The organism is Desulfobacter curvatus DSM 3379 (assembly GCF_000373985.1).
In the GTDB taxonomy this organism is placed as follows: domain Bacteria; phylum Desulfobacterota; class Desulfobacteria; order Desulfobacterales; family Desulfobacteraceae; genus Desulfobacter; species Desulfobacter curvatus.
In genome coordinates, this window is the sequence record NZ_KB893054.1 from 1 (window position 1) to 57,588 (window position 57,588).

Annotated in this window: 53 protein-coding genes and 1 pseudogene; 25 read left to right on the top strand and 29 right to left on the bottom strand. The window is 49.2% G+C overall.

What is annotated here, in order from left to right; genetic code table 11:
- From B147_RS0111490 to B147_RS0111615, 23 genes are all read right to left on the bottom strand, one after another.
- Positions 1 to 432 (bottom strand): sigma-54-dependent transcriptional regulator (locus tag B147_RS0111490; RefSeq protein WP_425387022.1); only part of this gene is annotated, 432 nt, incomplete at its 3' end.
- The gene (locus B147_RS0111495) at positions 417 to 1,586 is read right to left on the bottom strand and encodes a hybrid sensor histidine kinase/response regulator (protein ID WP_020587345.1); all 1,170 of its coding nucleotides are present in this window, start codon (positions 1,584 to 1,586) and stop codon (positions 417 to 419) included. The genes B147_RS0111495 and B147_RS0111490, both read right to left, overlap by 16 nt.
- Positions 1,587 to 1,605: 19 nt before the next feature.
- Positions 1,606 to 3,180 (bottom strand): SLC13 family permease, encoded by a 1,575-nt coding sequence (locus B147_RS0111500; protein ID WP_020587346.1) that lies wholly within the window; start codon positions 3,178 to 3,180, stop codon positions 1,606 to 1,608.
- 4 nt (positions 3,181 to 3,184) lie between these two features.
- Positions 3,185 to 3,586, bottom strand: a complete 402-nt coding sequence (locus tag B147_RS0111505; protein WP_033397300.1) for a response regulator — start codon at positions 3,584 to 3,586, stop codon at positions 3,185 to 3,187.
- A 10-nt stretch (positions 3,587 to 3,596) separates the two neighbouring features.
- Complete coding sequence (locus B147_RS0111510) at positions 3,597 to 4,019, bottom strand: response regulator (RefSeq protein ID WP_020587348.1); 423 nt, start codon at positions 4,017 to 4,019, stop codon at positions 3,597 to 3,599.
- A gap of 108 nt (positions 4,020 to 4,127) precedes the next feature.
- Positions 4,128 to 5,867 carry a sensor histidine kinase gene (locus tag B147_RS0111515; protein ID WP_020587349.1) on the bottom strand — a complete coding sequence of 580 codons (1,740 nt, stop codon included), beginning with the start codon at positions 5,865 to 5,867 and terminating at the stop codon, positions 4,128 to 4,130.
- 414 nt (positions 5,868 to 6,281) lie between these two features.
- Positions 6,282 to 6,827, bottom strand: coding sequence for a peptide-methionine (S)-S-oxide reductase MsrA (gene msrA / locus B147_RS0111525; RefSeq protein WP_020587351.1), 546 nt, complete (start codon positions 6,825 to 6,827; stop codon positions 6,282 to 6,284).
- Between the two features lie 246 nt (positions 6,828 to 7,073).
- Positions 7,074 to 8,285: an ATP-binding protein gene (locus B147_RS0111530; protein WP_020587352.1), complete on the bottom strand. Its 1,212-nt coding sequence runs from the start codon at positions 8,283 to 8,285 to the stop codon at positions 7,074 to 7,076.
- Between the two features lie 119 nt (positions 8,286 to 8,404).
- Entirely contained in the window at positions 8,405 to 10,885 is a 2,481-nt protein-coding gene (locus B147_RS0111535; RefSeq protein WP_020587353.1) for a bifunctional acetate--CoA ligase family protein/GNAT family N-acetyltransferase, read from the bottom strand.
- 44 nt (positions 10,886 to 10,929) lie between these two features.
- Positions 10,930 to 11,862, bottom strand: coding sequence for a universal stress protein (locus B147_RS0111540; protein ID WP_020587354.1), 933 nt, complete (start codon positions 11,860 to 11,862; stop codon positions 10,930 to 10,932).
- Between the two features lie 58 nt (positions 11,863 to 11,920).
- Positions 11,921 to 12,889 carry a universal stress protein gene (locus tag B147_RS0111545; RefSeq protein WP_020587355.1) on the bottom strand — a complete coding sequence of 323 codons (969 nt, stop codon included), beginning with the start codon at positions 12,887 to 12,889 and terminating at the stop codon, positions 11,921 to 11,923.
- Positions 12,889 to 13,809 (bottom strand): response regulator, encoded by a 921-nt coding sequence (locus tag B147_RS0111550; RefSeq protein WP_020587356.1) that lies wholly within the window; start codon positions 13,807 to 13,809, stop codon positions 12,889 to 12,891. The genes B147_RS0111545 and B147_RS0111550 overlap by 1 nt, the downstream gene beginning before the upstream one ends.
- 28 nt (positions 13,810 to 13,837) lie before the next feature.
- Complete coding sequence (locus tag B147_RS0111555) at positions 13,838 to 14,371, bottom strand: hypothetical protein (RefSeq protein WP_020587357.1); 534 nt, start codon at positions 14,369 to 14,371, stop codon at positions 13,838 to 13,840.
- 70 nt (positions 14,372 to 14,441) lie between these two features.
- Positions 14,442 to 14,579: a hypothetical protein gene (locus tag B147_RS32150; protein WP_020587358.1), complete on the bottom strand. Its 138-nt coding sequence runs from the start codon at positions 14,577 to 14,579 to the stop codon at positions 14,442 to 14,444.
- A gap of 24 nt (positions 14,580 to 14,603) precedes the next feature.
- Positions 14,604 to 16,454 carry an SLC13 family permease gene (locus tag B147_RS0111565; protein WP_020587359.1) on the bottom strand — a complete coding sequence of 617 codons (1,851 nt, stop codon included), beginning with the start codon at positions 16,452 to 16,454 and terminating at the stop codon, positions 14,604 to 14,606.
- Between the two features lie 24 nt (positions 16,455 to 16,478).
- Positions 16,479 to 16,931, bottom strand: coding sequence for a response regulator (locus B147_RS0111570; RefSeq protein WP_020587360.1), 453 nt, complete (start codon positions 16,929 to 16,931; stop codon positions 16,479 to 16,481).
- A gap of 14 nt (positions 16,932 to 16,945) precedes the next feature.
- Positions 16,946 to 18,679, bottom strand: a complete 1,734-nt coding sequence (locus B147_RS0111575) for a sensor histidine kinase (protein ID WP_020587361.1) — start codon at positions 18,677 to 18,679, stop codon at positions 16,946 to 16,948.
- A gap of 813 nt (positions 18,680 to 19,492) precedes the next feature.
- The gene (locus B147_RS0111590; protein WP_020587364.1) at positions 19,493 to 20,410 is read right to left on the bottom strand and encodes a CvfB family protein; all 918 of its coding nucleotides are present in this window, start codon (positions 20,408 to 20,410) and stop codon (positions 19,493 to 19,495) included.
- 43 nt (positions 20,411 to 20,453) lie between these two features.
- On the bottom strand, positions 20,454 to 22,391 hold the full coding sequence (locus B147_RS0111595) for a hypothetical protein (RefSeq protein WP_157237862.1): 1,938 nt from the start codon (positions 22,389 to 22,391) through the stop codon (positions 20,454 to 20,456).
- Positions 22,392 to 22,456: 65 nt separating this feature from the next.
- Entirely contained in the window at positions 22,457 to 25,930 is a 3,474-nt protein-coding gene (locus B147_RS0111600) for a DUF2339 domain-containing protein (RefSeq protein ID WP_020587366.1), read from the bottom strand.
- Positions 25,931 to 26,539: 609 nt separating this feature from the next.
- Positions 26,540 to 26,785, bottom strand: a complete 246-nt coding sequence (locus tag B147_RS0111605) for a hypothetical protein (RefSeq protein WP_020587367.1) — start codon at positions 26,783 to 26,785, stop codon at positions 26,540 to 26,542.
- Between the two features lie 78 nt (positions 26,786 to 26,863).
- Complete coding sequence (locus B147_RS0111610) at positions 26,864 to 27,775, bottom strand: YitT family protein (RefSeq protein WP_211216938.1); 912 nt, start codon at positions 27,773 to 27,775, stop codon at positions 26,864 to 26,866.
- A 316-nt stretch (positions 27,776 to 28,091) separates the two neighbouring features.
- Positions 28,092 to 29,225 carry a heparan-alpha-glucosaminide N-acetyltransferase domain-containing protein gene (locus tag B147_RS0111615; RefSeq protein ID WP_020587369.1) on the bottom strand — a complete coding sequence of 378 codons (1,134 nt, stop codon included), beginning with the start codon at positions 29,223 to 29,225 and terminating at the stop codon, positions 28,092 to 28,094.
- Between the two features lie 388 nt (positions 29,226 to 29,613).
- Here B147_RS0111615 and B147_RS0111625 point away from each other — a divergent pair, with 388 nt between their 5' ends.
- Positions 29,614 to 29,985: a TraR/DksA family transcriptional regulator gene (locus B147_RS0111625; protein ID WP_020587371.1), complete on the top strand. Its 372-nt coding sequence runs from the start codon at positions 29,614 to 29,616 to the stop codon at positions 29,983 to 29,985.
- 237 nt (positions 29,986 to 30,222) lie between these two features.
- Positions 30,223 to 31,641 (top strand): sigma-54 dependent transcriptional regulator, encoded by a 1,419-nt coding sequence (locus tag B147_RS0111630; RefSeq protein WP_020587372.1) that lies wholly within the window; start codon positions 30,223 to 30,225, stop codon positions 31,639 to 31,641.
- Between the two features lie 57 nt (positions 31,642 to 31,698).
- Here B147_RS0111630 and B147_RS0111635 read toward each other — a convergent pair whose 3' ends face one another.
- Both B147_RS0111635 and B147_RS28220 read right to left on the bottom strand, forming a co-directional pair.
- Positions 31,699 to 32,130 carry an acyl-CoA thioesterase gene (locus tag B147_RS0111635; RefSeq protein WP_020587373.1) on the bottom strand — a complete coding sequence of 144 codons (432 nt, stop codon included), beginning with the start codon at positions 32,128 to 32,130 and terminating at the stop codon, positions 31,699 to 31,701.
- Positions 32,117 to 32,323 (bottom strand): annotated as a pseudogene (locus tag B147_RS28220) (Uma2 family endonuclease); the annotation flags it as partial. The pseudogene B147_RS28220 and the gene B147_RS0111635, both read right to left, overlap by 14 nt.
- A 344-nt stretch (positions 32,324 to 32,667) precedes the next feature.
- Here B147_RS28220 and B147_RS0111645 point away from each other — a divergent pair.
- Complete coding sequence (locus B147_RS0111645) at positions 32,668 to 32,877, top strand: dodecin family protein (protein ID WP_020587375.1); 210 nt, start codon at positions 32,668 to 32,670, stop codon at positions 32,875 to 32,877.
- Positions 32,878 to 33,192: 315 nt separating this feature from the next.
- On the opposite strand, the gene B147_RS0111650 is transcribed toward B147_RS0111645, so the two are convergent.
- The gene (locus B147_RS0111650; RefSeq protein ID WP_020587376.1) at positions 33,193 to 33,447 is read right to left on the bottom strand and encodes a hypothetical protein; all 255 of its coding nucleotides are present in this window, start codon (positions 33,445 to 33,447) and stop codon (positions 33,193 to 33,195) included.
- A gap of 209 nt (positions 33,448 to 33,656) precedes the next feature.
- Between B147_RS0111650 and B147_RS0111660 the strand changes: the two genes are divergently transcribed.
- The gene (locus B147_RS0111660; RefSeq protein WP_020587378.1) at positions 33,657 to 34,445 is read left to right on the top strand and encodes an MBL fold metallo-hydrolase; all 789 of its coding nucleotides are present in this window, start codon (positions 33,657 to 33,659) and stop codon (positions 34,443 to 34,445) included.
- 54 nt (positions 34,446 to 34,499) lie between these two features.
- On the opposite strand, the gene B147_RS0111665 is transcribed toward B147_RS0111660, so the two are convergent.
- Complete coding sequence (locus tag B147_RS0111665) at positions 34,500 to 35,408, bottom strand: AEC family transporter (protein ID WP_020587379.1); 909 nt, start codon at positions 35,406 to 35,408, stop codon at positions 34,500 to 34,502.
- Positions 35,409 to 35,656: 248 nt separating this feature from the next.
- Here B147_RS0111665 and phnG point away from each other — a divergent pair, with 248 nt between their 5' ends.
- The 21 genes from phnG (at position 35,657) to B147_RS0111770 (ending at position 56,865) form a co-directional block, all read left to right on the top strand.
- A complete protein-coding gene (gene phnG / locus B147_RS0111670) occupies positions 35,657 to 36,109 on the top strand; it encodes a phosphonate C-P lyase system protein PhnG (protein WP_020587380.1) in 453 nt (150 codons plus the stop codon).
- A 1-nt stretch (position 36,110) separates the two neighbouring features.
- A complete protein-coding gene (phnH, locus tag B147_RS0111675; protein ID WP_020587381.1) occupies positions 36,111 to 36,689 on the top strand; it encodes a phosphonate C-P lyase system protein PhnH in 579 nt (192 codons plus the stop codon).
- Positions 36,689 to 37,816, top strand: a complete 1,128-nt coding sequence (locus tag B147_RS0111680; protein WP_020587382.1) for a carbon-phosphorus lyase complex subunit — start codon at positions 36,689 to 36,691, stop codon at positions 37,814 to 37,816. Before phnH ends, B147_RS0111680 begins: the two co-directional genes overlap by 1 nt.
- Entirely contained in the window at positions 37,809 to 38,633 is an 825-nt protein-coding gene (locus B147_RS0111685) for an alpha-D-ribose 1-methylphosphonate 5-phosphate C-P-lyase PhnJ (protein ID WP_020587383.1), read from the top strand. The genes B147_RS0111680 and B147_RS0111685 overlap by 8 nt, the downstream gene beginning before the upstream one ends.
- Positions 38,630 to 39,415: a phosphonate C-P lyase system protein PhnK gene (gene phnK / locus B147_RS0111690; RefSeq protein WP_020587384.1), complete on the top strand. Its 786-nt coding sequence runs from the start codon at positions 38,630 to 38,632 to the stop codon at positions 39,413 to 39,415. Before B147_RS0111685 ends, phnK begins: the two co-directional genes overlap by 4 nt.
- A 10-nt stretch (positions 39,416 to 39,425) precedes the next feature.
- Entirely contained in the window at positions 39,426 to 40,160 is a 735-nt protein-coding gene (gene phnL / locus B147_RS0111695) for a phosphonate C-P lyase system protein PhnL (protein ID WP_020587385.1), read from the top strand.
- Positions 40,157 to 41,365 (top strand): alpha-D-ribose 1-methylphosphonate 5-triphosphate diphosphatase, encoded by a 1,209-nt coding sequence (locus B147_RS0111700; RefSeq protein WP_020587386.1) that lies wholly within the window; start codon positions 40,157 to 40,159, stop codon positions 41,363 to 41,365. The genes phnL and B147_RS0111700 overlap by 4 nt, the downstream gene beginning before the upstream one ends.
- A 9-nt stretch (positions 41,366 to 41,374) precedes the next feature.
- Positions 41,375 to 42,211, top strand: coding sequence for a phosphonate ABC transporter ATP-binding protein (phnC, locus tag B147_RS0111705; protein WP_020587387.1), 837 nt, complete (start codon positions 41,375 to 41,377; stop codon positions 42,209 to 42,211).
- A gap of 57 nt (positions 42,212 to 42,268) precedes the next feature.
- Entirely contained in the window at positions 42,269 to 43,156 is an 888-nt protein-coding gene (gene phnD, locus B147_RS0111710) for a phosphonate ABC transporter substrate-binding protein (protein ID WP_020587388.1), read from the top strand.
- A 3-nt stretch (positions 43,157 to 43,159) separates the two neighbouring features.
- Complete coding sequence (gene phnE / locus B147_RS0111715; protein WP_020587389.1) at positions 43,160 to 44,731, top strand: phosphonate ABC transporter, permease protein PhnE; 1,572 nt, start codon at positions 43,160 to 43,162, stop codon at positions 44,729 to 44,731.
- Between the two features lie 123 nt (positions 44,732 to 44,854).
- Positions 44,855 to 44,983 (top strand): hypothetical protein, encoded by a 129-nt coding sequence (locus tag B147_RS33175; protein WP_020587390.1) that lies wholly within the window; start codon positions 44,855 to 44,857, stop codon positions 44,981 to 44,983.
- Positions 44,984 to 45,179: 196 nt separating this feature from the next.
- Positions 45,180 to 46,649: a ribosome biogenesis GTPase Der gene (gene der, locus B147_RS0111725; protein WP_020587391.1), complete on the top strand. Its 1,470-nt coding sequence runs from the start codon at positions 45,180 to 45,182 to the stop codon at positions 46,647 to 46,649.
- Entirely contained in the window at positions 46,649 to 47,977 is a 1,329-nt protein-coding gene (locus B147_RS0111730) for a replication-associated recombination protein A (protein ID WP_020587392.1), read from the top strand. The genes der and B147_RS0111730 overlap by 1 nt, the downstream gene beginning before the upstream one ends.
- Positions 47,978 to 48,082: 105 nt before the next feature.
- Positions 48,083 to 49,369, top strand: coding sequence for a thiolase family protein (locus tag B147_RS0111735; protein ID WP_020587393.1), 1,287 nt, complete (start codon positions 48,083 to 48,085; stop codon positions 49,367 to 49,369).
- A 118-nt stretch (positions 49,370 to 49,487) separates the two neighbouring features.
- The gene (locus B147_RS32155; protein ID WP_020587394.1) at positions 49,488 to 49,643 is read left to right on the top strand and encodes a hypothetical protein; all 156 of its coding nucleotides are present in this window, start codon (positions 49,488 to 49,490) and stop codon (positions 49,641 to 49,643) included.
- 138 nt (positions 49,644 to 49,781) lie between these two features.
- Entirely contained in the window at positions 49,782 to 50,888 is a 1,107-nt protein-coding gene (locus B147_RS0111745) for an AI-2E family transporter (protein WP_020587395.1), read from the top strand.
- A gap of 100 nt (positions 50,889 to 50,988) precedes the next feature.
- Positions 50,989 to 53,523, top strand: a complete 2,535-nt coding sequence (gene gyrA / locus B147_RS0111750) for a DNA gyrase subunit A (RefSeq protein ID WP_020587396.1) — start codon at positions 50,989 to 50,991, stop codon at positions 53,521 to 53,523.
- Complete coding sequence (radC, locus tag B147_RS0111755) at positions 53,501 to 54,220, top strand: RadC family protein (protein ID WP_020587397.1); 720 nt, start codon at positions 53,501 to 53,503, stop codon at positions 54,218 to 54,220. Before gyrA ends, radC begins: the two co-directional genes overlap by 23 nt.
- Complete coding sequence (locus B147_RS0111760) at positions 54,217 to 54,489, top strand: hypothetical protein (RefSeq protein WP_020587398.1); 273 nt, start codon at positions 54,217 to 54,219, stop codon at positions 54,487 to 54,489. The genes radC and B147_RS0111760 overlap by 4 nt, the downstream gene beginning before the upstream one ends.
- Before the next feature lie 118 nt (positions 54,490 to 54,607).
- A complete protein-coding gene (locus tag B147_RS0111765) occupies positions 54,608 to 55,783 on the top strand; it encodes a phosphoglycerate kinase (RefSeq protein ID WP_020587399.1) in 1,176 nt (391 codons plus the stop codon).
- A gap of 26 nt (positions 55,784 to 55,809) precedes the next feature.
- On the top strand, positions 55,810 to 56,865 hold the full coding sequence (locus B147_RS0111770) for a hypothetical protein (RefSeq protein WP_020587400.1): 1,056 nt from the start codon (positions 55,810 to 55,812) through the stop codon (positions 56,863 to 56,865).
- 7 nt (positions 56,866 to 56,872) lie between these two features.
- Here B147_RS0111770 and B147_RS0111775 read toward each other — a convergent pair whose 3' ends face one another.
- Positions 56,873 to 57,331 (bottom strand): N-acetyltransferase, encoded by a 459-nt coding sequence (locus B147_RS0111775; RefSeq protein WP_020587401.1) that lies wholly within the window; start codon positions 57,329 to 57,331, stop codon positions 56,873 to 56,875.
- A 69-nt stretch (positions 57,332 to 57,400) separates the two neighbouring features.
- Positions 57,401 to 57,588 (bottom strand): hypothetical protein (locus B147_RS32450; RefSeq protein ID WP_026259620.1); only part of this gene is annotated, 188 nt, incomplete at its 5' end.

The following is a 57,588-nucleotide window of genomic DNA, read 5'->3' on the forward strand; positions in this document are numbered from 1 at the left end:
ATCCTTGCGCTTCCAGGCATTGGTAAGTTTTTCGCTGATATCATCAAAATCCGCCGGTTTCATCAGGTAATCAAAGGCACCTTCCTTCATGCCTTCCACAGCAGTTTCCGTGGATCCATGCCCGGTGAGAAGGATNACTTCCACCAGGGGATAGGCNGTCTTNATTTTTTTCAAGGTCTCTATGCCGTCCATGCCGGGCATACGGATATCCAGGATCACCACGTCTATCTTTGTCTTTTCAAGCAGATCAAGAGCCTCTTGTCCTGAATAGGCGGCAGATACCTTTTCCCCCTGCCGGGTCAGGCGCAGGGAAAACATCTCTACAAAATCTTTTTCATCATCAACGATCAAGATTTTTACCGGTATTTTTACCATGTTTTTTCTCCTTAAAAAATTATGAAAGAATTTGTAATCGTTTATTCGGAATGCCATTCAGGCAGGCAGATCGTAAAGAGTGCGCCTTGTTCGGGTTCCGATTCCACTGCGATGCTGCCTGAAAGTGCGGTCATGATTTTATGGACCACAAACAACCCTAGTCCGGTGCCGGACTCATTTTCCGATACATTGGGTTTGGTGGTGAAAAAAGGATCAAATATTTTTTCCTTATTTTCAGGGGTGATGCCGCTGCCGTTATCCCGAACTTCAAGGCAGACCGCCTTATCCTTCCTATAAAGGGAAAGCCGGATCTGCCCACCGGGCTCCACAGCATCCACCGCATTTTCCAAAAGATTGATCAATACCTGGCGGACCTGGAAAGGATCGGTGTACATCAGCATGGGTTGTTCAGGCTCAGTATCCCATTGTACAGATACCTTTTTAGCCTCTGTTTTCTGTTTGATCAATGCCACGGTATCCACGGTAAGCTGACGGATATCCACCGGGGTGAGATCACGACCGTGTTTCCGGACATAGCCCAGCAACTGATGCGTGATCCGTCTGGCCCTGTCCACGCTTTTCTCTATTTTGTCAAGCCCTTTGAAAAGCATCTCTTTTTCCGGAATCTGGCCCGAGCCCTCCAGTACCACGCGCATGAATCCGGCTGACTCCTTGATAATGGCCAACGGATTGTTGATTTCATGGGCAATGCCTGTGGACATGGTGCCAAGGGAGGCCAGTCTCTGGGTGTGCATCATACGTTTTTCCAGGCGCCGCCTGAAAATTTTATCCCGCTCCCGGGCCGCCTCCAGACGTTTGAGTTCCCAGGCCTGGCGGATTTTGCCGGCCAGGTGGTCGATCTCCACAGGTTTGGACAGGTAGTCAAAGGCACCGGCCTTGACCCCTTCCACCCCTTCGGTGATAGCGGCATTCCCGGTCAGAAAAATCACCTTTAGTCCTGGATAGTATTTGTTAATGGCCTTAAAGGTCTCAATGCCGGACATTCCGGGCATCTTCATATCCAGCACCACCACATCGGCTTCATTAGCGCCAAGGTATTCCAGACAGGATGCCCCGTCCGGCACCTGGCTGACAACCATATCTCGTCGCTCCAGACGCCGGGCAATGGCGTTTCGGAAGCTGTCCTCATCGTCTACCAGCAGCACGCGGACAACCTTGCCGGTATCATTTTCAAGGGTATTGATTTCCATCAGGTTCAGCAGATGCCTCCTATATTAGACCTAAAATTTTCCACCATGTACATACCACGCCCACCAGTATCAGAAGCAGGGTTGGTGTGGCCACAAGACCCAGTTTCGTCAGATCCGAGGACTTAAAGTACTTGTAGGAATAGGCAATGGCATTGGGCGGACAACCGATGACCAGCAGCATGGCAAAGGATGTGGCCATACCAAGCCCTAGGGCCAGGATGGCCGGGTTGACGCCTTCAAGCTGGGCCATGGGGATAACAATGGGTAGGATTAACGCCGCTGCCGCCACATTGGCCATGGCATTGGTGACAAGGGCACCGAACACGGCCACACCCACAAATAGCACCAGCCAGCCCTTGCCCTGAATCAATGGGAAGAACAGGTTGGCAAAATAATCCGCAGCCCCGGAATATCCCATGGCAAGGCCTAAAGATATACCGCCGCCGAAAATAAACAGGGCAGTACCCCATTCCAGGTTGTCATTGATGTCCCGCCATTTTAAAACGCCGAACAGTACCAGGCAGGCCACGCCCACCATACCGGTGATGGAATAGTGAAATCCGTGGATGCCCTTGGTGAGCCATGATACAAAGGAGAGCGCAATAATAATCAATGCTTTTTTCTCGTCCGCTGTCATGGGGCCTAAATCCTCATCAAAATCCGGCAGCTTGAATTTGGGGTCGGGCCGGTAAACAAAGTAGGTGACCAGAACCGCAACAGGCACACAGATAATAGCTGCCGGCATACAATACTTGATCCATTCAAAAAACGTGATTTCAATACCGGTGAACTCCTTTAAAAATGCCGCAGACACCATACACCGGCCACCGCCCACAAGCGTCCCCATGCCGCCGCAGGAACAGGCAAAGGGCAGGGACAGCATCATAAATTTGGCCGTATTGGTATTGGGCTCAATACCCACAGCCCGCATGAGGGGCAGCATGGTGACAATACCGATGGCGCAGGCTGCCGCATCATGCATGAAAGAGGAAGCAAGTCCTAAACCTACGGCAATGATAAAAGTAAATTTAGTTACGGAATTGCCTGCCTTTTTGATAATAAAATATCCCAAGCGTTTTGTCAGCCCCACCTTGTCCAGGGAAATAGCAAAGATCAGGCAACACATGATGAAAATAACAACCGGATGCATGTAGGGCGCCCATGCCCCTTTCACATCGGTAATGCCCATGAAAACGAGGGAGGCGCCAATGAGCACCGCCGTGATTTCAAGGGGAATGGGCTCCACCACAAACAAGATAACCAGTACCGCAAGCACGGATAAAAACCGTTTGGCTTTGGGACTCAATCCATCCACATAATCCACATTAACTTCTGAAAGGCCCATTTTTTGGGCCTGGTCTGCAAGATACTGTACCCGGGCCTGTTCGGTGCCGGGGGCCTTGGCTGTCAGAATAACAGGTTTTCCCGGTTCTGTTTCCTGGGCTGAAAAATATTGACTGACTGCCCCACTCAATTGGTCTGCGCCGGTGCCGGAAAGTTTGAATTTTGTTCCTTCCGGCCTGGGCAGAACAAACACGATTACACCTATCAACACTGCTACCGCCAGTTTGAATCCGCTCGATTTGAATATCATTGATTTATTTCTCCGTTCTATTGGTTTTGGCCTGCCGTGCCAGGCTGATTTTTTCCATTAATTCGTTAAGTTCGCAGGGTTTTGTCAGGTAATCAAAAGCGCCCAGTGTCATACCATCCTCTGCGGCTGTTCTTGAGCCGTGTCCGGTTAAAATGATTACCGGCAGATCCGGGGCCATTTTCCTGACAATTTTCAACACCTCAATGCCGTCCATGTCTTCCATCTTCAGATCCAGGACCATTACATCGAATCTGGCTTCACGAAGCGCCCGCAGTGCTTCCGCGCCGGAATAGGCTTTGACGGCGTTGATGCCCCGGCGGCCCAGCCGGTTGGTCAGCACATCCACGAATCCTTTCTCATCATCCACCAGAAGCAGCCGGGTATGGGGTAAAGGGGTGTCTTTCATTTTCATTTTCCTAAACCATGCGGCCTGTGATTTCCTTCGCCCGGGCCTCCATGATCTTCTCCTCATGTTTAAATTTTTTAGTTGCCGCCTCTTCAATCTTAGAGATGAGCTCTTCGAGATCACAGGGCTTCATCAGATAGTCAAATGCGCCGCGTTTCATCCCTTCAATGGCATTTTCCACTGTGGCATGGCCCGTGAGCATGATCACTTCCACCAGCGGGTTTTCGTTTTTAATGGCTTGAAGTGTTTCAAGCCCGTCCATGCCGGGCATCTTCACGTCAAGGACCACCACATCCGTGTTGGTGTTTTCAGACAGAAAGTTTATGGCTGACTGTCCGTCATAAACGGCTTCCGCTTTGAGTTCGCGTTTTTCAAGCCGTTTGATCAGGGTGTCCAGAAAGGCTTTCTCATCATCGACAAATAAAAGTTTCATCTGCAAAGTCTCCCTAAATGGTTTAAAGGTTTATAGGAATGTTCCAATTGGCTCTTAATTCCTCTTATGCGTTGTTATGGGCTGGGGTTAATATATTGCTAACCCTTGTCAGCCCATTGCTGTTGTTGATTCGTTTGTTGATGGTTTGGCTGTCTTTCGGACATTTAAAGGCAACCGGATTAAGAAACAGGTGCCTTGTCCCATATTGCTTTTCACTTCTATTGTGCCGCCCATTTTTTGAATAATGCCGTAACAGATGGAAAGGCCTAATCCTGTGCCTTTGCCCACGGCCTTGGTGGTGAAAAATGGATCGAAAATCCGGTCCAGATATTGGGCGGGAATGCCCGGTCCGTTGTCATCCACTTTAATTTCAATCATATTATTGTCCTGAGCATTGAGGCTCGTTACAATCTTCACGTTGCCGCCGTCTTTGCCCATGGCATCAATGGCGTTGTTGGTCAGGTTCAAAATGACCTGCTGAAGTTCGGAAGGGGAAAATCGGATAAAGGGCAAGTCCGGGTCAAGCCGGGTAGAGATCGTGACGTTGTTATACCGGGCCATTTGAGCAGTAAGCTCAACGATTTCCCGGATGGTGTCATTGATGTCGATATCGGCCACTGTGGCATCACTTTTCCGGGCAAAACTCAGCAATTTGTGGGTAATGTCTTTGCAGCGCCGGCCCTGGGTTGTAATTTGTGCAATGGCCCTATCAAATTCACTCCTGCCGTCCGAAGTCATCCCGTTCTCCTCTTCAAGAAGATCGCTCATCCAGCCTGCCTCTTCCACCATGATGGCTACAGGGTTGTTGATTTCATGGGCAATGCCTGCTGCAAGTTCGCCAATGGTGGCAAGTTTTCCGCTTTCTACCACCTGCTGGTTCATGGCTTCATTTTTTTTGTCTGCCCTTGCAATGCGTTTGACAAGATTTTTAGAGAGTGTAAAAGAAACTGACACTATGGCTGCGCAGCCCAGCAGGAATATGATAAGGGTGAGCACTTCAGCCTTCCACATATCCCTTAATGCATCCCCGGCATCCTGGCGGAATACCATACGCCAGTCCACTGTCTTAAACAGGGCCAGGGCATACAGGCAGGTGTTGCCTTTGTCATTTTTATGCTTGAGAATCAGTGTGTGCTTGTCTTTGAAAATGGCTGGATCCGCAATAAATGACGGGACGATTTCCATGGTTCCCGAGCGGGGATGGGTTTGAAGCCGCCCTTCGGCATTGACAATAAATGCCGTACCGGTCCTGCCGATCTGGACGTTTTCCACCAGACTGTTAAATGCTGTAAAATTAATGGTGGATCTTAAAATATAGGTGCGGCCCTGGGCTGACAGCTTGACGGCCAGGATAAAATGGGGGTGGCCGCGAAGTCCTGCAAATACATCCGAAATATAATAGGGGCTGTCCATGGCCTTTAAAAACCAGGTTGCCTCGCTGTAATCGGCATTAACAAGGCGGAAGGGGCCTTCATAGGCAAACTGGATACCCTCTGAGTCCACAAGGCCCAGATCCGTAAACACATCTCCGTATTCATCTTTAAGTTCAGCAAGTTGTGCGGTCAGAAACTGCTGGGCCATATCCGGCTGGGTGAGAGACAACTGCCGGGCCAGGTAGCGGATATTTCCCAATTTTTCTTTGAGAAACGTATCGATGTTCTGGGTGTGCTTGAGTACCAGTTCGCCGATATGAGCGCTGATTTTTTCTGAATAAGCCAGGTGAAACCGCCAGCATAAAATGCCTACTGTCAGCATCATGGGGATAATAGAAACCAGCAGGATACGAATTCTGATATTCCGGGTCAGTACCTGATAAAATTCTTTTCTGTCAGCAATGGGTTCATTCATAATATCTATGGCTCCTGTGAGGCCGTTTTATCCGGCTTAAGTATTTGTACACAGAGATATCAAGATATATGCCAGTTGAAGAAAAGTGGTGAAAATAGAGGTTAATGACTTGAAATGATACGAGAATTTAAAAAACGTGACAGGTGGATAAAAAGACTGTCACCTGTCACGTTTTTTTACAGTATGTAAAGATAGTTTTCGATGCCACCCGAGACGGTGGTGAGAGACCTTATTTTTCTTTAGCGGCATCTATCTGCCGAAAACATTTTTCCCAAACCTCGTACCCATACTTTTTGAGTTTCTGCCTGGGAATAAATTTCAGCGCGACCGAATTAATTATCTGGAATAAGTGGGGTGGGCACCCCCCTGTTCTGTTTGTGTCAATGTGCGCTTTTGCTCTCCGGCCTGGTTCCGTCAAAAAATTTTCAGGCTCTTTTCATCCCACACCCGGTTGACGAAAGACTGCCGGCCTGACCCGAGGCTGTAAGATTTGTACTGAATAGGATTTTTTTTGTGGTAATCCTGGTGGTATTCTTCGGCGGGGAAAAATTCGACTGCCTCCTGGACCTGGGTGACAACGGGCTTGTCAAACATTTTTGAATCATCAATCTGTTGGATTGCCTCCAGGGCCAGTTGTTTTTGTTCTTCGGTATGGTAGAAAACGGCAGACCTGTACTGATTGCCGCGGTCCAAAAAAGAGCCGCCTTCGTCCGTGGGATTAATCTGGCTGAAATATATTTTTAAAAGGTCTTGGTATGTAATAATATTGGGGTCAAAATGCACCTGGACTACTTCGGCATGGCCAGTGTTTCCCGTGCATACATCCTCGTAACCGGGGTTGTCTACATCTCCCCCCATGTATCCCGAAACCACCTGTTCAATTCCCGGTTTGTCATCAAATGCTGAAGCCATGCACCAGAAACATCCGCCGGCAAAGGTTGCTGTGTTGAGCTGATTCATCTGTGTACTCCTTTCCCTGAGCTTGGCTGTCGCCTGTTAATAGAAATATGGACAGCAGGGCGAGCACTGCAATAGAAAACGTTCGCTTTTTCATCCTGCGCCCTTTTTTAAGTTAAACCTTATTTCAATGATTAGCACTTTTCAACGCAGAGCAAGGGTGGTGAGAAATTATATCTCCAGACAAATGAGACAATATATGCGATTTTGAACTGTAGGACGGAAACGCAAGTCAAAAAGTTTTCATTTCTAATACAGAAAACCAAACAAGTATAAAGGAATTTCATACTTGGAGCCAAAAAGGATGTCGTCTTTGACAAGAAAGGCATTGTCCAGATGTCTTTTTATTTGTTTTTTGCCTTTGTTCTTCCCGCCAACCTCAAAAAAAATTCCATTAACTTCAAAATCACCGATGTCACTGTAATGGATCTTGTGTCCACCATTTTGTATCATTTTTATAAAAAAAATTTCTCTGATACTTCCAAGTTGCGATGAAAATCCTGTCTCATCATTGACAGCCGCGTAAATATCAGGATTATCAAGATAGATCTTCTCCGTGCGCTTGAGCAGTCCGCCACCGGCTTTGTTTTTTTTCAATAAGTTAGCCAGACCGGATTCGTGCAGGATATTCAGATAATTTTGAACGGTTTTATGATCTATACTTAAAGTTTTGGCAATGCTGTTTCGATTCAATTCCCCGGGTGGGACTGTGGCAAGATAAGAGATGATCCGTTTAAAATAATGCAGATTTTCTGTCTTTAATTTGTAGAAATTTGCAATGTCTTCAAAAACGGTTTTTTCCACCACCCTTAATATCTTCTGGTGATAGGTGGCTCGTCCCTCCAGGTGGAAAGGGTAATACCCCTGGCCGAGGTAGGTTTTAAAATGGCCTTTAATTTTGTTGATCCCGGCCGTTTGAGCGCTGAGAGCCGAATGGTTATTCAGCAAGGTGGTAAATTGAACCGGCGCCATATCAGCAATTTCGTTAAACAGCAGATACTCCCTGAAAGACAGCCCTTCCAGCCGGTACAACACACCTCTTCTGGACAGGTCGTAACTTTCCCTGACAAGATCAATGCTGGAACTCCCCGAAAAAATAATCCGTACATCCGGGAAGGTATCATAAATATTTTTTAATTCTTGGCTCCAGTTGGCGTATTTATGTATTTCATCGAGAAAAAAAAAATGGATGCCGTAATCTTCAATCAGTTCATTAACAAATTCAATCAGCAGCCTGCCGGCAAAATATATATGATCCATTGAAACATAAATGCAATTATTCGGGTCTTCCATTTTTTCTTTGATGTATTGAAGCAAAAGCGTGGTTTTTCCTGTTCCCCTGGGGCCAATTATACCGGTCAAACGGCTGTCCAGGCAGAATGAATCGAAAAGGTAACGGTGATGGGGATATTGAATTGCGTTCAGCAGTCGTTTATGTGTCTGAATAAAATAGGATATCATTTGGAGTACATTCCAATTATTTGTTATTTTTTGTGGATTGTACTCCAATTTATGATGTGGGTCAATTTTTAGGCCACGATATATGGAGAAGGCTCCTTTCTGGTTGAAAAAATACACGTTTAAAGCGCGTAAAGATCCAGCTTGTCGATGTCAATAATGAGTTCAATTTCACTTGAGGCTGGTGTGCCGACCTTTTTAAATCCCAGTTTGTCGGCAAGGCGAAGCATCTGCTTGTTTTCACGCAGCACCACGCCAAATACCCGTTTCAGGCCGTATCGTTTGGAAAACGCAAGGCAGGACTTCAAAAGCGCCGCTCCGACCCCCTTGCCTTGCCATGAATCCGCCAGCATGATGGCAAATTCGCCCTCCGTGCCGTTGGCGGTGAATATGATTCTGGCGGAGCCGATAATCTTTTCTCCGTTGTGGGCTGGAAACCAGGCAACCAGGGCAACTTCCCGGTCATAATCAATCTGGGTCAGTTGGATCAGCATGCGTTTGGACAATTGTTTGAGCGGTGTGAAAAACCGTAAATATATGGTCTGGGTCGACAGTTTTTCAAAAAAGTCCAGCATGGGGTCTGCATCTTCGGGCTTCACCGGCCGGATCAGCACTTGTTCACTATCCTGGGTGGTATACAGCTGTTCCTGCCAGGCCGGGTAGGGGCTTATAATAAGGTGGTCAGGTGCTGCTGCCGGGGGCGGGGCCAGTCGGATGCGTGCGTTAAGCCCCATCAGTTGCCCATCGGTGACCGCTACAGGATTGATTTCCAGTTCACAGATTTGGGGGAAATCGGTGACCAGGCGGCTTACGCGTATTAAAAGCGTTTCCACAAGCTCCTGGTCAACGGCCTTGAACCCAAGGAGGCCTTTTAACGCCTTAGCTATTTTTGTTGAGTTGATGGTCCGGGCAGCCAGGGCGGAATTTAAAGGCGGCAAGGTGAGCGCAGTGTCCTGGTAAATTTCAGACATCGTACCGCCTATGCCGAATTTAATGACCGGCCCGAACTGGGCATCAAGTTTGGCTCCTACATAAAGTTCATAGTCCGGTGCCGGCACGTTATCCCCGGCAGGTTCTGCCTGGCTTACGGGTATACTGTAAGCATTCAGAATCGTTTGGGCGTAAGTTCCATTTAATAGGAATTGGTCGTTTTTCAGATGGGATTCAATAATTGATCCGGCCTGGTCATGGTTGATCTTCAGCTTGATGTCGCGCCTTACCGGTATTTCGTTGAGCATGTCAATATTTCGGGTGTGCTTGTACAATCCAGCAAATGCCCTAACCGCTTTTTCCGGGGTGTCATAGGTCAGCCCCTCTTTTTCATTGAGAATCTGCCGGGCGTTGTCCATGCTTATACCGCCCAGCCAGACCGTAAACACAGGGCTGGGCAGAGAAGATATCTGGCCTGCCAGGACTTGGGCAAGGTCAGCCGAGGCAATGTGGTCCACGGGTGAATGGATCATAAGGACACCGTCCACCTCCGGTGCCTGGGCCGCAATGGTAACGGCCCGGGCAATCTGGGCACAAGATGCGTCTGACTGAACATCCACAGGATTGGTTTTGCTCCATGTTTTTTCAAGGGAGGACTCAAGGGCTTCAATGGTTTGAATGCTGAGTACGGCAGGCTCAAAACCAAAAGATGAAAGGGCATCCACCGCCATAACTCCGGGACCGCCGGCATTGGTGACAATGGCCAATCGTCTGCCTGTGGGACGCTGCTGTCTTGCCAGAATCCGGGTAAAGTCAAACAATTGTTCAAAGGTGTCCACCCGCAGGATACCTGCCCGTTCAAAGGCAATATCATAAACCGCATCTTTTCCGGCAAGGGCACCGGTATGAAAAGAGGCCGCCCAGGCACCGGCCGCCGACCGTCCCGATTTCAGGCAGATAATCGGCTTGATTCGGGAGACGGCTCGGGCTGCACTCATAAAGTTTCGGATTCGCGTTATGCTTTCCATGTACATGATGATGCTGTCCACCTCCCGTTGTTCGCCTAAATAATCAATCATGTCGGCAAAATCAACGTCCAGCATACATCCTAAATTGACGATATGGCTGAAGCCCAGATTTTCCTTTTCAGCCAGATCTATGACCGAAGCGCACACGGATCCGGATTGCGACAGAAAGGCAACACGTCCCTTGGCCGGTGTGCCCGGCATATGGGAAGCATTCAGGTTCTCCGGGGGGTGGGCAATACCCATGCAGTTGGGGCCAATGATACGCATACCGCTTTGCCCGGCAGCGGCCTTGATCTGTTGTTCGATTCGGACCCCCTGCTCCCCTATCTCCCGGCCCCCGCCACTGATCACCATGGCCCCTGCGGCACCTTTGTGTGCGCATGCTTCAATGATTTGGGGGACCTGATCGATGGGTGCCGTCACCACGGCCAGGTCCACAATGCCTTCAATATCACGGATATCTTTTGCAGCAGGCATATTCATAATTTTGGCATGATCCGGATTGACAGGATAGACAGCGCCCCTGAATCCGCCCTCAATGAGGTTGCGTATCAGGGTATGGCCCACCCGGTGCTGTTCGTCACCGGCACCAATCACGGCAATGGACCCGGGATTGAATATTCTGGATAAATTTTGTGTGCCCATTTGTCTCTCCTTTTTTAACCTATTGTTAAATTATTAGACAAAGGTCATGGAATCAGCCAAATCGTGAATTTTCTGGACGCATAAATAATTTTTCTGGGGATTCGTCCCATATCAAAAGTTTCAACATCCGACATCCCCCTGCGTCCCATGACAATGGTGTCACATTCTGCGGCCCTGGCTGTGTCCAGCAAGGCGCCTGCCCGACTTTGGACGCCCTGGACAAGACGGGTTTCAATCCGGTCTCCCGGGATGCCTGCCTGGGTCAGGATCTCTTTTGCCTCGGCCAGGGCATCATTGAGTTTGTGTTGGGCCCAAATCGCCAAGTCTGCAAAAGGATCCTGCCCTTTGGGCGCTGAATCACTGACCGTGGTACGCATGACCGCACAAAGAAGAATTCGGCAGTTGGTGTTGGCCATCATATCGGCAGTGTACTGGACCGCGTGTGTGGCTCCCGGGGAGCCGTCAACCGCGACGCATAGATAATGGCGGATTTCACGGGTTCCGGCAATAATCAAAGGAATAAAGTCTGCTTTTTCCACCAGCTTGGCAGCTACGCCACCCATGGCTACGCCGATGATGGAGTTTTCACCTCCCTTTCTGCGGATGACAAGGCTCTGGTATTCATTGTTTTTGATTTCATCCAGAATGCCCCTGGCAACCCCTTTTGATTGGCTGGCAAGTTTGATTTCGATCTTGTCCGGTATATAACCGGCAGCAATCATTTTCTGGCGAGCCTCTTTGAGAAATTCGGTTATTAGTGTTTTTTGTCCCATCTCCCAAGCCTTTACATGGGATACGGAAATATTGCTGAAGGAATCCCGGGTCAGATCATAATAGGCTTCAGGCACGGGGGTTGTTACATTAAATAAGGTCACGTTCCTGTCTCTAAACGGTTTGAAGCTGCACAGATAGTCAACTGTCCTTTTTGAACGTTTTGAGCCGTCTATGGTAACTAATATTTTTTTTTCATCTGACATGAGACCTCCTTTGTAAAATCCCGGGTCCGGTTCATTGAGCCAGACCCGGGGGTGTTTTTTAGTGGATGATATCCGGACCTAAGCGAAGCACGGGCACCGGGCTGTGACGAAAGATTTTTTCTATGGTGCTGCCCAGGGTAAATTTGGCCGAACGGCTGCGCCCCCTGGGGCCCAGTACCAGAACATCGGCGCCAATCTCCTGTGAAGCAGAAAGAATCTGTTCGTAAGGCACACCCGAATCAATGGAAATATCAAGCCCGTCAATGTCGCTGAGCCCGGCCGCCTTTATCTGGTCGGCCAGGAGATCATGCCGCCGTTGTTTTTCCTTTGGCAGAAATTGTTCCAGGTCAAACGTATTTTCAGGAATATAGTGAGACTTTACCCAAGAGAGCTCCTTGGTGCTGATGCAGTTGAATGCATGCAGTTTTGCCCCACTGATTTTAGCCAGCCACCCGGCTTTAGCCAGAATCGCCGGGGACCATAGAGAAAAATCCACAGCCGCCATAACGGTGCGGATCTTTGTGGCTTCAGGAGTGGCCTTGCCTGAGTGAGTGCGTTTGAAAATATGTTTGTCCCTTACGCTGAGCAACGGGGTTGTGCTGTGACGGAACACATACTCCGCAGTGCTGCCGAACATGAATTTGGACAGGTTGGAGCGGCCTTTATTTGCCATGACAACAAGGTCCGCGCCGACGCGGTCAACCATGTCTATAATACCATCTGCCGGATACCCCGTTGAGATGCGGATATCTGTTTTGTTGATAAACTGCGGGAATTGTTCCATGATCAGTTCATTAATTTGGGCTTTCCGGTTTTTTTTGAGTGCATCCAGATATTCTTTTGTATCTTCCCTGCAGGGATACATCATCCCGGCCATGAACGCCGGGTTGACCTCCCTTAGGGGAACAATCGAACAAATGGTAACATTGAGATCTCCCTGTTCAGCCAGACCCAGGGCATAGCCCAGGGTCATGGGCGAATAGTCGGACAAGTCAATGCAGGCCATAAGGGTTTTGATGTCAGCCATCAATTACTCCTTAATCTCGGGGGAATCAGGTGTTTTCCCATTTGAAAAAACAGGTCCTGTTCCCGGATCACCCCTGCGGGTTTGCCGTTTTCGGTGACAATCAGACGGCGCTGGTTTTGGTCTACCATGATCCAGGCCGCTTCCATCAGGGTGGATTCCGCATCAATGGATGCGGGTACCGGGGACATGATCTCACTAATGGTCAAATTGCGGATTTGTTCTACGGCGCTTGTGAACATCCCCCGCCAGAACATGGGGGAGTATTGGATGGAATCCGCCATGGCCGGTTTGCTCGAGGTCAGGTAGCCGGGCAGAATCCGTTCTAAAAGGTCGCGGATGGTGAGAATGCCCTGAATCTGACCATTTTTGTCCATGACCAGTATGGACCTGTGGCCCGTTTCCATGATCAGATCCGAAGTCGGCATCGTTACAAAAGAGGCTTTAAGCTCCTGGACCGATTCGGCAATGGTGGCGTCCTCGTCAATGGTAGTATACGCACTTAAAGGAATCATTGCCGACCCCACCAGATCCTCTTCGGGTTTTCCGGTTTGTTGTCTGCTCCGGCAGGCTTCCCGGATTTTATCGGACAAAAGGTCAATGTCACAAGGCTTTGACAGATAGTCAAAGGCACCTATTACAAGAGACTGTTCTGCCGAATCCTTGTCTCCATGGCCCGTGAGCATGATTACCGGTAAATCGGGTTCTAATTTAAGCATTTTTTCAAGGACCTCGTGCCCGTCCATGCCGGGCATACGGATGTCCAGAATGGCCACATCCGGCGACTGATCCAGGCATTGCAGCGCTTTTTCGCCGTTTTCCGCTAGAATGGTTTGAAACCCGTTACGTTCCAGGATCTTGCGTGTCGTTTCCCTGAACCGTTTTTCATCATCAACCATTAAGACTTTTATGGGTTGTTTCATTTTACATTGCTCCTATTTATAAAGATTTTTACACACGGCCGGTGACCGCTGTTATGGCCGAATAAATCAGGCACCACTGGACAGGCACAGATATCAAAAGGACGGTAATCGCCCGGGCTTTGGACAGGCCGCAGCTTTGCCGGAATCCTGTATAAACCAACCAGTATTTCCACGGCTCCGTGAACCAGAGCATGAAGGGCAGCCATGAGATGAGCATGGTGATCCCGGAAGCATAGGCATAAAGCCCGAACACCAGGGAAAAGCCCTGTTTTTTGCCGCAGATCATCACCATGGTGCAAAAGCCTGTGATGGTGCTGATGAGCACCATGCCTGCCGCATTGACAAAATAGATCAATGCCATGACCACGGGAGATTGTGGGCCTGGGCCTGTGAGGAGTCCTGCTCCGGCATAAAATCCGGCACACAGGGCTGTAAACCCCAAGGCCCGGCCCAGGGTGTGGACCGCAGGCAGATCTGCAAAAAACAGGACCGGTTCGATGAGCAGCCGGATTACACCCTGGTTGTAAAATTTCAATGCCGAAAGTGCCCCTGGTGTATTCATGTTATCCTCCTTAGGTGAAAAGGCGTGTTCTGAAAGGCTTTTCACTGGACTGTCCTCCATAACCCTTTGTTTAAAAGAGCTTGCTTATAATCCCTGCGGCAAGCATGATCAATGTCATGTAAAAAAACACCCGCCGTTCTGTCTCTTTAGAAAAGTAGATTCTGTTTTTGGTTATTTGGGGGGGTGTTTTTTTTGATATCTGTGTCATATCAACCTCCTTAAAAAAAATCTGTTAGAATCCGGGCAAGGTGCCGAATCCTCTAACGGTCCAGTAAACACCGGTGAGCAGCAGCAGTACTACATTGGCAGCAAAGAACAAAGGAAGACCGGCTCTCAGGTAATCTTTAGGTTCCAGGTAACCACTGGCATAAACAATGGCGTTGGGCGGCGTGCCGATGATCAGGCAGTATGCAAAGGATGACGCAATTGCCGTGGCCATGGCCATGAAGGGCAGATAGGCGCTGCCCGGATGCACCATGCCGGCCATGTTCAGGGTAATGGGGCCTACGGATGCAGCCGCAGGACCGTCAGCCATGAGGTTGGTCAGGATGGCTGTCAGACCGTTGGATACGGCCATCAGCGGCAGGCCTGAATCCATGCCGAAATTGGACAAAAAGTCGATGGCGGACCGTGCCAGCCAGTATGCCGCGCCCGTTGAATCCAGGGTCCGGCCAAAGATGATGGCACCGGCATAGAGCCAGACAACACCCCAGTCCACACGGTCCTGGTAGTCACGCCAGTTGACTACGCCGGCCAGGATGTAAGCGATGGCGCCGGCTACGGCAATAACGCCGATACCCAGGCGAATGGGGTAGATACCTATATTGTAAAAGGCTTTTTCCGTAAACCAGCCGAAAACCATGACAAGGAAGATGATCAGTGCCCAGATCTGATGCTTGTTCCAGGAGCCCATGCGGTCGATTTCATGGCGCAGGTGATTCATGGCAGGTGCCAGAGTAACGGTTTTAGGCTTGAAGCGTATGTTGATGATGAACCAGGAAACCGGAATCATGACAAAGAGAAAGGGGAAACAATAGGTGACCCACTGGAAGTAACCGATATCAAGGCCGAACATGTCGGTCAGATAGGTCATCATGATAACGTTTCTTGCACCGCCGGACGGAGCGCCCGGACCTCCGACATTACAGGCCATGGCAATGGAGATCATCAACAGTTTGGCAAGCTCTTTGTCCTCAGGTATCTCATCGGTCAGACTGTTCTGGTAGAGCAGCATACCAATGGGCAGGAACATGGCCGCCAGGGCATGGTCGGATATAAAGGCCGCCAAGGGCGTGATGATCAAAAAGAAGATCAAGGTGATCCATTTGGGATTGGGCACGGCCAGGCGTTTGAACATCATCATGCACACCCGTTTGTCCACCCCGGTTTTTACAAAGGCGGCCGCAAACATCAGCGAACCCATGATGAACCAGCAGGCGTCAGACCAGTAGAGCATGGCTACTTCCTGGCGGCTGACCACGCCGGTGAACACCAGAATCAGGCCGATACAGAAGGCAACTGCCGGCAAGGGGATACATTCGGTTAAGAAACACAGGACCACAAAAATACCCATGGCAATGGCGACCTTGATTTTCCAGGCACCACTGTCTGCCTTTGCCTTGTCCTTGTCCTTGAGATTTTCGTATTTAAGCCCGTCTTTCCGCAGTTCCAGTGCCTTGTCCATCAAGGCCTTGAAATCCGCATCGTTGACGCTGTTGCTGACATACGCCTGTGCCTTTTCAAGGTTGGCTTTTTGGGACGGAATTTTATATTTTTTACACCATTTGGCATCGCGTTTAAGGAATCTGTCCTTGCTCAGCGCGCCGATGCGCATGTTCTGTTCCATGATCTGGGCGGTGAGCAACTGCCATTGGGCGGCCTCTTCACTTTTTACGGAAAAAAGTTCGTTTGTGATATAAGAGACCACTTTTTGGGGAGCAATGGTGTATTCCATGCCCACATCCTTCATGCCGTACGGGGTGGGCATAAAGAGCACCGCAAAAAACAGAACCACAGGAACGATAAAGATCTTCCAGTCAATGTATTTGTCATACCCGGTGACTTTTTTCTTTTCTTGTTTCATTCAATTTACTCCTTATGTTCAGGTTTACTCGTTGCCCTCTTTGAGAATTTCCCGGGGGGATTTCAGATACTGTTTGGCTTGGGCGGAGCGGATTTTTTCTTCCTGATTCATACGTTTCTGGAACGCCAGCTCTGCTTTTTCAATGATATCCTCAACATCAGCAGGCTTCATCAGATAATCCCAGGCACCGGATTTCAGACCGTCTATGGCTGAATCCACCGTGGCATGACCGGTGAGCATGATCACTTCAGTTAAGGGGTACAGTTCTTTGATATGTTTGAGGGTCTCATTACCGTCCATCCCGGGCATTTTTACATCCAGAACCACCACATGGATATTGTGGGCCGCCAGGATTTTAAGCGCTTCTTCTCCGCTTGGGGCTGTCCACACATCGTAGCCCTTTCTTTTAATGAGTTTGCTGGTGGTCTCAAGGTAGCGGGTTTCATCATCTACCAATAACAGTTTCATCTTCTCCATTAGGTTGTCCTCCTTTAAGACGATTGATTTTCATGTGCCGCAAGCTGAATGGAAAACACGGTCCCCTCGCCGGGGCGGCTGTCCACGGACATGGTGCCGCCAAAGCTTTCGATGATGCCGAAACATACCGAAAGCCCCAGACCCGTTCCCCTGCCAACGGCTTTTGTGGTGAAAAAGGGTGAAAAAATTTTATCCATATGCTCAGGCGCGATTCCGCACCCATTGTCTTTAACCTGAATGTCAACCATGGCCTGGCCTTCATTGTTCCGGATCTGGGCTGCATTGATCTCAATTTTGCCGCCGTTGGCACCGTGTTGGCTGGTAACGGCATGTATGGCGTTATTGACCAGATTGAGCATGACCTGCTGGAACCGGCCGGGGTCGCCCATAAAACTTGGTATATTTTCCTCAATCTGTGTGGTGATCTCTACGCCGCTGGTACGGGCGGAGTTTTCAACCAGCTTGAGAATTTCAGGAATAACCGTACTCGGGTCCAGGGTGGTGTGCTTGACCTCTTTTTTTCTGCCGAATTTTAAGATGGCGGAGGTAATCTCATGGCAGCGCTCCACCTGCTTGTGAATCTGGTCCACACTTTCCCGGATATCATTGAGGGTCTGGGGATCGGGAGAATTATCCTCCTTTCCCTCTTTGCCCGGGTACAGTTCTTCCATAAGAATTTTGATCAAGGCATATTCACTTTTGATGATCTGTAAGGGATTGTTTATTTCGTGGGCAAATCCGGCGGCCATTTCCCCGATTTCCGCCAGTTGCACGGCCCGGATCAACTGGCTGCCCAGCTGTTCCTTCTCCTCGTCCAGGCGGTCGATGCGCCTGCTGATGGTCCCGGAGGTGATATAGGCCAGGGCCACCAGGGCTGTGAGTCCTAAAATGGCGATGACCACACAAATCAGGACCGCAGAGTAAAGCGCCCTGTATGCATCGTGTTTCTCCTGGCGTACCACCAGATACCAGGATTTATTGGCCAGTTTTGATACTGCATATAAGAAAGGCTGGCCTTTGGGTGACAACTGAAAAGTTTGCTGGCTGGAGGAAAATTGTTGGTTCATCCACCCAAAGGCCGGATCTTTATCAAGAAGGGCGATATCCCCGGAACGCCTGGCGGTCTGGGCAACCCCCTCGTGGTTTAAAATATAGGCTTCGCCTGTTTTGCCGATGCGCACCCCGGATACCATGGAATCAAAGAATACGGTGTCAATGGTGGCACGCAGCACCCAGTTTTGGTTGTTTTCAGTCCTGCGTACGGCCACAACAAAATGGGGTATATTGCGGTATCCTAGAAAAATATCACTGATGTAAAATCCCCGGAGCATGGTGTTCTGGAACCAGGGTTCCTGGGTATAGCTTTTTCCTGCCAGGGCAAAGGATCCGGAATATTTTAAATGTTTACCTGTCTCGTCAAACAGCCCTAAATCAACAAAGGCTGGAGATCGTTTCTGCAGACTATGGCAAATGGTGCCGATGGCACCCTCGGCCATAATGTCTTCAAAGGTGTATGCCCGGGTGATCAGTTCAAGGTCGGATTTTCTTTCAAGCAGGAATGATTCAATCATTTTGCGGTGGTCTGTCAGGATTCTTTCAAGGCTGGCCTGGGTGGATTTATCCAAAGCCGAAGAAAAGAAATAGAAGCTGATCCCCAAAGCAATAATAAAAGGGATCATGGGAAAAAAAGTCATATTAAGAAAAATTGCTCTTTTCAGCCACTGTCTGTTCTGTTTTAATTTGCCCAAGATTCACCTCTTTAGTTCTGTGTTGAAAAGATGTTTTTTTTGCCTGGCATTACATAGAGCAACTATGATGCCGGAAAAAAAACAGGCAAAAATAAAATTCAACGTGCTGAAATTAGGTATTATTTTTTTTTGTTCTCAGCGCCACGAAGAAATTTCAGCGTTAAATTCGTCGATGGTTTTTTCAATCTGTAAAAAAGGCTGACAGCTGGAAATCAGGAATATGGGTTTTGGAAACGATGTTTTATGCGTGATTGAGCAATTTTTTGTTGCTCTGGTGGACTAACGGTTGATTTTTTCCAGCTTTCGTAATCCGGAACAAAATCTTATCGAAGCACGTTACTATGAAGAGCACCGGGAGACAGACAGGGGTTTACTCGGATCATAAACTGTTCCGGCAAAGGGATCGCACTGTGATTATACATAGTTTACTGCAAACCGATGCGGTTTCTCATGTAGCCGCCCCCCTCCGTATGGAAGTTATGTACAAAGAATTACAGGGGAAACCCTACAAAAAAGAATTATATGAGGTGACCCATGTTAAGAAGTGCCAATGAATTAATGGGATACAAACTGAGTGACTCGGACCAAATCGTCGGTAGCTGCAAAGATTTTTTATTTGAATATAACAAAAGAACAGATCGAGAAATGCCCGGCTCCGTCTGAAGATGAGACGGTGTCCAGAATGCATGAACGCAAAATATCCCGGTATTATAGAATTCCTTACTATTGGGTCAATTCAGGCTTGTGGGGAGCCGCCGCTAATCCGTTTATCTGACAGGGCTTTCTTTAAACATGAAACCCCAGGCGGTGGCGTCATTTCAACAGGGCAATCCCGTTGTTCTTTAATTCGATCAATCTTCTTTTATACAGATTTCCCACTGCCCTTTTGAATTCTTTTTTGCTCATGGAAAACTGCCTGCGGATTTCTTCAGGAGAACTTTTATCATGGCAGGGAATAAATCCCCCGGATTTATTCAATCGGTATAAAATGACTTCCGCAGATTTGGGAATTGATGAATACCCTGGTTTTTTCATGCTCAGATCAATTTTTCCATCTTCACGGATCCGCATGATATACCCTTTGCATGTATCCCCGGTAAATAATTTTTGATAGGTTTCATTTAAGTACATCATCCCATAGTATCGATTATCAACCACGGCCATTATCCCAATGGCCGTAATCGTGTGGATAATCAAGTCAACCTGCTGTCCGACTTTCAGATCCCTGGTGTTTTTATCACAGTTGGCGGAAATTTTCGTGGTACCATAAACCCTGTGTGTTCTGTCATCCCGGCAGATTTTAACTAAATATTTTTTTCCGGGCGTCATTCTGTCCTGCTGCTCATTTTTGGGTACCAGTAAATCTTTTTCCAGTCCCCAATCCATAAAAGTGCCGAAAGGGGCAACATCTTTTGCGGTTAGAAAAACAAAGTCACCGACTACGCCTGCAGGTTTTAACGTGGTTGCCACCAGACGATCTTCAGAATCCGTGTACACAAATACATCAATGAAATCGCCAATTGACAGACTCTCCGGCACATATTTATTGGGCAGAAGAACCCGGTCTTCCCCAAGGTTTAAATACACACCAAAATCTGATTCGGTTTGAACACCCAACCGATTATATTTTCCAATTTGAATACTGGTTTCAAGCGCTGATTTATTGGGTTTGCCTGAAGGCTTTCTTGCATGTTTCCATGCATTTTTAATATTTGGTTTTTTACCTGACATTACGTATTCCTTATTGTGAATTTAAGCTTCGCCTATACCGCAGTTAGTTTTGGGGACCGCGAACACCAGCCTTGGGGAAAAGCCGGACAATAACCCCGATAAGAATCAGGGTTACAACAGCTAAAACAGCATACAGGCCGAGCCCTTTTCCCTGGAACAGGCGTTCAATCAACTGCTCCCATTTCGAGGCGTTAACCACATCTGCTGCCGCCATTTCAATATCTTCAGGCAAAGAGGCCATCAGCCGGTCCTGGATCAGGGTCAGGTCATAACTGGGTGGGCCTTCAGCCTCATTTCCCCCAAAAAGAAAATAATTTCCAGGTTCATAAGCCAGAAAACAGATTGAAGGAGCCATGAAACCGGCTTCAATTTTGGAGATCTCGATGGGCTGATTGTCGCCATGGTCGATACTGATTTTAAGCCGTCTGCCATTCATAAACCGGCCTGGGGAATCAATTTCAAGCTGGGTTACCCCTTGTTCGGCATGGGACCAATGCCGGGTCATGACCTTTTCCCAGCCGGTTTTTCCTGATTTCTCCCGGTAACAGTGGACAGTTCTTGAAAAAATGCCGGAACCGGTCAACACCAGTGTCTGCCATGCCCCTGATTTTACCGGCAAAGACACTTCCCAGGAGGTTGCGTTTTCATCCCGGTCGTATTCGGTTTGGGCCGCAAGTTCATGGCTTGTGTAAGTCTGCCGGCCCCAGAAAAAGGGGATCTGCTCGTTATCCTTGACAAGCCGGACAGACGCGCCTGCCTTGGCAAGGCTTGTTTCCATATTAAAAATAAGCCTGTAATAACCGATTTTATCTATTGTCACCGGACTTTTCCAACGATAGTCGCCATTTTCATCAAACGGCCCGCCTTTGATCTTAAATTTTTCGAGCAAAGATTGTGAATTATACCATATCTTAACCTCAGGGGGGCCGAAATCAAGGTGACGAACCATTGCCTGTCCGGAAATGCCTGCAAACTGCTTAAGCCTTGTATGACGGCCCGTTCCGGCCAACGCGGTATAGCGCCCCGGCATATCGGCGGAAAAAAGTATTTTAGGCTGGTGTAACACAACAATGGCCTGATCAATGGGCCCAAGGAATCCTGAGTCCGGCCTGAGCCGGAGTATGAGACAGTTCATGTTCCATACCTTGTTGACCGCCATTGAAATCATACGTCCGTCACCGGTTACACCGGAAACGCGCCCGGACTGTTCAGGAATAAACCGTACCCTGTTGTTCCGGATCAGTTCATGTCCCAGCTCCCAGCTTCCTTTGAACCGGCTGTTTGTCGTGATCCGGATCTGTTTGATCCTGATCCCTTTTCCCGGCAAAACCATTTTTAACTCTGTGAAGTCTTCGTCCCTGCTGACCTGCATGCGGTCGGTCATAACAATTTGCATTTGTGCATATTGTTCATCTTTTCCCCGGTGCAGTGCGGTGACACGCCGGATGGGAACAATTTTTTGTTTATACGCCTTGTCAAACCCGGTGAATACCAACCGGATTTTTTTATACATCCCCTGCTCTATATTAATAGATGCGTTGGCCGCCTCTGGTGTCCGGTATATGGCCTGGTTTTGGGCAACGGTTTGCCAGCCGGTTTCCGTTTGCACCATCACATCCACCCGGCCCATATAGTTGTGGTCACCCATCTCAATGCGGATTTCATCAACCAGGGTTCCGGGCAGATCCGCATCCCAGACAAACCCGCCCGCCTGATTGAGTTGGATGTTGCCCGGTTTTAATATGAATTGTTTTGAATCGGATCTGTTTTTCATGAACAGCTCAAAGGCCCGGGGATTATTGTCCGGGCCGTTCAGGATCAGGTCATATGATCCGTTATTGTTGCCCATCAAAAGTTCCGCAGGCAGAAGCGCCTGGGTGAGTCCTGTGCCGTCAACATCAATTGACGCCTTGGCCTGCCAGGGTTCAGCCGCGCAGTTCGCAACAATTACAGTAAAGGCCAAAACGCCAATAAAGATCATGGCAACGGCCTTCGCCGGAAGGATTAACCAATTTACGGGTAGGGATTTAAATTTGGCTGTCTTCATCATTCGCTGTTGTTTGCTTTCGTTTTTTGGGGTTCATCTGAAATAAACTTCTGGTAAAGGTAGGCAACAAAAAATAATCCAAGGGAAAGGATGCTGAACGAGGCAATCTTGTATCCCATGTCCAGTTTTGCCGTATCTGCAATAAAGACCTTCACCACGGTAATGCATATCAGTCCTGTGGCCACCCACCGGCACAACGGTAAGGAAAACCGGATGCCTGCCACAAGCATTGCAATGGCAAAAGCCAGCCATCCAATACTATAGGCAAGCAACTTCATATAGTTTCCCGAGGCAAGCAGGGAAAAGGTTTGCCCCGGCTGTTCAAGGCAGGCCGCAATTTCAATATTCATGACGGCAAAGGCGGTTGCGGCCAGGGTTACCCCCATAAACTGCCGTGCAGAAACCTGGCTGACCGGCCATCTTTGTTTGGGGTTTTTATACAGCACAAGGACCAGAAGGGCCAGCAGTATCGCGTACATCAATGTGGGGAAATTTACCAGGGGCATCATTGCGGTAAACTGATGGCCAAACCGGAAAGGGAACCCTATCGATCTGGCAAGGGCTATCATGATCAGCACAAGCCCCGCCATGCGAAAGGGGGTGTCCAGGCCTTTTTTCCACAAAAGGAGCCCAAGTCCGAAACCGGCAAACCCGAGGATGGACACAATTTCCTGGTTCAGGCTGACGGCAAATAACTCAGATCCGGGCATTACTTTAAATTTTTGGTCAGGTCCTGCAAAAATATCTGCAATGGCCAGGTTCATCAGATAAAAGCCTGAACCTAGGGAAAGCCAGCAGAAAAAATCCGGTGCGTCCAGCCACAGCACCTTTTGGTCGCAATCCTTTGCGAACCGCACGCCTAGGCCAAGGGCTGCCACCGCCAGTGTCAGGGCAAATACGGCAGGATTCAAAATCGGCAGATTTTCCAGGCCTTTTAACCGGGGTAATGAGACCAGCAGCCATAAAAGTCCTGCGGGCGCCATAACAACGGCGGTTTTAGGCAGGCCCGGGTGAATGATCCGGGTATTCAGCCACAGCAATGCCGTGGCCTCCAGCACCAGGGCAAGCCCGATCCAGCCGTGGCTCAACACCAGTACCGGAAGTACAGACACATAAAACAATAACGCGCCGCCATGAAATGCCAGGATGGAATTTCTATGCGTTTTTTCAGCCAGTTGCCGCAATAGCCTTGCCACGGGCCATAGTTTGGCAGCAATCATCAACATGGGGCACCAGTCTGCCCAAGAGGTGTGAAAGGCCTGTTTGACCGAATAAAAGAAAAACACCGCCTGCACCACCTCATAGACCGCCCATGTATTCCACAGATATTTCCAGTGTTCAATTTGTTTAAAAAACAGCCACGGGGTTATCAGAGCTGCCGCAAAAAGCGCCCCGGACCACCAGATTCCTGCTATATTAACGGTTTCCGGGTGGCTTGTATTCAACACCCATGTGGCCTGGGCAGCGGCTGCGCCCATCAGGGCAATGACGGCTAGAGGCTGGAATCGGACCCGCCGGGCAAAGAAAACGGCCAGAATAAGAAAACAGGCCAGGGTGGCCATTCCCATGTGTGGGAAATGGGGATGGTTTACAAAAAAAGAAAATCCGATCAGAATAAACACACCTGCCACGGGTGCGGCGCTGAGCCACTTTTCAGGTATCATGGCACCGGACTTTTCCCCGGGTGCCATTTTCATGGCGGCAAGGATCCGGGGAAGCTGTGTCACTACCACAAGAATCCCTGCCGACAGTATGGAGCCGGCCCCCAGGATAAAGATGAAAAATCCGGCCCCCATGGCATCCGCCGGAATATTAACCATCCAGAAAATCCCGCCGGCAACAAATATGGCCAACAATAAAAACACCTGAATAAACGCCTGGAAAATCACGCTGACAAAAAGCCCCAGGACCTGGATTCCCAGCATCATGGGCCAGAAGTAAAACGCACACATGGGGTTTAAGACAAGCCCGGTAAGACACATCAGGGACAGGGCCACCGGGAATACTTTAAACCATTGAAGCACCAGGCCGGTTTTTCCAAATTTCATCACAAGCGCCACAGGGCCTAAACATCCGGCAGCACCATACACAAGTATCAGCACATAGCTAAAGGAGAAACCGGTCGCATCAAACCGGGTGACAACCCATACCACTGCGGCGATAAAAGTGATGCAGGAAAAGGGGATGAATGTTTGGGTCCAGCCTTTGTTTTTAGTGGCAAGCACGGTGGCGCAGATCATGGCAATGGTCAATAGCATCAGAGGATGCCAGCCTGGTTTCCCCAATGTTAAAAGCAGAACCATGGCAACCGATGACAGGTACAAAACACACCCGCTCCAGAATACGGATTTTCGTTCAACCGGATTCAAGCCCTGGCGCCGGAGAAAAACGGTAAACAGAATAAGATTGGCAGCCCAGACCCCTGCAATGGTATAGCCGCTTGTCCGGGTAAACAGGTTAAGAACCGCCAGTCCCAGGGTTACCAAGGTGCCGGTGGCCCCTGTCAACAGCAGGGCCTGGGAATTTAATTTCTCAGACACCAGATACAATGCAATATTGACCACGGCCAGATAGATAAAAAGACCTGCCAGGTTCCCGGACCCGGTATTGATCATCAGCGGTGTGACATAGGCCCCAACGGCACCCAGGACCGAAACCGTGAGTCCTTTTTGATACACCGCCAGCACAAATGCGGCCGCAGACACCAGGGCAAGCATGGCAAATCCTGCCATGGCCGGCAGGTAATCGTAATAAAGCGTTGCCGTAAATATAACAATATAAAGCACGCCGATCCCCGTGGCTGTCAGGGAATGCCGGAAAATCTTCAGGCGTGCCTCTTTAAATTTTTCCGATCCCAGGATCAGCCCGGTTCCCAGGATCGCTCCGAACGACAGCCGTGCTGCCGGCGGAAGCCAGTTTTTTTCAATGGAATGTTTTAACAGCAATCCAATACAGATAAAGGCCGCCACCCCACCAACCCATGCAAAGAGCCTGGCCCCCGTAAAAAGCTCCCAGTTGATATTGAGCCGGCCAATCCTTCTGCGCAGTTCAACACCAGGCAGTCTGGAAACCGGACGATTGCTTGGCTTGGATTTTAAAACAGCAGGGGGGATATAGGGCACAGCTTTCTTATCCGGTTTCATCGGTGGCGGCGAATCAATCCTAGTGACTTCTTGAACAGGGGCACAGTCATAATCCACTACCAGCGAAGGCCCGGACGTTTCTGATGTGCCGGGAGGCGTGGCTGCATCTTTGATTTCCAACGTGTGTTCAACAGCCGTGTCATCAGGTGAAGCATTGTCCCGGGGCGCTGTGCCTTTTTCCGCTTTTAACGTTTGAACCGTATCATACAGCCGGTCAAATTTATCCTTGAGCATCTCCAATTTTTGTTCAAGTGCCCGGTTTGACTGCTTAAGATTTGTCAGTTGAACACCAAAAATGGCAACGACCAGAAATAAGAAAAGAGCATACATAGCGATGTTAAAAACGCCTCCTTTTTGCTTGTAAAACTATTTGGCGGTCCGGGCAGATGACTTTGGATAACAAACCTTGGCCCATGGGAAAATCAGAAACCGTTAGGCACTATTTAATTCTTTTAGCACTCTTACCGATACAATACATATGAAAAACTACATTATCAAAGATTGCAAAGGATGTCATGAGCCGCTTCGTGTCCCGGCAGATATTGGAGGAATGCTCATGCAATGCCCCAATTGTGGGCACGAATTCCATACGGATTTTAAACTTGTTCATAACGTTAGAACAGGTGAGGATGGAAAAGAAGCGAACCTAAAAATGCCTGCCCCAAGGCCCCTGTCTACATTTAGTATTACAGTGTAATTTTTCCATGACGGCTTGAGGGGCGCGGAAAAAAAGAAAAGAGCACGAAAGTTTTTTATTCGTGCTCTTTTTGTTGCAGGTCGACTTGTGACTACTATCTCAACCAATGCTTGAGATAATAATTATAAGTCAGATCCAGGGGGATTTTTTATAAGAAAGTCTCCAGCAAGCAGCTGGACTCTTTCTATCTTTGTTGTGGGCCGAAGCCTGGGTGTAGATAGACCAAGGACGGCCCATGGCCGTTATTCGGTGTAGGGGGATTCTTCCTGGGTTTCGGCTTCCGGATCCTCTTGGGAATTCCATTCTTCCTGGCCATCCTCCTCATAAGCCCCATCATTTTCCATCGCTTCCTCTTCCTGGCCTACGGTTTCTTCGACCACCGTATCATCAACTTCGCCGGAAGCGATGGCAGGACTCCAGTTTGCCCATGTCATTACCGCCAAAGCCATAACCATCACGAACAAAAATGTTTTAAACCGTTTCATCATTTTTTCTCCTTAGAAAATAGTTTTATCACGCTTCTCAGCGGAAAAGCGCTCAACACAATATGGGGTTTTTATTTTCAATCACCAATGGGGTTGATTGCCGATACCATGCCCCATAACTTCAAAGGTATCGGAAACCACCAGAAATGTATTTGGGTCTGTTTTTTTTACAAGGGCCTTTAAGCGGCTCAACTCACCAAAGGTGACAACTGTATAAAGCAGATTTGCCTCTTCTCCCGTATATCCGCCGCACCCGTTAATGATGGTCACGCCCCGGTTTAACTGTTTAAAGATCTGCTGCTGGATATCTTGCCATTGTTTAGAGACAATGAATACGGCTTTTCGTTTACTCATGCCCGTTATAACCAGATCAATCACCCGGGAGGCTACAAATACATGAATCAACGTATAAAGAATTGACTCCATGGGGAACAAAACCATGGACACCAGAAGGATTGCGGCATTTGCAAAAAGCGTGGTGGACCCCAGCCGGATGGAGAATTGCTTGAGCAGGATAATCGATATAATATCAATCCCCCCGGCCGATCCCACGGATTTTAGTATCAATGCACAGCCCACGCCTGAAACGATGCCGCAAAGCAGGGCTGCCAGCATGGGGTCCTCAATGGGCCTGGTTGCGGGAATCCACTCCACGGCCATGGAAAAAACAACCATTCCGAAAATGCTGTAGAGCATAAAGCGCCGGCCCACATAAAACCATCCCACTATTAGAATTGGGATATTCAACAGGAAATTAAGGCTGCCAACCGATGTCTGGGGCCAAAGATAGTGCATAATCAAAGCAACCCCGGCCAGCCCACCGCTCAGGAACTGATGGGGAACAAGTATCGTGTTGATTGTCCAGGCACAAAGGATGGATCCCAGGGTGATTAGGAATGAATTATATAAAATACTGTTGATGGCGGCGGTGCCGGCCGACATGTTGCCCGGTCCGGATACCGGACGAGCCATCACGGTATGTTTTATTGTCATAGCGGCCGTCTTTTCCAATTGGCCCTCCATGTGATTTTGGGTATATACTTTTTGTGTTGTTGCTTATTTCTATGACAGGTCAAAGCACTCTTGGCATAAATATTTTTTTGTGGATATTATTTTGCCGGAACAGGCCGGCAACTAATCATGGGACTGCATCTTAGCAATGCCTGTGCCACATTGGCGCTGGTTTTTATCTCTTTGATTTTATAGTCAATCGGCTTGTTTTTACCGGTATTGGGCTTGGCAAAATAAGAAGAGTGGTTTCTTTTTTTTCTTTTATGAGAATTTTTTATTCCGATTTATCTCCGTGCAGTTATCCTGCGCTGGCACCGGGGTGTTCTTTCACGATTCGCTGGGCCTTAACAAAGGGAAAATACCTCATGGCGCTTTCAAGTGGGCCCATTGCAAATTTTTTCAGCCATAGGCGTATTAATAATGTATAGGCCGCAACGAAAAGGATTGCCCCGGCGGTGCACCAAAGGACAGGGTAGTCCTCTTCTATGCCCGGAAGATTCTCAATTCCTTTGATAAAAAGGATATGCAGTACATACAAAGACAAGGTGTTTTTCCCCACAATCATGAAAGATTGAGGCGGTCCCTGTTTCAGGCCGGCGGTACACAAAAAGCTTAGAATGATAACGCAAAGCCCTGTACCGGCACCGGATATAATGGAAACCGGGCTTGGCAGGGTCAGGTCTATAACGGTCAGCTTTGACAGCAGGATAAAAATGTATGCGGCTGTTTCATCCGAGGCGCCATGGGCCAGAATTGTTTTTACCGCCATGCCGGGAATAAAATATCCTGCACACTCTGATAACACCGCCGCTAAAAGCCCTGAACCCAGAAGCGTTATTGCGTTATTGCGGTTTTTTAAATCCTGCCGTCCCAGCCACATGCCAAAAAGGTAAAGTGCAGCCCATGGAAAAACCGGGTAGTACCCTGTGAAAAAAAGGTCTGCAAGTTGTTCGGGCAGGCTACCGGCAGCAAGGTTTTCCAGGTATACGCCAACATGATCAAAAAGCCCTATAAAACTGCCCAGCCAGAAGACGCCGGCCGCGACCAAAAGACCCGGGCTGGAAAGCTGAACCATTACCAGCCCGGTTAAGATAAAAAATCCGTAAAAATGAAGGATATCCGCCGGCCATATCCTGGCAATCAGAATACCGCAAAGTATAAGGAATACAGCTCGTTTAAAAAGCGTATCCCGGATCTTTTCCGTGTAGGCTTTGCCGGACATGAGTGTCATACCGGCCCCGGCAATGATCACGAGGGCAGCAGCAGCCCTTCTGTCCATATATTCAATAATCGCATAAAGCCATTCCGGAAAGGTTTCATCAATACAGAAAAAGGCTTTAAAATCAATGATTACCATGGCAAATATAGCCACACCTCTTGCCAGGTCATATCCTTGTATTCTTTTTGACCCGTGTCCGGAAATATTGTTCACTCTATTCAGTTCTCTCGCATTTGTTGTTTTTGTTCGCCTGGGGGTGCCAGTTGTAATTCATAAAGTGCGCCAATGACGCCTAAAAGTGGATTTAGTGCTATTTCATGGCATGGGAAGGGGGCCGAACCCTTTTTAAACGCGGATTCTTGGGTGGCTGCACCAACGGTATATGAAAATGGACGGTGGGATAGAAGATGTTAAATGTCTTGGGATGGGACAAAAAAAGAATTTTAAGTTCTTTTTTCAGGAGATCCTCTGGTGAAGGATTGGGTTGCAGCCCGGATTTCATTCGGGCACGGTTCCTGCTCTTCGTGTGAAAACGTACCTGGTTTTTGTCGCGGACAAAACTTAAGGTATTCGGTTACAGTTGAATTCAGGGGGAATATACATGGAGCAGATAATAGATTCCAACCAGATGGAAAAATTCAAGGACATCCTTACCAACCAGATAGATCGTATTTTGGAGCAGGCTCGGGTCAGTAGATTGGAGCTGAATGACGAAAACAATAGGGAAACGGAATATATCGACCAGGCCGCAGTCCATTCCGACCAGTCCATGCGGCTCAGACTCCGGTCCCGTGAAAGCCGTCTGCTCAATAAATTGAGGCTGGCGCTGGAACGGATTGACAACGGTACTTACGGGGAATGTGAGGTATGCGGAGAGCCCATTTCAATTAAAAGGCTTGAAGCCAGACCCATGACAACCAAGTGCATTCATTGCAAGGAAGCAGAGGAACTCCTGGAATCAATTTTCAAATAGCCGTTCTCCACTAACGGCCATGGGCCGAGCTGGTCTATCAACACCCAGGCTTCGGCCCACAACAAAGATAGAAAGAATCCAGTTACTTGCTGGAGACTGTTCTAGAAAAAAAATAAAAGCATTGCCTTTTCCCTTGGGATTTTTTAATAAGAACTAAAAATTCCTTTTTTGGGGTGTCCGTGCCGGGCCCGGATCAGGCCATAAAGGTGTGACGATAGATAAAGGCATAACAACGCTTTGAAAAAACTTCATTTTATCCTCAGAAAGAGTGATGATTTAAAAGGTATCCAGACCAGTCTGTCTTCTGTGTACCAGATTGATGCCAACCGGCAATTAAGTGCAGCCCTTCAGGTTTTGCGCCGCACTCGGCCCGAGTTTGTGTTTGTGGATATTGAAATTCTTCAGCAGGCTGCTGCCGAAAGCAGCTACAAGGCGGTTTTTCAAACCATAAGCCTAGTCTGCCCCAATATCAGCATTATTGTCATGGCCCCTCCCGAATTGCTGGCCGAGGCTGTAAAAATTGTCCATGAAGGAGCGGAATCCTATCTGACCTACCCCCTGGTGCCTGATGAACTTAGGCTGGTGGTCAACAGCATCATTGAACAGACCCGGGCGGAATCGGAACTGGATTATCTCAGGGAGCAGGTCTGGCAGGAGGATGAGTTTGAACTGCTCCATACCAAAAGTCCGGCCATGAAAGCCGTATTTGAAAACATCCGGGCTGTGGCTGCAACCAAAAGCACCGTGCTTTTAACCGGGGAAACCGGCAGCGGCAAAGGGTTTACGGCCCGACTCATTCACAGGCTGTCGTTAAGAAAAAATGAGCGGTTTATTGAGGTTCATTGCGGTGCGATTCCAGATACATTGATAGAAAGCGAAATGTTCGGCCATGAAAAGGGTGCGTTTACAGGCGCCATCAAACGCAAACTGGGTAAATTTGAAATTGCCAGGAACGGCACCATTTTTCTGGATGAAATCGGCACCATCACCCCACCGGCACAGATCAAGTTGCTCCAGGTCATCCAGGATGGTGTGTTTCACCGGGTGGGCGGTGAAGAAGACATCCGGTCTGATGTGCGCATCATTGCTGCCACCAATATTGATTTAAAGCAGTTGTGCGATGATAAACTTTTTCGTTCGGATCTCTATTACCGCCTGAATGTCTTTCCCGTTGAACTGCCGCCCCTCAAGGAAAGAAAAGAGGATATTCCCCAATTGGCGGAGCTTTTCCTGGCAAAACTCAACACCTTTCACGCCAAGGATATTACAGAGGTGCACCCCAAGGTTCTTGAGGCTTTTTTAGCCTATTCATGGCCGGGCAATATCAGGGAACTGGAAAACATCCTGGAACGGGCCTACATTTTAGAAAAAACATCCATCCTTCAGCCGCAAAATTTTCCGGTGGAGCTTTTTGCATATCCGCCCAAGCCCATGTCCGGTACGATTAACCACAATTTAACACTTTCCGAAGTCAGGAAGCAGGAACTTGGCAGGATTGAACAAAAATATCTGGATCTGCTCCTGACAAAATGCAATGGGAAAATCAATGCCACAGCTGCTGCTGCCGGTATCACTACCCGTCAGCTCCATAAACTGATGAAAAAACACGCCTTGGTCAAGGAAAACTATAAAAACAAAGAGACGCCCCGGGCCTAGAGCCGATACCCCAGAGCAGGCACAGTGGTAAATTTATTTCGTTTGCTGACCAGATCATCAAACCGGACGTGTAAAACGTGCCATAAAACCCTCTGGGATTGTAGTGACTTTATTTTTTTTATAATCAAAAAATATGATTCCGGTTTTAGCCTCAAGAACAAGTTTTTGATTTTCTGCATGTGTTGCCCGATAAAAGATATCGCACCCGTATTTATTGAAATCACCTACACCCAGCTCAAATTTAAGCCTGTCTCCGTAATAAGATTGTGATTTATAAACAACAGCTAAGTCAGTCATGATAGTTCCCTTGCCTTCAACATCCAAATCTGAATAGCCCATGTCCATAAAAAACCTGGTTCTTGCTTCCTGCATAAGAGAGACAAACGTATCATTGCCGACATGATTGGCAAAATTCAGGTCTGCGGTCCTGATGGTAAGTTCGGTTTCAAATAAAAAAACATCTGCCATTTTGATTTCAATACGTGCCATAATAATCCTTTTTTGCATGACCACAGGAAATAGTAAGATCAGGATAGGTATAATTTTCTGCTGTTTTAACCCGCATGTCATTAGAGAATACTTCGCAATGAGCCGGGTTGGTTTCAAAATTTATCCCTAATTTTTTTGTCAAATTCACATTTATGCGGTTGTGGTTCCTGCTGGCCCCAACCATTGCGAAGACCTCACCATTAAATGTTTAATGACTTCCAATTAATTTGATACCTGTTTGATTAAAAAATTCTACACAAATTGATGCACTATCTGTATAATAACATTAATAAGTTGCTTCTCTACCTCAAAATGCCGTGAAATTTCATTGTTCCTGCTGGAAAAATCCCGTTCGCTGTTGATTGTGGCTCATGCTGGATGCAAGCTTAAGCAAAGTCTCCCCTTCTTACATAAAGTTAGGATGGAACTGGTACATTCAAATCTCAAATTCAAATCAGTTCCGGCAGCTTATTAAAATGTCTTGATGTGTTTTTTATTGTTTATCAACCCTAACTTTTATTTTTTTAGGAGGTTATTATGGAAAACAGTGTTTACAAAATGATCGAACTCGTTGGATTTTCTGAAAAATCCTGGGAGGATGCTGCCAAGGCTGCTGTGTCGACCGCCGATAAAACCTTAAGGGATATGCGAGTGGCCGAAGTGAAAGAAATGGATATGCGTCTGGAAGACGGCCGGATTATAGGGTACCGGGTAAAATTAAAAGTGTCATTCAAACTTGAAGGGTAATTGGCAAGGTAAACCAAGTAGGGCGAGGCCGATATTTATTAATTCGGCCTCGCCCCTCTCATAGAACCGTATGTACGGGCCTCGTATACGGCTCCTCGTTATTCTTATCCTTGATTAATCGGGGGGGGGGGGNGCCATCCGATCATCACTTTATTCATTTGAAATAATCTGATTTTTTCAAATATGAGACTTTTCGTTTCTTTGTTGGAATAAGGCCAATATCATCAATCGGGTTAACGGAATTTCCGTGAGGAATTTGTACCAAGTCCGGCAGTTTCCTTGGCTCGGTTCTTGGCCGATTCCAGGGGGCACAGATCAAGGTTCAAACGGATATTCTTGGAGCCACGCATGCTGGCCCAGTAGCGTGAGCGATATTTCAAATCCAAGTAGAATGCCTTGTAGAAAGGGTTTATTATCTTGATGAGCTGTCTCTAATTCAGACAGCCTTTCAAGGTATTTGCCCTTTAGCTGTTCAATCACCAAATTGATATCAACTTCCGAATCGCCTTCGTTAGCGGTAATGTTTTCGTCGATATTCTGAAGTCCGAAGTAAGTTTTTTTATGCTTCATGATATTTCCTCAAATGATACCTGTTACCAGCACTATCTTTGGAACACTTCCGGAAAAAAGTGACCTGATTCTAATCAAGGATTGTTTGGCAGTCAAATTCAAAAATTCAAAAATTGAGTTTTTATTCCTCCAAATGATCAAAACTCTTTACTGGGCTTTAAAATATTGATACCGGGTCACTATAATAATCATATAGATTCAGGTTAGATATGGAAATTAATTTTACATGGGTTTCAGAAACGGTATTAGCTATAAAAACGGATTTCCTATTTAAAACACGGTTGCTCCCTACACATGTGTTTGTCTTGAAAACCGACACAGGACTTATCCTCTTTGATACCGGAAGTCCTGGAAATGGAGATATGATTTTGAAATCAATCAAAGCAGCCGGCCTTGAACCAAAAACGATCAAAGCCATCTGCCTTAGTCATTGGCACAGTGACCATACCGGCAGTTTGGCCGAGATCACAGAACGCCTATGCCTTGACCAAAACTTAGATATTTTCATAGGCCAGGCAGATCTGCCTTTGTTAATGGATCAACGTTCTCTCCTCCTACGGTTTCACCCTTTTCTCAAATTACCCGTTCCGCACAGCCCTGGACGACTGCCCAATTCCTTATCAGCTCGTTTCTTCCCCCTGAATCCTACCGGGTGTGAAATTCTTCACCATAAATACAGTATCAAGGCCATTGCTACCCCCGGCCATACCCCTGGGCATACGGCATATCTGCACCAAAAAACAGGTTCACTCTTTTCCGGATGTGCATTGTCGTTATTGACACCTAATCTTGTAGGATTGGTTCCCATTTTTCATAACAGGACAGAACAGATCCGCTCTGGCGAATACTTGGCAGGAATGAATTTTCGGTATTTGTTTCCGGTACACATGTTTCTCAGATTCGATGAAATTCCATTAGAGAGACGCCGTCCCATCAGCGGCAAAAAAGGATTGGTGTCAAAACTCATGGGCGATCATTTGTTTTTCCATATTTCGTAGCAGGTATTGTTCATATAATCTCAGACTGAAATCCTTACCAATAAAGGCGCTGACTTATGTTAAAATTATCAATTGGTAAAGAGTTGGTAATGTGACAAAACTAACCAAAATACCGATCCCAACAAGTGCTGCAGTGAGCTGTGGATTTAGATCAGCAATGATTGCCAAAGCTCCGGCTGAAATCATTGGAGGCATCCCTGCTTCAAAAATTGAGACATTAACGGCATTTCCTTCTAAGCCGGCGAATCTACAAAAAATTAAAGCCAAAATCGGAGCAGCAACGAGTTTTATCAAGAGTCCGACAGTTAATTGTCCGACCACCTCTCTATTTAAACGCAACTGAAGCTGGTAACCAACAGCAATCATTACCAGAGGCACTAATGTTGCCGCCAGCATTTCAAGAATATTTTGCGTCACATCAGGGTAAGAAAAAGATCTTAAAAAAAATGCTAAGAGCAAAGCTATAAATGGTGGAAATGTAACAACCTTTTTGACAACATCAGTTACACTTGGTTTCGTATTTTTCAAACCATAAAGTGCCAACACCAAAGAACCGTATGTAGCCAAAGCTAAAAAAGAACCAAGTTGGTCATACAACACGGCATAAGGAATGGCGTTATCGCCAAAAAAACTCTTAACCATCGGTATCCCTAAAAATGAAGTGTTCCCTAATGGTATCAGGAGCAGCAGGCAACCTGTTGTCCCTTTATCCCAGCCAAAAACTTTAGAAAGAAATAACACAGCAGCAGCCGAAGACAGAAGCATGCCCCATGGCATAAGAGCTGGAGCAAGAAGATCCTTACTAAAAATTAATTCAGGGACTTTTAGTAACACCAATGCCGGCAAAGATATATAAATAACAAAAAGGTTTAATACGGCGCCTGTCTCTTTTGAAAAAGCTGGGAGACGTTTTATTGTTATGCCAATTAGCAGCAATGCTACTGTAATAATAAAGTTATCCAAGTTCCATCCTCACCAAATATTTTGATCCGAGTCTCAACCCTACAATATCTTTGTGCATCATTTTATGACAGCTTAATAAAGTGATCATTCCCTGCAAAGCAAAAAATTAGAATTTTATGAGAACACCCGGATTGTATTTTTTAAATCTTTTTCACCATAACAATTTGATAACAATTCGTTAATATCTCTCAAATCGCGGCAGAGTAAGCTATTGATTATTCTAAATCATAACTTTGGAACTTAATGGAATGACAGGCAGCCGCGACATCAATGAACAGCGTAAGGAATGGATTTCCCTTCTGGGATCTGCTGATCCGGAATGGCTTGAGCAGCAGAAAAAGGCCTTCGGCCTGGATGTCATACCGGACTTTATGGTTCGGCCGGAAACCGGAATAATCATGATGCAGGCACGCCAGGACGGGGCCGGCCCCAGGTTCAACTTGGGAGAAGTTACCGTATCCCGGTGTATTCTCAAGCTGGATGGGGTCATGGGATTTGCCATGGTCATGGGCCCTGATCTGCGTCATGCCGAGCTGGCCGCCCTGTTTGATGCCATGCTCCAGATGGCAGATCCGGGACCGGATCTTAGGGAGGCTATAGTTCCGGAGCTGCGCCGGATGCAAAAAGACCGCCGGGACAAAGATGCCCGGGACGTCCAGTCATCAAAGGTGGAATTCTTCACCATGAAGCGGGGGGAATAATATGAAATCAGGCTTTGCCTCCCAGACCTTTGACAGCCAGAAGGTCTTTCGAAAGCTCCTCAGGGCCATGGCCTCGCCGGGCGAAATCATGGAATTGGATGTAGATCTTGCGCCCCAGGAGCCGATTCACCACGCCTCGGGTGCCCTCCTGCTTGCCCTTATGGATTTTGAGACCCCCTTCTGGACAGACCTTGAAAACCAAAACGCCGCCGTGCAATGGCTCAGATTCCACACCGGTGCACCTTATATACATACCAGCACCCAGGCCGGTTTTGCCTTGGTGACGGATTATGATTCATTCGACACCCCGGACCAGTTCAATCCGGGTACCATAGAGTCCCCGGACCATTCCACCACCCTGATTGTTCATACCCGGGGCATGGATGACCGGGGGCGGATTCGTCTGACCGGCCCCGGCATCTGCAAAGAACGCTTCATCAACCTTAAAGGCATAAAGGAGAATTTTTTTGCCAAACGCAAGGAGATAGCGCCGGACTATCCGTTGGGGATCGACATGATCTTTGTCTGCGACCGGCAGTTCACGGCCATTCCCAGAACCACGACCCTGGAGGTGATCTGATGTATGTGGCGGTAAAAAGCGGAGAAAATGCAGTCAAACACGCCAGGCGCCTGGTGGCCAAAGCCCGCCGGGGGGATCACGCCCTGGCACAAATCCAGGTAGAACAGATTATGAACCAGATGGCCCTGGCCGTGGACCGGGTCATGGCAGAAGGGTCACTCTACGACCCTCTGGCCGCAGCCACGGCAATTCGCCAAGCCCAGGGCGATCTGGTAGAGGCGGTTTTCTTGGTCAGGGCCCTTAGAACAACTTTACCCAGGTTCGGCAATTCAAAACCTGCCGCCACCGATAAGATGCGCCTTTTTCGGCGGATCTCAGGCATATTCAAGGATATTCCCGGCGGACAGATTCTGGGACCCACCTACGATTATACCCATCGGCTTATTGAGTTTGAAGGGCAGGAGGACCAGACAGAACCGCTGCCGCCCATACCCGACACCCGTCCCCTTGACACCTGTCCAATTGATGAAAAATTCATCCCCTGGGTCCGGAACCTGTTGGTGAAACAGGATCTGATACCCGAAATTCAGAAGGAGTTAATCGGAGCGTCCGTGCCGGATTTGACCCGGCAACCTCTGAAATTGCCCGCCGGGCGGGAGGTCAGACTCCAGAACATGGCCCGGGGGGATGAAGGATTTCTGCTGGCCTCGGCCTACTCCCTACAGCGGGGCTTCGGCCTGGACCGGCACCCTTTTCTGGGAGAATTAAGGGTCGGCTGGGCCACCCTGGTCTACACCCCGCCGGAACTGGGGTTTGAAATTGAAATCGGTGAAGTCAAACTCACCGAATGCTTTATGGTTAACCGCACCAACGGTGGCAAAGAGAGGAGAGCCGGGCTGGAAAGCGGATATGGCATCACCTTTGGCCAGAATGAACGCAAGGCCATGTCCGCGGCTCTGCTGGACCGGTCCCTGACAAAGGCCTGCGAGGAGGATGCCCAGGTAAAATATCCGGCCCAAGATCAGGAATTCATCCTTGCCCACAGCGACAATGTTGAATCCTCCGGCTTTGTTCAGCACCTGAAACTGCCCCATTATGTGGATTTCCAGTCCGAACTGGTTTTTATCCGGAACCAGAATAAGGAAAGAAAATCCAAAGGAAAAGAAAAGGTTAACTGTCGTGTATAACTTTGCCTATCTGGACGAACAGACCAAGAAGATGATTCGCAGGGCCGTGCTCAAGGCCATGGCCATTCCCGGATTCCAGGTGCCCTTTGGCGGCCGTGAGATGCCCCTGCCATACGGATGGGGAACAGGCGGTATCCAGCTTACCGCTTCCCTTCTGGGGAAGGCCGACACCCTCAAAGTGATTGACCAGGGCGCGGACGATACGGTCAATGCCGTGAGTATCAAGGATTTTTTCAGAAAAACCGCCGGCATCGCCATCACCGAGCAGACCATCAAGGCTTCCATCATCCAGACCCGGCACAGGATTCCCGAAACGCCTTTGACCCATGGCCAGATTATGGTCTACCAGGTCCCCATTCCGGACCCCCTGCAGTTCATCGAGCCCCGGCGGCCCGAAGCGGCCAAGATGCATGCCTTTTCGGAATATGGGACCATGTATGTCAAGCTCTACGAGGATATTGCCAGGCACGGCCGCATCGCGCTCTCCTTTGACTATCCCGTTCTGGTGAACCACCGGTATATCATGAGCCCCTCTCCCAACCCCAAATTTGACAACCCCAAGCTCCACCAGTCCCCCGCCATCCATCTCTTTGGGGCGGGCCGGGAAAAGCGGATCTATGCCGTCCCCCCTTATACCGATGTGGTCAGTCTTGATTTTGACGATTTTCCCTTTGAACTGGAAAAGTGGAAAAAGGCCTGCGCCATCTGCGGCTCCAGAACTTCGTTCCTGGATGAAATCCTCACCGATGACAAGGGGACCCGAATGTTTGTCTGCTCTGATACCGAGTTCTGCCAGAAGCGCAAGGAGGCTTTATGACCCCCAGCACCCCAAACCTGCCCCTGCTGCACGTTCAAAACCTGTCCAAGTTCTACGGAAGGACAATCGGGTGCCATAACATCAATTTTGAATTGGCCCAAGGCGAGGTCATCGGCATTGTGGGAGAGTCCGGGTCCGGCAAGTCCACCCTGCTCAAATGCATTGCAGGTACAGAAACCCCGACCAACGGGTCGGTTTTTTTCAACTCATCCTTCGGTTTTTTGGATCTGATCCAGGCGGATGAGATCCTGCTGCGCAAAATTGCCCGGACCCATACCGGCTTTGTTACCCAGAACCCCAGAGACGGTCTGCGCATGAATATTTCGGCCGGCGGAAACATCGGAGAGCGCCTCATGGCCAACGGCATGCGCAACTACACACAGATCCGGAAAATCGCCCTGGACTGGCTGGAACGGGTGGAAATCGATCCGGAAAGGATCAACGATCTGCCCTCCACCTTTTCCGGCGGCATGCAGCAGCGGCTCCAGATTGCCGCCAACCTGGTCTGCGATCCTAAGATTATTCTCATGGACGAACCCACATCCGGGCTGGATGTCTCGGTTCAGGCACGGCTCATTGATGTACTTAGAAAACTTGTGGCAGGGCTAAGGCTCTCCATGATTCTGGTCACCCATGATCTTGCCGTGGCCAGACTGCTCAGCCACAGGCTCTATGTCATGAAAAAAGGCCGGATCGTGGAATCAGGCCTGAGTGACCAGATTTTGGATGATCCCAGAGAGCCCTATACGCAGTTGCTGGTTTCATCCATCCTTAAACCCTGAGGTTTTTGCCATGAATAATATGGATGCAATACTCACCCTGATCAACCTTCACAAGGACTTTATTTTCCACCACCAGGGCGGCACACGCCTGCCGGTGCTGGACAATTTTTCCATGAAGTTCTACCCCTCTTGCGCCAGCATCCTCACCGGTCCCTCCGGCGTGGGCAAGAGCACCCTGTTGCGCATGATCTATGCCGGGTACCGCACCCCCAAAGGCAAGATTCTCATCCGGCACAAGGGGGTGACCGTGGATATGGCCGCTGCCCCGCCGGCCCTGGTTTATGATATCCGCCGTCATACCATTGGCTATGTCAGCCAATTCCTCAGGGTGGTGCCCCGGGTATCAGCCCTGGATACGGTGATCGAACCCCTGGTGGCCCGTGGGGTGGCCGAATCAAAGGCAACGGTTCGGGGAAAAGAGATGCTTGCTCGCCTGCGCATCCCGGAAAACCTCTGGGCCTTGTCGGCCACAACCTTTTCCGGCGGTGAACAGCAGCGCATCAATATTGCCCGGGGATTCATCGCTCCCTATCCTGTGATGCTCCTGGATGAGCCCACCGCCTCCCTGGACTCAAAAAATAAACAGACCGTCATCAACTTGATAACGGAAAGCGTCGATGCGGGTACTTGCGTCATTGGGGTCTTCCACGACAAATCCGACCAGGAAAAAATCAAGGGCCGGGCCGTTAATATGGCACCGGCAGGCAGGGGGCCACAGGCAGAAAAACAGGCGGCACAGGAATGAATTTTTTTATCACTGGCGGACCGGTATTTGACGGCAGGCGGCTGATTCCCCAAGGCTCCGTCCTTGTACACCACGGCCGCGTCGTTGAGGTAAGCTGCAGCAGCAGATCAGATATGAATGTTGCACGGAAAGGGTCCGAAGCTCCCGGCAATCTGCGAACCATCAACACCAATGGCAGCCTGATCATGCCTGGACTTGTGGACCTCCATTCGGACAGTCTGGAGCGCTCCATTGAAAAGCGCAAAGGGGTATTTTTCGACGTAGAATTTGCTTTGCTTAACCTGGACCGGCACCTGGCCGCCTGCGGCATTACCAGTTTTTTCCATGCCTTAAGCTTTGCCGACAACGAACTGGGCCTGCGCTCTCCTGGAACCGCTGCAAGCTGCGTGAAAAAAATCAAGGCCTTTACCAACTCCCCCCAATCTCTGGTCCGGCATAACACCCACATCCGCTACGAGGTGGGGTCAAGGCAGAGTTTTGAGGTGATCCTGGGCCTTTTGGATGAGGGCCTGGTGGACCTTGTCTCCATCATGGACCACACCCCGGGCCAGGGCCAGTTCAAATCCCTCACCGACTACTTGACCTTCCACCTGGCCGAGTACGACCTGACCCGGGATGAGATAGAGAGCCGTGCCAGGGAAAAACTGAACGGGAACCAGGAAGCCTGGGACATGGTGACCACCCTGGTGGACGTTGTCTCCGCCCGGGGCATTCCCATGCTCAGCCACGACGACGACACCCCGGAAAAGGTGGACCTGGTCCGATCCATGGGAGTTAAGGCCACTGAGTTCCCTGTGTCCATGGCCGCTGCCGTGCAGGCATCAAAGGCCGGGATGGCTGTTTTCATGGGCTCTCCCAACCTGATCAGGGATGCCTCCACCAATGGAAATCTCAAGGCATCCCAGGTCCTTGAAACCGGAATGCTTACCGGGCTGGTTTCGGACTATTACCCGGAATCCTTGTTTCAGGCCGCCTTCAAAGCAGGCCACAAAATCAATAACCTGGAAGCGGGTCTGGCTGCCGTCACCTCCGGGCCCGGCGGCTATCTCAACCCGGAAAGAGGCCCGGGCCGGCTTTCTCCCGGAGCCCCGGCAGATATTCTCATCGTAAACCAGGACCATGCTTGGGCCCACATCACCCAGGCTTTTGTCAACGGACGTCAGGTGTTCAGCATTGAAGCGCCTCACATGTCCAGGGCCGTATAAGGAGATTTCATGAGTTCCCAATCCGTTCTCACCGTTAAACGTCTGACCAAGATTTTCAAGCCGGATATCACTGCCGTGGATAATGTCTCTTTTTCCGTGAACCAGGGGGAATTGGTGGCCATCCTGGGGCCATCCGGAGCGGGGAAGTCCACCCTGTTGCGCTGTCTGAACCGCCTCATCCCCAGGACAGCCGGAGAAATACGCATCCACGGGGCGGACATCACCCGGTGCCGGGGCAGGGCACTTCTTAAACTCAGGTCCGACGTGGGCATGGTCTTCCAGCAGTTCAACCTGGTGCCCAGGCTCACGGTATTTGAAAATGTCCTGGCCGGGCGGCTGAGCCTTTGTTCCAACCGCTTATGGTCAATTGCCTCGGTGTTCAGGATCTTCAAGGAAGCTGAAAAACAAAAGGCCTTTGAGGCCCTCACCCAGGTGGGGATTTCTCATCTGGCCGCCAAACGGGCTGACAGTCTTTCCGGTGGCCAGCAGCAGCGGGTAGCCATTGCCAGGACCTTGGCCCAGGAGCCCCGGGTGGTCCTGGCAGACGAACCTGTGGCCAGTCTGGACCCGGCCAGTTCCCACCGGGTCATGGGCATTCTTAAAAAAATCTGTGAGTCCAAAACCATCCCGGTTCTCATCAACCTTCACCAGGTGGACCTGGCCCAGCAGTACGCCGACCGGATCATCGGCATCCAGGACGGCAGTCTGGTCTTTGACGGCCCCGTGGATCAGTTCACCCCGGATATTGCCAAAACCATTTACGGGGCGGAGTTTGAATCCGCTGTTTGTTCAGCAGGCACCAGTTCCCCTCCGAATACGGCCGAGAAAGAAACCTTTGCCGCATAACCCCTGAAGCATAGCCTTTGTTCCATCACCCCATTACTTTATTGTAAGGAGATAAAAATGAAATTTGTGAAGAAAATTTTGATTGCTCTGTTCTGCCTCACCATGACGGCAGGCGCCGGTGTCAATGCCGCCCCGAACTGGCCGGATAAAATCCGGGTCGGCCTCATCCCCACTGAGGGCGGGGCCGATATCCAGGTCCGGTTCGCTCCGCTTATGGCGCACCTGGAGAAAAATCTGGGCATCAAGGTTGAGGCCTTTTCCGCCTCTGATTATGCCGGCATCATCACCGCCATGGCCCACAAGCACATCGACTTTGCGTACTTTGGCCCCAAATCCTATGTGGAAGCCTCTGCCAGGGCCGGTGCCGAAGCCCTGGCCCTGGAGCTGGACAAGACCGGTGCCAAAGGTTACTACGGCATCATCATCACCAAGAAGGGTTCCGGGATCACTTCCCTGGACCAGGCCATTGACAAGACCCACACCTTCTCCTTTACCGACCCCAACTCCACCTCAGGGTGCCTGGTTCCCAGCGTACTTTTTTACCGCGACCTGAAGACCAATCCGGAACAACTCTTCACCGAAGTCTCTTTTTCAGGATCCCACGGTGCCTCTATTCTGGCTGTGAAGAACGCTAAAATCGAGGTGGCCTCCACCAACAACATTGACCTGGACCGGATGATTGAAAAGGGTGCTGCCTCAAAGGACGACTTCAACATTATTTGGACCTCAGAGCTGATTCCCGGCGCCCCCATGGCCGGCAGAAAAGATCTGCCGGCCAGTCTCAAGGCCGCTTTTACAGGCGCATTGATGTCCTTTAACTTTGACAAAGCCGGCATTGAAAAGCTCCAGAACGGGGGCTATGCTCCGGTAAACGACGCCACCTATGACGTGGTCCGGTATATGAAGCGTCTCAAAGCCAAGCTCCAGGAGAAAAAAGGAAACTAAACCATGGAAAAGGGATTTAAATCTCTGACCTTTGCTGCGGGATTGATGCCCATCGCAGGATTTATCCTGCCCTGGCTGGAGAAAGATCCCTTTCACTACTCAGGTTACAGCCTGGCCATGCTTGGGTGCTGGGTTCTGTTACTCTTTCCCCTTTCCGGCGCTGCTGCCGCAGGTCTTGCCCTGATACGCAGTCGGCCCAGGGCAGCAGATCTGCTTTACCCGGGCCTGGCAGGCCTGACCGCCCTGGCGGTGCTCATCGCCGACTTGCTGTTTTCGGATTCCGTGGTCTTGTCTCTAAACCGGCGCGGGCCCTGGACCGAAATGATTCACCTCCGGGACGGATCGCAGCTTGTCAGGTTTCATCCGGTGGAAAGCTTAGGGTTTGGCCTGATCTTATGCCTTTTAGGCACCCTTATGCTCTGTGTTCTGCCCCTTATCTTCCGCCGCTTTCTGGATGAGACCAGGTTGGATCAGCCCCTTGCCTTCCGCAAGGTGATCCGGCCGCCCACGGTCCTTTCCGGTTACCGGCGGTTCAATCTTTTGGCTGTCTGCCTGGTCACTTTGTCCGTGACCTGGGTCTGGTGCGGCATCAGCCCCTTAAAGGTCTGGGAAAATCGGGGCCATGCCAAAGAATACCTTTTCGGCCGGGACTTAAGCCAGGTCGATCAAGCGTATATCCAGGACCAGATCAATCGGGCTGCCCAGACCCAGGCCATGGGAAGAGCCCAGGAATATATGTCCAACAAGTACAGGAACCTGCTCTTTGACCAACGCCCGGATTTTCAGGAAATGGAAAAGGAGCGCAGGGAAAAAGAAAAAGAGATTCTGGCATCCATGGACCCCAAAGAGATCCGGAGGCTGAAGCAGGCAGCGGAAAAGGATGCCTTAAAAGAAAAACAAGGGGGATATTTCCCGCCTGAAACCTCGCCCGAAAAGATCAAGGGATATATCGTGGCCCTGCTGGAGACCATTGCCATTGCCATCTGGGGGACGCTGCTGGCCCTGGTCTGTGCCGTCCCAATCTCCTTTTTCGCCGCCCAAAATACCCTGGAAATTATCCTGCCCGGGGAAGACGTCAAATCCGGATCCAGCCGGAAATCCATCTCCTTTATGGTCCGGCGGCTGTTGGACGCCTGCAGGGGATTCAATGAATTTGTCATGGCCTTGATATTTGTGGCTGTGATTGGTTTAGGGCCCTACGCCGGTATCCTGGCCCTGTGGATTCACACCTTCGGCATTCTGGGCAAGGTCTTTTCTGAGCAGATTGAGGCCATTGAATCCGGCCAGGTAGAGGCCCTGACCAGCACGGGTGCGTCTGCCGCCCAGACCATTGCATTTTCCGTTATGCCCCAGGTCATGCCGGTTTTTGTTTCCTATACCCTGCTCAGGTTTGAATCCAACGTCAGAAGCGCCGCTATTCTTGGTTTTGTCGGGGCCGGCGGTATCGGCTTTCTCATCTTTGACAAACTGAACGGATACCTGTTCCGGGAAGTCTGCACCATGATGATCATCATCATTATCACTGTGGGCATTATTGACCACCTGTGCAGCAAGATAAGAATGAGATTTATTTAATTACCATGCCGTGGAAAACGCCCGGCCTTGCACCACGGCCAGTCCCTACAGCTACGCCTAATTCATTGATCAACTGCGGCGCCGGATACTGAAGATCAACCGGCCCAATACAAGGGCCTGCTGATGATGGAGCTGCGCTCCCGGTATTTTCAGGATATTCCCATCTCAAGGGCCAATTTGGCCCACATCCTATTCGAGGTTCTGGGAACCGGAGAAAACGTCGCCCCGTCCAATATAGGCTCATACTCATAACCCTCATCTCCATTTAATTACTTGAATTCCTGCAATCGGCATGGACGTTTTCGGGAGGCCCGAGCGGCTTTAAACGCGTCGATCATCTGTTGCGCATAATCTTCCTTCAATAATAAAACGGTAAGGTAGTTTTTTTTCTTAAAATATCTTATAATTTCAATTTTCTAACCCCTTTTTTTGTCCGGGAGAAATACATATGAAACCGGTTGTGGCCCTTGTGGGCCGCCCCAATGTTGGAAAATCCACATTGTTTAATAGAATTACAAAATCCCGCCAGGCCCTGGTGGATGATATGCCCGGTGTCACCCGGGACCGGCAGTATGCCGATACCCAATGGGAGGATAAAAACTTTACCCTGGTTGATACCGGCGGTTTTTTAAGTGCGGATGATGACTATTTTGCATCCCAGATCAGGGAGCAGTTGTTGCGGGCCGTGGACCAGGCCGATGTCCTGGTGTTTATTCTGGATGGCCGGGCAGGGCTTTCTCCCTATGACCGTGATCTTGCCGATCTTTTACGCCGTACAGAAAAGCCTGTTTTTTATCTGATTAATAAGGTTGAAAGCCTTCACCGCCAGGAAGACGAGCTTGGGGAGTTCTATACGCTGGGTGTGGACCGGTTTTATAAAGTATCCGCCGAACATGGTCTGGGGGTAGGTGATTTTCTTTCAGATCTGGTGGCTATGCTGCCCGATGCCCCGGCTGAATCAGGTGAGCAGGGTGATGATGACGATAACGGGCCCATCCGTATTGCCATTATCGGGCGTCCCAACGTGGGTAAATCATCCCTTGCCAACCGGCTTTTCGGCGAACAGCGTGTGGTGGTTAACGATAAGGCCGGCACCACCCGGGATGCCATTGAATTATCCGTGAACCGGAAAGGCCGGGAATTCATCCTTAAAGATACCGCAGGCATCCGCCGTAAGGGTAAGGTGACTGACAAGCTTGAAAAATTTTCCATTCTCAAGGCCCTGGACAGTATGGAAGATTGTGATGTGGCGTTGATTCTCATTGACTGCTCCGAAGGCATCACGGACCAGGACATCACCATTGCAGGGTATGCGGAAAAAAGGGGGTGCGGGGCCATCTTTCTGCTCAATAAGTGGGATCTTGTGGACAAGTCCGAAAAAGGGCAGCAGGCGTTTATCAAAGAGCTGCGCCAGAAGGCAAGGTTCCTGTCCTTTGCGCCTGCCCTCACCATTTCAGCCAAGACCGGCCAGCGCTGCCACAAGATTTTTGATGAAGTGGAAAAGGTTTATAAGGAATACTGCCACAGAATCAATACGGGCATGGTTAACCGGATCATCGAAGACGCCGTGTATAGAGATGAGCCATCCCTTCACAAAGGCCGGCGCATCAAGTTTTTTTATGCATCCCAGGTGGCGGTAAAACCGCCTTGCTTTGTCTGTTTTGTCAACTACCCCGAAGCCGTACACTTTTCTTATAAACGATACCTGGTCAACCAGCTGCGCCAGATGATCCCCTTGAACTTGACACCTGTTAAACTATATTTCAGGGAAAAAACCGGTAAAATTGAATTTTCCGGCAACACAAAGGAGTTCAGGCGAATCCAAGCGAAGAAAAAGAAGGTGATGACAAAGCGGGATAAGCAGCGCAAAGAACAGAGCCGCAGAAAACGCGAACGGGATCAGAAAAACGCATTGTAATGGATCTTTTTGAGCATACTGCCGATCAGGATATGGCGGGGGCTGCACCACTGGCCGAACGTATGCGGCCCCGGCGCCTGGAAGATGTTGTGGGCCAGGAGCACATTACGGCCAAAGGCAGTCTGCTGGAACGTGCCGTGTCCGAAGACCGGGTTTTTTCCATAATCCTGTGGGGGCCGCCGGGGTGCGGTAAAACCACCCTGGCCAATGTCATTGCAGCCCAGACGAAAAACCAGTGGGTCAAAATTTCTGCGGTGTTGTCGGGCGTCAAGGAGGTCCGGCAGATTATTGAGGCCGCACAGGAGAGAAGACGGCTTCATAACCGGCGGACCCTGCTGTTTGTGGATGAGATCCACCGGTTTAACAAATCCCAGCAGGATGCCTTTCTTTTCCATGTGGAAAACGGATTGATCACCTTGATCGGGGCTACCACGGAAAATCCTTCCTTTGAGGTCAATCCCGCCCTGGTATCCAGATGCCGGGTTTTTGCCTTGAACAGCCTGTCCCAGGGTGCTGTTGTGCAGATTTTGAACCGGGCTTTAACCGATAAAGCCCGGGGGCTTGGACTGCCGTCGGATATATTTTCCAAAGAGGCCATTGCCCATATCGCCGCTGCATCTGACGGCGATGCACGGGCGGCCCTGACAAATCTTGAAGCCTGTGCATTGAACCGCGGGGACGCCAAAACGCTGGAGGTAGAAGATGTCAGGGCCATGGTGGCCCAAAAGCTTTTGCGCCATGACAAGGCAGGTGAAGAACACTTTAATCTGATCTCCGCCTTTATTAAGAGTGTGCGGGGCAGTGATCCGGATGGGGCCATGTACTGGCTTGAACGGATGCTGGCTGCAGGGGATGACCCCATTTACATATTAAGGCGGATGATTCGCCTGGCCACCGAAGACATCGGCCTTGCCGATCCCGGCGCGTTGACCATGGCCATGAATGCGGATGCCTCATTCAGGCGCCTGGGTCGTCCCGAAGGGGATGGCTCTTTATACCAGGCCACTGTGTACCTGGCCACAGCGCCGAAAAGCAATGCCGTGTATGCGGCCCAGAAACAGGTTCAAGACGCCGTGAAAAAACATGGGTCCCTGCCCGTGCCCATGCATATTCGCAATGCCCCCACCGGATTGATGAAACAGATGGGTTACGGCAAAGGCTATAAATACGCCCATGATCATAAGCACGGGTATGCGCCCCAGTCCTATCTGCCCGAACCCCTTGAAGGCATACGGTTTTATCATCCCACTGCCAGGGGCTATGAGAAAACCATAAAGCAGCGTCTTGAGGCGTGGCTGGATCTGAAAAAGAACGCTAAAGATACCTGACGGCGTTTTCCTTGTATTTTACAAATCATTTTGTTATGGCAATTTAACCAAATTGTTGAGAATTTAACCAATGGTTTGGAAAAATCAATCCAATTGGAGGCGGATATGCAAGAAGTGGTAATTGTGAGTGGTGTTAGAACTGCTGTGGGAACCTTTGGCGGATCATTGAAAAGTGTGCCGGTGGTGGAACTGGGCACCTATGTCATGAAAGACGTATTAAAACGTGCCGGACTCAAGCCGGCCCTGGATCCGGGCGATGATGAATGTTCCCCTGCAACCCTGAAAGATCAGGGAATGATAGACATTGAGCGTACAGGATATGATTATGCCGATGATCTGACAGACATCTATGTGGATGAAGTGATCATGGGCAACGTACTCCAGGCCGGCCAGGGACAGAATACGGCCCGCCAGGCCATGATCAGTGCCGGTATCAGTCGTACGACCCCGGCCATGACCATTAATAAAATCTGTGGATCAGGCCTTAAGGCCATTGCCTTGGGTGCCCAGGCCATTATGGCAGGCCAGGCTGATGTGGTTCTGGCAGGGGGCCAGGAAAGCATGAGCAATGCACCCATGGCCCTGCTCAAGGCCAGGTGGGGCCATCGCATGGAACTTACCGGCCAGGGCCCGGTCCATGACCTGATGGTGTATGATGGCCTTTATGAAATTTTTTACGGTTACCACATGGGCCAGACCGCAGAAAATATTGTTGAAAAGTACGGTATCACGCGGCAGGAGCAGGATGAACTTGCGCTTTTAAGCCATACCCGGGCCCTGGGTGCGGTCCATGACGGCACCTTTGACCAGGAAATCGTTCCGGTTGTGATTAAAAACCGCAAAGGGGATATTGTGGTCAATAAAGATGAGCGGCCCATGGAAACCAGTATGGAAAAACTGGCTAAGCTGCGCCCGGCTTTTAGAAAAGACGGTACCGTAACTGCCGGCAATGCCTCGGGCATCAACGACGGTGCTGCAGCCGTGCTCATGATGACTGCACAGCGTGCCGATGAACTTGGGCTTGAGGTGCTGGCAAAGGTCAAAGGCTTTGCCTCCGGCGGTCTTGATCCTGCGTACATGGGTCTTGGACCTGTGCCGGCTGTGAAACGGGTGCTTAAGCAAACCGGCATGGCATTGTCCGATATTGAGATGATCGAACTGAACGAAGCCTTTGCCGCCCAGGCCATTGGCTGCATGAGAGAGCTGGATCTTGATGTGGAAAAACCCAATGAACTGGGCTCGGGAATCTCTTTGGGCCACCCCATCGGCTGCACAGGTGCCCGCCAGATGGTCACCGCCATTCATCAGATGAAAAGAAAGGATTACAATACCGGTCTGATTTCCATGTGTATCGGTGGCGGAATGGGCATGGCAATGATTATTGAGCGGTAGATTACTATTATTTTTCGGCATGTTCTCCTTTACTTCGGAACCTTAAAATGCTAAACAAATAAACTGATATTGCCGGTATAACTGATTGAAATTGAATTGAAAAAAGAGGTGTAAAACCATGGATATTCCACGCAAACTCGGGATACTGATATACACGGCCGTACCTGCCATCATAGGCGGCGGCATTGTATACCATTTCTTTGGAAGTTTTACCCAGGTTATTATCTGGGAAGTATTGCTGGTGCTGGCTGCCCTGGGATTTATCAGCAGTTAACACCGGGCAATTCGTACATTAAAGGAAAAGCCGCACCTGTGCAGGTAATGTAATGTTCTGCATGATGCGGCTTTACCTCGTTATTTAGATCTTTCCTTTTAACCATTAATCGGTTTTTCGATCACCAGGCAGGTATATTTGGAGCAGAATATTTTTCAGCGGGCAGTGTTCTTTTTTTTTCTGACGCTGTTTTGCATATCCATTTTTCTTGTGGGAAAAGTGATTGCACCGTTTTTTGCAAGCCTGCTGTTGGGAATCGTCATTGCCGGTATTTTCAGGCCTGTATTTAAAACACTGGATAGATATATGCCCAAACGGGTCGCTTCTGTTCTCACCTGTCTGGCTGTTTTTTTCATTGTCTTTATTCCGGTTGTCTTTATTGTGGGCATTCTCTCCAAAGAAGCCCTGGGGCTTTACAACATGGCAAAGGATGCGGTCTTTTCAAATACGCTGATCAATTTTTTGGAAAGTACCCGGGCCCTTGAGCGGATCAATGAATTTTTTATCCGGGCCAATATTCACACCCAGATCTCCTGGCGTGAGTTGATCGACCCTTTGACCGAAGTTGGAAAGAATTTAGGCTTTTCTCTGTTTCAGCAGGCCCGGTTTTTGACCTCCAACCTGCTGAATCTGGTGTTTTACTTTTGCCTGATGCTCATTGTGGTTTTCTACATGTTCATGGATGGCAAGCGGTTCATACAGTATATGTATGATTTGTCTCCGCTCAAGGACGAGCATGACCGCAAGCTTTTCGAAAAGTTCAACGATATGGCCGGGGCCGTGCTCATCGGCAACGGACTGGGCGGATTGATCCAGGGGACTGCAGGCGGTGCACTGTTCTGGTTTCTGGGTCTGAATTCCCCCTTTTTATGGGGAGTGATCATGGGGTTTCTGGCATTTTTGCCCATTGTCGGCATTGGTGTGGTCATGCTGCCCGCGGCTTTGGTTTTTCTTTTGAAAGGCAGCATAGGTAAAGGCCTTTTCATCGTTGGATTTTATGGAGTGTTGTCATGGGGTGTTGAGTATATTTTCAAACCCAAGGTGGTGGGAGACAGAGTCTCCATGCACCCGCTTGTTGTGTTTTTTGCTATTATTGGGGGTTTGAAAGTATATGGAATTTTAGGTATAATTTATGGGCCTTTGATCGCTACTTTGTTTTTAACCCTTTCTGATATTTATTTTTCCACATTTCAGTCCATGGTGGAACCGGGCAAAGGGATGCTGGATTCATGGCCTGATCAATAAGTTCACCGGGGTTTTTTCCAAAACATGCCATGAATAGATCTTTTAAGCGGCTTGAGCGGATTTTTTCATAAGCAATTTAATCGGGAGCAGTTAATTTAGGATGATTCAAAACGAAAGCACCAGTATTGAGAAAGAGATGAGGCAGTCTTATCTCGAGTATGCCATGAGTGTCATTATCGGGCGGGCGCTGCCCGATGTCCGGGACGGGTTAAAACCGGTCCACCGGCGTGTGTTATATGCCATGCAGCAGCTTCACAATGACTGGAATAAACCCTATAAGAAATCTGCCCGTATCGTGGGTGATGTGATTGGTAAATATCACCCACATGGGGATTCTGCCGTGTATGACACCATTGTCCGCATGGCCCAGGACTTCTCCCTGCGTTATACCCTGGTGGACGGCCAGGGCAATTTTGGCTCCGTGGACGGCGACTCTCCGGCTGCCATGCGTTATACGGAAATCCGTATGCGCAAGCTTTCCCACCAGATGCTGGCTGATCTTGAAAAAGAGACTGTGGAATTCATCCCCAATTATGATGAAACCATAGAGGAACCCGCCGTCCTCCCCACTAAGTTTCCGGCATTACTGGTGAACGGGTCTTCGGGGATTGCCGTGGGTATGACCACAAATGTGCCTCCTCATAACATTAGCGAAGTCATTGAGGGGTTAAAGGCGCTCATTGACAACCCAGGATTGGACACACGGGCATTGATGGCACATATTCCTGGGCCGGATTTTCCTACCTATGGTCATATTTACGGTACCAAAGGGATTTTTGAAGCCTATGACTCCGGCCGGGGCATTATCACGCTGCGGGCCAAAGTGGAAGTTGAGGAAAACAAGAAAACCGGCCAGGAAACCATTGTGGTCACGGAACTTCCCTATCAGGTAAATAAGGCCAAGGTGGTGGAAAAGATCGCCGAGTTGGTCCGGGACAAGGTGATCACCGGTGTCTCCTATGTGCGGGATGAATCCGACCGCCAGGGCATGCGCATGGCCGTTGGGCTCAAACGCGACCAAATCGCTGAAGTGGTGATCAATCAGCTTTACAAGCACACCAATATGCAGACCAGTTTTGGCATTATCTTTCTGGCGGTGGTCAATAACCGGCCTGAACTGCTTTCCCTTAAAGAAATCCTAAACCACTTTATTTCCCACAGGACCAACGTTATTATCCGGCGTACCCGCTATGATCTGCGCAAAGCAGAAGAACGGGCCCATATTCTGGAAGGGTTGAAGATTGCCTTGGATAATTTGGATGAAGTGGTTGCCCTGATCCGGGCATCCCAGTCACCGGAAGAGGCCAGGACCGGTTTGATAAACCGGTTTGATCTGACGGAAATCCAAGCCCAGGCTATTTTGGATATGCGGCTTCAGCGGCTTACCGGACTGGAGCGTGAAAAGATCGAAACAGAGTATCAGGGCCTGCTCAAGGATATTGCCTGGTTTAAGGAGATCCTTGGGTCTGAAACTGTGGTCCGGGGACTGATCAAGGATGAATTGACCGAACTTAATGATGAGTTTGGGGATGAGCGGCGCACCCGTATCGTGGAGAGCACCGCTGAAATTTCCATTGAAGATCTTATTGCCGAAGAAGACATGGTGGTCACGGTGACCCGCAGTGGATACATCAAACGTAATCCCGTGACTCTTTATGCCAGCCAGCACCGGGGAGGCAAAGGCAAAACCGCCATGGGAACCAAATCCGACGATTTTGTGGAACATCTGTTTGTCGCCTCCACCCACGCCACTTTCCTTTTTATTACCAACTTCGGCAAAGTGTATCAGGCCAAGGTGTATGAACTGCCCATGGCCGGCCGTTCCTCACTTGGCAAGGCCATTGTGAACCTGCTTAATTTTGATGAGGGCGAAAAACTTGCCACCGTGCTTACCGTGGATGAATTCTCAGAGAATCGGTACGTTGTCATGGCTACCAAGAAAGGCCGGGTGAAAAAGACCGAGCTGATGGCCTATTCACGTCCCCGGGCAGGGGGGCTTATCGGTGTGAAGCTGGCCGAAGGTGACGAGCTCATTGCTGCACGCATCACCGACGGCTCCCAGGAGATCTTTTTGGGGTCCGAGGGGGGCAAGGTAATCCGGTTTAATGAAGAAGATGTCCGTGATGTGGGCCGCGGCTCCATGGGCGTGCGGGGCATGCGCATAGACGAGGGTGCCCGGGTGGTGGGCATGGAGGTGCTTGGAGATGAGGATACGCTTCTAACGGTTACGGAAAATGGTTACGGAAAACGTTCCAACATTGAGGAGTATAGAACCCAGGCCCGGGGCGGTAAAGGCGTTTTTTCCATTAAAACCTCCAAGCGTAACGGTAAGATGATGGCCCTTGCCCTGGTAGGTGACAGTGATGAGTTGATGATGGTTACGGATAAGGGTAAACTGATTCGTACCGATATCTGCGGAATCAACGTAATTTCCAGAAATACCCAGGGGGTCAAACTCATCAACCTGGCACAGGGAGAGAAACTCATCGGCATTGCCCGACTTCCTAAAGAGGATGGTGATCCTGATGATGATAATACATGTTTTTCTCCGGATGAGGATGATGCCGACATCTTAGATGATCCAAAAGACCTTGATACGGATGACCCGATAGATGAACAGGGAGACGACGAATAAGGGTGCCGGACATCGGCAGCGCCTGAGGGAACGCTTCCTTCAGGCCGGTCTGTCAGGGTTCCATGACTATGAGGTCCTGGAACTTCTTTTGGCCCTGAATACTCCGCGAAAGGATACCAAGCAGGCTGCCAAAGATCTTTTAGCGGAATTCAAAACCCTGCCCCGGGTGCTGGAGAGTGATACCCAGGCCCTTTGCCAGGTTAAGGGGGTGGGGCCTGCCAATAGCTTCGGGATACACCTGATCAAGGCGGTGGCTGACCGGTACCTTGAGACTCGGATACTTAAAATGGATGTGGTCAGTAACCCTGAAAGCCTGATCGCCTATTTAAACCAGACCATTGGTTACAAAAGCAAAGAACATTTTTTAGGGATATTCCTGGATGCCAAAAACAGGGTCATGGCATCGGAAATTCTTTTTACCGGAACCCTTTCAGCCTCGGCTGTATATCCACGGGAAGTGATTGCACGCAGCCTTGCACACAATGCGGCGTCAGTGGTTTTAGCGCATAATCATCCGTCCGGAGATATTACACCCTCAGCGCAGGATATCCGTATTACCCGGACCCTGTTTTTTGCCCTGGCATTTGCCGGTATTCATATCCACGACCATCTTGTCACAGGCAGTCAGGGGTATTACAGTTTTGCCGCCCAGGGGGTAATGGCGCAGTTTCAAAAGGAGTTTGAGCAGATTAAATGACGAGTCAAGACGATCTTCCCGACTGTTTTGGGGATCTTGAAAAAGTGTTTCCCATGGGGCCCAAGGGGTTGCGGGAAACCCCGGAACAATGCTTCTACCATTGTCCGGTGAAAACAAAGTGCCTTCAACAGGCACTGGCCACAAAAAACGGAATTCAGGTTGAAGAAGAGGTTATTGAACGATCCACAAAAGCCGGGGCCATCACCTTTTTTGAACGCTGGTCCAGGAAAAAACAGGCGCACCGGCGGGGTCTGAAAATGAGGAAATAGTGTTTAGCTTTTTTTATGATAAAGTCTTTGTAATCTATACAGATTTTTCAATTTTCGTTGTGGGTTGAGCCTGGATGTTGATAGACCAGGCCGGCCATGGCCGTTATTAGGAGGGGATATGAAATCGGTTCGAGACATTGATGTAAACGGTAAAACCCTTTTTATCCGGGTGGACTATAATCTACCTATGGATGACCAGGGCAATATTACTGATGACAACCGGATCCGGGCCACCCTGGACCTGATTACCTATTTGATTGACAAAAAAGCCAAATTAGTTTTGGCCTCCCATTTAGGCCGTCCTAAAGGTGGCCGTGACGAGAAATTCAGCCTTAAGCCAGCAGCCGTCAGACTGTCGGAACTTTTAAACACGCCTGTGGCATTTGCCGATGATTGTATTGGAGATGCGGTGAAAAAGCAGGTTCAAGCCCTTGAGCCCGGCCAGATTCTCATGCTTGAGAATTTAAGATTTCACGATGAGGAGAAAAAAAATGATCCTGGGTTTGCAAAGGCCCTTGCAGACCTTTGTGATGTTTATGTGAATAATGCTTTTGCCGTATCCCATCGGGACCAGGCATCGGTGACCGGTATTACCCAGTATGCGAAATCGTCTGTAGCCGGTTTTCTGCTTGAAAAAGAGGTGCGTTCATATTACGATTCTGTGGAACATCCTAAGAAACCGCTGGTCGTTGTGATTGGCGGCGCAAAAGTTTCCAGCAAACTGGCTGCTCTTGAAAATATGCTCAAGTTTGTGGACTGCATGATCATCGGTGGTGCCATGGCCAATACCTTTCTTGCGGCAAATGGCGTGGATACCAAGGGCTCCATGATTGAAACGGATTTGATTAAGACCGCTTCGGATATCATGTCCCATGCCAGGGAAAAAGGCATTGATCTGCTTTTGCCCGTAGATCTGGTTGTTGCGGAGCGTTTTGACAAGGATTCCCCATCGCGCATCGTTCTTTTGGATGAGATCCCGGATGGCTGGATGGCCCTGGATATTGGTCCTGAAAGTTCCCAAAGTTTCGCCAAAGCCATTGCCGATGCCGGTACCATTGTGTGGAACGGCCCCATGGGGGTGTTTGAAATGGACCGGTTTGCTGCAGGTACCCAGACCATAGCAGATGCCATTGCCAAGTCTCCCGCCTTTTCCGTTGTGGGCGGTGGTGATACCGGGCTTGCCGCCAAGCAATGCGGGATTACCGAAAACGTCAGCTATATCTCTACAGGGGGCGGGGCTTTTCTGCACATGATGGAAGGAAAAGTGCTACCGGGAGTGGCCGCCCTGGAATAGTTCAGACCAGAAAGGATTAACGTGAGGTGAAATTTTGCAAATTACGGCATGCTTTGAGTAGAGAGGACCGGTTGCGCCGGTCCTATTACCAGGTATTAAGGGATGAACTGGATCAGTTTGTCCTGGATTACTGCCTTGTGGGGTCTTACAATAATTTTTTAAAACTTCGGACTCCTTATCCCTTTGTTGAGTTAAGGGAACTCAAACCCCGGGCGCGCATCCCTTCCGTTGAGTTTGAGGCACAAAATTCTTTTCTGATCATTTTTTGTGAAGATTATATTGATAAAATTCACAAAAAGTATATCCGGTATTTTGACGTTAATAAAACCACGAAAACCAATCTGCTCGGACTCAAAGATTTCCCTGATCTTGAAAACTACAACCGGAACATAAAATGTTTTGAGTCCGACGGTTTTTTTTCTCTTCTTAAAAACCTGCTGCCTGTGGATTATGCCATATTAATCCAGCCTAACCATAGGCTGAAGAGTCAGTATGCCTTGACCCATTTTCACGTCAGAGTGGATTGGCCCATTGCCGATGCATCGGAAAATCTTGCCAAATTTTTACGTTATATCTCCAAAGATCTGTACGAAAAAGGGGATTGTTACGCTGAAAATATGCAAAAAAAATTGTTTGAATATTATGGGGTCCCTGTGTTGGCCGGTGGACGAAGGACGGCTGCCATTGTCGCTGCCCAGTATTTCAGGCAGCTCGACTCAATTACTACGGTGTATGTTGCATCCAGTGAATCACGAAGCCTGCTGCGCTTTGATGAAAAAGGCGTGTCGAAGTCCGTTCTGGTAAAGCTTGAGGTTGACCAGGTTAAAGCCTTGGCACAGCAGGAGGGTCTTCCCCAGAGTACTTTTACCAATAATTATGTGGTGGCCCGCCAGGGGAAATTTTATATTTGTATTTTCAATGTCTGGTATGATTACACTATCCATGCACTACCCTCGGAAGGCGGCCGCCTGCGGGAACTGAATCCGGATAATAACTGGCTGACCGTGGCCGAAGAACATATCCTTCCCAAACCGTCCGTATCAAAGTATGCGCCCATTCCCTACAAGATGGTTTATGCCTGAACTTAAACTATAATTGTTTTATCATGGCGATTTCATCACAATCCGGGAATTTAACACAGTCCAGGCATCCGGCCCAGATTTTGACCATGGGCAGATTGTCTTTTTCAGTGATTGCAAATCCGAAACGGGCAAAGAAATCCGGGCGGTAGGTCAGCGCAAACAAAGTTTTTAATTTAAAGTAGAAGGCTTCCTGGATACAGCGTTCTGTAAGGGCAGATCCGATCCCCCGGCCATTGTATTCTTCTTTTACTGCAACGGAGCGGATTTCGGCGATATCTTCCCAGCAAAAAGCCAGTGCGGCACAACCTGTTATTATGCCGGTATCTTCATCTTCATATACCCAGAAATCCCGTAAATGGTCATAAAGGTTGCTTAAAGGCCGAGCTAAAAGCTCTCCTTTTTCGGCATAAAATTGAAGCAGGGCATGTATGGGGGCAACATCATGGATGAGTGCTTTTCTTATCATGGCTGAAATTCCGTTTTTTGGGGCTCCCTAAAGAGTCTTCGTGTTCCAAATTGGCTGTTCATGATTACTTCAAGCCTTAAAATATACCATGTTTATTGGACCGGGTATATCAAAATGTTCCATACTCAGTGCTGACGCATAAATAATAAAAGGTCGGCCGAAGTTGTTCCGCCCACTCCTTTTTGGGAAAATTCCGCCTTTCCTTCTTTCAGAAGGCATCGGAAAGGTAGTTCTTCCTACACAAACCATGGCCTGTA

What these genes read in the sequence shown, in the direction of transcription:
- B147_RS0111495 (WP_020587345.1), bottom strand. Translation starts at nt 1,586, where the DNA reads ATGGAAATCAATACCCTTGAAAATGATACCGGCAAGGTTGTCCGCGTG.
- B147_RS0111500 (WP_020587346.1), bottom strand. Translation starts at nt 3,180, where the DNA reads ATGATATTCAAATCGAGCGGATTCAAACTGGCGGTAGCAGTGTTGATA.
- B147_RS0111505 (WP_033397300.1), bottom strand. Translation starts at nt 3,586, where the DNA reads ATGAAAGACACCCCTTTACCCCATACCCGGCTGCTTCTGGTGGATGAT.
- B147_RS0111510 (WP_020587348.1), bottom strand. Translation starts at nt 4,019, where the DNA reads ATGAAACTTTTATTTGTCGATGATGAGAAAGCCTTTCTGGACACCCTG.
- B147_RS0111515 (WP_020587349.1), bottom strand. Translation starts at nt 5,867, where the DNA reads ATGAATGAACCCATTGCTGACAGAAAAGAATTTTATCAGGTACTGACC.
- msrA (WP_020587351.1), bottom strand. Translation starts at nt 6,827, where the DNA reads ATGAATCAGCTCAACACAGCAACCTTTGCCGGCGGATGTTTCTGGTGC.
- B147_RS0111530 (WP_020587352.1), bottom strand. Translation starts at nt 8,285, where the DNA reads ATGATATCCTATTTTATTCAGACACATAAACGACTGCTGAACGCAATT.
- B147_RS0111535 (WP_020587353.1), bottom strand. Translation starts at nt 10,885, where the DNA reads ATGGGCACACAAAATTTATCCAGAATATTCAATCCCGGGTCCATTGCC.
- B147_RS0111540 (WP_020587354.1), bottom strand. Translation starts at nt 11,862, where the DNA reads ATGTCAGATGAAAAAAAAATATTAGTTACCATAGACGGCTCAAAACGT.
- B147_RS0111545 (WP_020587355.1), bottom strand. Translation starts at nt 12,889, where the DNA reads ATGGCTGACATCAAAACCCTTATGGCCTGCATTGACTTGTCCGACTAT.
- B147_RS0111550 (WP_020587356.1), bottom strand. Translation starts at nt 13,809, where the DNA reads ATGAAACAACCCATAAAAGTCTTAATGGTTGATGATGAAAAACGGTTC.
- B147_RS0111555 (WP_020587357.1), bottom strand. Translation starts at nt 14,371, where the DNA reads ATGAATACACCAGGGGCACTTTCGGCATTGAAATTTTACAACCAGGGT.
- B147_RS32150 (WP_020587358.1), bottom strand. Translation starts at nt 14,579, where the DNA reads ATGACACAGATATCAAAAAAAACACCCCCCCAAATAACCAAAAACAGA.
- B147_RS0111565 (WP_020587359.1), bottom strand. Translation starts at nt 16,454, where the DNA reads ATGAAACAAGAAAAGAAAAAAGTCACCGGGTATGACAAATACATTGAC.
- B147_RS0111570 (WP_020587360.1), bottom strand. Translation starts at nt 16,931, where the DNA reads ATGGAGAAGATGAAACTGTTATTGGTAGATGATGAAACCCGCTACCTT.
- B147_RS0111590 (WP_020587364.1), bottom strand. Translation starts at nt 20,410, where the DNA reads ATGTCAGGTAAAAAACCAAATATTAAAAATGCATGGAAACATGCAAGA.
- B147_RS0111595 (WP_157237862.1), bottom strand. Translation starts at nt 22,391, where the DNA reads ATGATCTTTATTGGCGTTTTGGCCTTTACTGTAATTGTTGCGAACTGC.
- B147_RS0111600 (WP_020587366.1), bottom strand. Translation starts at nt 25,930, where the DNA reads ATGTATGCTCTTTTCTTATTTCTGGTCGTTGCCATTTTTGGTGTTCAA.
- B147_RS0111605 (WP_020587367.1), bottom strand. Translation starts at nt 26,785, where the DNA reads ATGATGAAACGGTTTAAAACATTTTTGTTCGTGATGGTTATGGCTTTG.
- B147_RS0111610 (WP_211216938.1), bottom strand. Translation starts at nt 27,775, where the DNA reads ATGACAATAAAACATACCGTGATGGCTCGTCCGGTATCCGGACCGGGC.
- B147_RS0111625 (WP_020587371.1), top strand. Translation starts at nt 29,614, where the DNA reads ATGGAGCAGATAATAGATTCCAACCAGATGGAAAAATTCAAGGACATC.
- B147_RS0111635 (WP_020587373.1), bottom strand. Translation starts at nt 32,130, where the DNA reads ATGGCACGTATTGAAATCAAAATGGCAGATGTTTTTTTATTTGAAACC.
- B147_RS0111645 (WP_020587375.1), top strand. Translation starts at nt 32,668, where the DNA reads ATGGAAAACAGTGTTTACAAAATGATCGAACTCGTTGGATTTTCTGAA.
- B147_RS0111650 (WP_020587376.1), bottom strand. Translation starts at nt 33,447, where the DNA reads ATGAAGCATAAAAAAACTTACTTCGGACTTCAGAATATCGACGAAAAC.
- B147_RS0111660 (WP_020587378.1), top strand. Translation starts at nt 33,657, where the DNA reads ATGGAAATTAATTTTACATGGGTTTCAGAAACGGTATTAGCTATAAAA.
- phnG (WP_020587380.1), top strand. Translation starts at nt 35,657, where the DNA reads ATGACAGGCAGCCGCGACATCAATGAACAGCGTAAGGAATGGATTTCC.
- phnH (WP_020587381.1), top strand. Translation starts at nt 36,111, where the DNA reads ATGAAATCAGGCTTTGCCTCCCAGACCTTTGACAGCCAGAAGGTCTTT.
- B147_RS0111680 (WP_020587382.1), top strand. Translation starts at nt 36,689, where the DNA reads ATGTATGTGGCGGTAAAAAGCGGAGAAAATGCAGTCAAACACGCCAGG.
- phnK (WP_020587384.1), top strand. Translation starts at nt 38,630, where the DNA reads ATGACCCCCAGCACCCCAAACCTGCCCCTGCTGCACGTTCAAAACCTG.
- phnL (WP_020587385.1), top strand. Translation starts at nt 39,426, where the DNA reads ATGAATAATATGGATGCAATACTCACCCTGATCAACCTTCACAAGGAC.
- B147_RS0111700 (WP_020587386.1), top strand. Translation starts at nt 40,157, where the DNA reads ATGAATTTTTTTATCACTGGCGGACCGGTATTTGACGGCAGGCGGCTG.
- phnC (WP_020587387.1), top strand. Translation starts at nt 41,375, where the DNA reads ATGAGTTCCCAATCCGTTCTCACCGTTAAACGTCTGACCAAGATTTTC.
- phnD (WP_020587388.1), top strand. Translation starts at nt 42,269, where the DNA reads ATGAAATTTGTGAAGAAAATTTTGATTGCTCTGTTCTGCCTCACCATG.
- phnE (WP_020587389.1), top strand. Translation starts at nt 43,160, where the DNA reads ATGGAAAAGGGATTTAAATCTCTGACCTTTGCTGCGGGATTGATGCCC.
- B147_RS33175 (WP_020587390.1), top strand. Translation starts at nt 44,855, where the DNA reads ATGATGGAGCTGCGCTCCCGGTATTTTCAGGATATTCCCATCTCAAGG.
- der (WP_020587391.1), top strand. Translation starts at nt 45,180, where the DNA reads ATGAAACCGGTTGTGGCCCTTGTGGGCCGCCCCAATGTTGGAAAATCC.
- B147_RS0111730 (WP_020587392.1), top strand. Translation starts at nt 46,649, where the DNA reads ATGGATCTTTTTGAGCATACTGCCGATCAGGATATGGCGGGGGCTGCA.
- B147_RS0111735 (WP_020587393.1), top strand. Translation starts at nt 48,083, where the DNA reads ATGCAAGAAGTGGTAATTGTGAGTGGTGTTAGAACTGCTGTGGGAACC.
- B147_RS32155 (WP_020587394.1), top strand. Translation starts at nt 49,488, where the DNA reads ATGGATATTCCACGCAAACTCGGGATACTGATATACACGGCCGTACCT.
- gyrA (WP_020587396.1), top strand. Translation starts at nt 50,989, where the DNA reads ATGATTCAAAACGAAAGCACCAGTATTGAGAAAGAGATGAGGCAGTCT.
- radC (WP_020587397.1), top strand. Translation starts at nt 53,501, where the DNA reads ATGAACAGGGAGACGACGAATAAGGGTGCCGGACATCGGCAGCGCCTG.
- B147_RS0111760 (WP_020587398.1), top strand. Translation starts at nt 54,217, where the DNA reads ATGACGAGTCAAGACGATCTTCCCGACTGTTTTGGGGATCTTGAAAAA.
- B147_RS0111765 (WP_020587399.1), top strand. Translation starts at nt 54,608, where the DNA reads ATGAAATCGGTTCGAGACATTGATGTAAACGGTAAAACCCTTTTTATC.
- B147_RS0111775 (WP_020587401.1), bottom strand. Translation starts at nt 57,331, where the DNA reads ATGATAAGAAAAGCACTCATCCATGATGTTGCCCCCATACATGCCCTG.